General features: G+C 68.3%; 45 protein-coding genes and 1 tRNA gene (1 of these 46 running past the window's edge). 17 read left to right on the forward strand and 29 right to left on the reverse strand.

Features of this window, described 5'->3' with window-relative positions; all coding sequences use genetic code 11:
* Window positions 1-684, reverse strand: a 684-nt coding sequence (locus E1J61_RS24515; protein ID WP_371704744.1) for an aldehyde dehydrogenase family protein, incomplete at its 3' end; no start/stop codon positions are given.
* Window positions 685-937: 253 nt separating this feature from the next.
* Here E1J61_RS24515 and E1J61_RS24520 point away from each other — a divergent pair.
* The gene (locus tag E1J61_RS24520; protein ID WP_133096569.1) at window positions 938-1825 is read left to right on the forward strand and encodes a LysR family transcriptional regulator; all 888 of its coding nucleotides are present in this window, start codon (window positions 938-940) and stop codon (window positions 1823-1825) included.
* Here E1J61_RS24520 and E1J61_RS24525 read toward each other — a convergent pair.
* From E1J61_RS24525 to E1J61_RS24535, 3 genes are all read right to left on the reverse strand, one after another.
* Window positions 1822-2784, reverse strand: coding sequence for an alpha/beta hydrolase (locus E1J61_RS24525; protein WP_133096570.1), 963 nt, complete (start codon window positions 2782-2784; stop codon window positions 1822-1824). The two genes, E1J61_RS24520 and E1J61_RS24525, sit on opposite strands and share 4 nt — an antisense overlap.
* 90 nt (window positions 2785-2874) lie before the next feature.
* Complete coding sequence (gene cueR, locus E1J61_RS24530) at window positions 2875-3315, reverse strand: Cu(I)-responsive transcriptional regulator (protein WP_133096571.1); 441 nt, start codon at window positions 3313-3315, stop codon at window positions 2875-2877.
* Window positions 3312-5846 (reverse strand): heavy metal translocating P-type ATPase, encoded by a 2535-nt coding sequence (locus E1J61_RS24535; RefSeq protein ID WP_133096572.1) that lies wholly within the window; start codon window positions 5844-5846, stop codon window positions 3312-3314. Before E1J61_RS24535 ends, cueR begins: the two co-directional genes overlap by 4 nt.
* Before the next feature lie 182 nt (window positions 5847-6028).
* Here E1J61_RS24535 and E1J61_RS24540 point away from each other — a divergent pair, with 182 nt between their 5' ends.
* Window positions 6029-6229 carry a heavy-metal-associated domain-containing protein gene (locus tag E1J61_RS24540; protein ID WP_133096573.1) on the forward strand — a complete coding sequence of 67 codons (201 nt, stop codon included), beginning with the start codon at window positions 6029-6031 and terminating at the stop codon, window positions 6227-6229.
* Between the two features lie 67 nt (window positions 6230-6296).
* Here E1J61_RS24540 and E1J61_RS24545 read toward each other — a convergent pair whose 3' ends face one another.
* Both E1J61_RS24545 and E1J61_RS24550 read right to left on the reverse strand, forming a co-directional pair.
* On the reverse strand, window positions 6297-7025 hold the full coding sequence (locus E1J61_RS24545) for an OmpW family protein (protein WP_133096574.1): 729 nt from the start codon (window positions 7023-7025) through the stop codon (window positions 6297-6299).
* Window positions 7026-7304: 279 nt separating this feature from the next.
* On the reverse strand, window positions 7305-9293 hold the full coding sequence (locus E1J61_RS24550) for an alkyl/aryl-sulfatase (RefSeq protein WP_371704742.1): 1989 nt from the start codon (window positions 9291-9293) through the stop codon (window positions 7305-7307).
* Window positions 9294-9446: 153 nt separating this feature from the next.
* Between E1J61_RS24550 and E1J61_RS24555 the strand changes: the two genes are divergently transcribed.
* Window positions 9447-10064, forward strand: a complete 618-nt coding sequence (locus E1J61_RS24555) for a TetR/AcrR family transcriptional regulator (protein ID WP_243736959.1) — start codon at window positions 9447-9449, stop codon at window positions 10062-10064.
* Between the two features lie 20 nt (window positions 10065-10084).
* On the opposite strand, the gene E1J61_RS24560 is transcribed toward E1J61_RS24555, so the two are convergent.
* From E1J61_RS24560 to E1J61_RS24580, 5 genes are all read right to left on the reverse strand, one after another.
* Complete coding sequence (locus E1J61_RS24560) at window positions 10085-11038, reverse strand: delta(1)-pyrroline-2-carboxylate reductase family protein (protein WP_133096576.1); 954 nt, start codon at window positions 11036-11038, stop codon at window positions 10085-10087.
* 58 nt (window positions 11039-11096) lie between these two features.
* A complete protein-coding gene (pbpC, locus tag E1J61_RS24565; RefSeq protein WP_133096577.1) occupies window positions 11097-13349 on the reverse strand; it encodes a penicillin-binding protein 1C in 2253 nt (750 codons plus the stop codon).
* Window positions 13346-14050, reverse strand: coding sequence for a lysoplasmalogenase (locus tag E1J61_RS24570; protein ID WP_133096578.1), 705 nt, complete (start codon window positions 14048-14050; stop codon window positions 13346-13348). The genes pbpC and E1J61_RS24570 overlap by 4 nt, the downstream gene beginning before the upstream one ends.
* Window positions 14047-20127 (reverse strand): alpha-2-macroglobulin, encoded by a 6081-nt coding sequence (locus E1J61_RS24575; RefSeq protein ID WP_133096579.1) that lies wholly within the window; start codon window positions 20125-20127, stop codon window positions 14047-14049. Before E1J61_RS24575 ends, E1J61_RS24570 begins: the two co-directional genes overlap by 4 nt.
* Before the next feature lie 132 nt (window positions 20128-20259).
* Entirely contained in the window at window positions 20260-20745 is a 486-nt protein-coding gene (locus E1J61_RS24580) for an Lrp/AsnC family transcriptional regulator (protein WP_029046491.1), read from the reverse strand.
* A 169-nt stretch (window positions 20746-20914) separates the two neighbouring features.
* Between E1J61_RS24580 and phhA the strand changes: the two genes are divergently transcribed.
* The 4 genes from phhA to E1J61_RS24600 all read left to right on the forward strand — a co-directional run bounded on the left by phhA (window position 20915) and on the right by E1J61_RS24600 (window position 24893).
* A complete protein-coding gene (gene phhA, locus E1J61_RS24585) occupies window positions 20915-21850 on the forward strand; it encodes a phenylalanine 4-monooxygenase (protein WP_243736960.1) in 936 nt (311 codons plus the stop codon).
* A gap of 143 nt (window positions 21851-21993) precedes the next feature.
* A complete protein-coding gene (locus E1J61_RS24590) occupies window positions 21994-22299 on the forward strand; it encodes a 4a-hydroxytetrahydrobiopterin dehydratase (protein WP_063240039.1) in 306 nt (101 codons plus the stop codon).
* Window positions 22300-22456: 157 nt separating this feature from the next.
* Window positions 22457-23161, forward strand: a complete 705-nt coding sequence (locus tag E1J61_RS24595; RefSeq protein WP_133096581.1) for a response regulator transcription factor — start codon at window positions 22457-22459, stop codon at window positions 23159-23161.
* A 73-nt stretch (window positions 23162-23234) separates the two neighbouring features.
* Window positions 23235-24893 carry a sensor histidine kinase gene (locus E1J61_RS24600; RefSeq protein ID WP_133096582.1) on the forward strand — a complete coding sequence of 553 codons (1659 nt, stop codon included), beginning with the start codon at window positions 23235-23237 and terminating at the stop codon, window positions 24891-24893.
* A gap of 13 nt (window positions 24894-24906) precedes the next feature.
* On the opposite strand, the gene E1J61_RS24605 is transcribed toward E1J61_RS24600, so the two are convergent.
* The gene (locus tag E1J61_RS24605) at window positions 24907-25410 is read right to left on the reverse strand and encodes an SET domain-containing protein (RefSeq protein ID WP_133096583.1); all 504 of its coding nucleotides are present in this window, start codon (window positions 25408-25410) and stop codon (window positions 24907-24909) included.
* Window positions 25411-26438: 1028 nt separating this feature from the next.
* On the opposite strand from E1J61_RS24605, the gene E1J61_RS24610 reads away from it, so the two are divergent.
* Complete coding sequence (locus tag E1J61_RS24610; protein ID WP_012354324.1) at window positions 26439-26717, forward strand: HU family DNA-binding protein; 279 nt, start codon at window positions 26439-26441, stop codon at window positions 26715-26717.
* A gap of 250 nt (window positions 26718-26967) precedes the next feature.
* Window positions 26968-27963, forward strand: coding sequence for a DUF2272 domain-containing protein (locus E1J61_RS24615; RefSeq protein ID WP_133096584.1), 996 nt, complete (start codon window positions 26968-26970; stop codon window positions 27961-27963).
* A gap of 75 nt (window positions 27964-28038) precedes the next feature.
* On the opposite strand, the gene dinB is transcribed toward E1J61_RS24615, so the two are convergent.
* The 3 genes from dinB to E1J61_RS24630 form a co-directional block, all read right to left on the reverse strand.
* The gene (gene dinB / locus E1J61_RS24620; RefSeq protein ID WP_133096585.1) at window positions 28039-29118 is read right to left on the reverse strand and encodes a DNA polymerase IV; all 1080 of its coding nucleotides are present in this window, start codon (window positions 29116-29118) and stop codon (window positions 28039-28041) included.
* 48 nt (window positions 29119-29166) lie between these two features.
* Window positions 29167-30069 carry an EamA family transporter RarD gene (gene rarD / locus E1J61_RS24625; protein ID WP_133096586.1) on the reverse strand — a complete coding sequence of 301 codons (903 nt, stop codon included), beginning with the start codon at window positions 30067-30069 and terminating at the stop codon, window positions 29167-29169.
* 119 nt (window positions 30070-30188) lie between these two features.
* On the reverse strand, window positions 30189-31325 hold the full coding sequence (locus E1J61_RS24630) for a TRAP transporter substrate-binding protein (protein ID WP_133096587.1): 1137 nt from the start codon (window positions 31323-31325) through the stop codon (window positions 30189-30191).
* 536 nt (window positions 31326-31861) lie between these two features.
* Here E1J61_RS24630 and E1J61_RS24635 point away from each other — a divergent pair.
* On the forward strand, window positions 31862-33556 hold the full coding sequence (locus E1J61_RS24635; RefSeq protein WP_133096693.1) for a carbohydrate porin: 1695 nt from the start codon (window positions 31862-31864) through the stop codon (window positions 33554-33556).
* Here E1J61_RS24635 and E1J61_RS24640 read toward each other — a convergent pair.
* Window positions 33540-34307 carry an MIP/aquaporin family protein gene (locus E1J61_RS24640; protein ID WP_243736961.1) on the reverse strand — a complete coding sequence of 256 codons (768 nt, stop codon included), beginning with the start codon at window positions 34305-34307 and terminating at the stop codon, window positions 33540-33542. The two genes, E1J61_RS24635 and E1J61_RS24640, sit on opposite strands and share 17 nt — an antisense overlap.
* Window positions 34308-34671: 364 nt before the next feature.
* Here E1J61_RS24640 and E1J61_RS24645 point away from each other — a divergent pair, with 364 nt between their 5' ends.
* A complete protein-coding gene (locus E1J61_RS24645) occupies window positions 34672-36453 on the forward strand; it encodes a diguanylate cyclase (RefSeq protein ID WP_133096588.1) in 1782 nt (593 codons plus the stop codon).
* A gap of 31 nt (window positions 36454-36484) precedes the next feature.
* On the opposite strand, the gene E1J61_RS24650 is transcribed toward E1J61_RS24645, so the two are convergent.
* The 9 genes from E1J61_RS24650 to def all read right to left on the reverse strand — a co-directional run bounded on the left by E1J61_RS24650 (window position 36485) and on the right by def (window position 45807).
* Window positions 36485-36949 carry a hypothetical protein gene (locus E1J61_RS24650; protein ID WP_133096589.1) on the reverse strand — a complete coding sequence of 155 codons (465 nt, stop codon included), beginning with the start codon at window positions 36947-36949 and terminating at the stop codon, window positions 36485-36487.
* A gap of 274 nt (window positions 36950-37223) precedes the next feature.
* Window positions 37224-37299 (reverse strand) — tRNA-Phe (locus E1J61_RS24655).
* Window positions 37300-37359: 60 nt separating this feature from the next.
* Window positions 37360-38070 carry a response regulator gene (locus E1J61_RS24660; RefSeq protein ID WP_133096590.1) on the reverse strand — a complete coding sequence of 237 codons (711 nt, stop codon included), beginning with the start codon at window positions 38068-38070 and terminating at the stop codon, window positions 37360-37362.
* 54 nt (window positions 38071-38124) lie between these two features.
* Window positions 38125-40563, reverse strand: a complete 2439-nt coding sequence (locus tag E1J61_RS24665; protein ID WP_133096591.1) for a PAS domain-containing sensor histidine kinase — start codon at window positions 40561-40563, stop codon at window positions 38125-38127.
* Complete coding sequence (locus E1J61_RS24670; protein WP_133096592.1) at window positions 40560-41435, reverse strand: DUF4390 domain-containing protein; 876 nt, start codon at window positions 41433-41435, stop codon at window positions 40560-40562. The genes E1J61_RS24665 and E1J61_RS24670 overlap by 4 nt, the downstream gene beginning before the upstream one ends.
* A gap of 9 nt (window positions 41436-41444) precedes the next feature.
* On the reverse strand, window positions 41445-42872 hold the full coding sequence (gene rsmB / locus E1J61_RS24675) for a 16S rRNA (cytosine(967)-C(5))-methyltransferase RsmB (RefSeq protein ID WP_133096593.1): 1428 nt from the start codon (window positions 42870-42872) through the stop codon (window positions 41445-41447).
* 191 nt (window positions 42873-43063) lie between these two features.
* Window positions 43064-43924, reverse strand: a complete 861-nt coding sequence (gene htpX / locus E1J61_RS24680) for a zinc metalloprotease HtpX (protein WP_133096694.1) — start codon at window positions 43922-43924, stop codon at window positions 43064-43066.
* A 175-nt stretch (window positions 43925-44099) separates the two neighbouring features.
* Complete coding sequence (gene fmt / locus E1J61_RS24685) at window positions 44100-45113, reverse strand: methionyl-tRNA formyltransferase (protein ID WP_133096594.1); 1014 nt, start codon at window positions 45111-45113, stop codon at window positions 44100-44102.
* Window positions 45114-45300: 187 nt separating this feature from the next.
* Complete coding sequence (gene def, locus E1J61_RS24690; RefSeq protein ID WP_133096595.1) at window positions 45301-45807, reverse strand: peptide deformylase; 507 nt, start codon at window positions 45805-45807, stop codon at window positions 45301-45303.
* A 161-nt stretch (window positions 45808-45968) separates the two neighbouring features.
* Between def and E1J61_RS24695 the strand changes: the two genes are divergently transcribed.
* The 4 genes from E1J61_RS24695 (at window position 45969) to E1J61_RS24710 (ending at window position 51668) form a co-directional block, all read left to right on the forward strand.
* Window positions 45969-47138 (forward strand): LysM peptidoglycan-binding domain-containing protein, encoded by a 1170-nt coding sequence (locus E1J61_RS24695; RefSeq protein ID WP_133096596.1) that lies wholly within the window; start codon window positions 45969-45971, stop codon window positions 47136-47138.
* A 19-nt stretch (window positions 47139-47157) separates the two neighbouring features.
* Entirely contained in the window at window positions 47158-48318 is a 1161-nt protein-coding gene (gene dprA, locus E1J61_RS24700; protein WP_243736962.1) for a DNA-processing protein DprA, read from the forward strand.
* 94 nt (window positions 48319-48412) lie between these two features.
* Window positions 48413-48817 carry a thioredoxin family protein gene (locus tag E1J61_RS24705; RefSeq protein ID WP_133096597.1) on the forward strand — a complete coding sequence of 135 codons (405 nt, stop codon included), beginning with the start codon at window positions 48413-48415 and terminating at the stop codon, window positions 48815-48817.
* A 148-nt stretch (window positions 48818-48965) separates the two neighbouring features.
* Window positions 48966-51668, forward strand: coding sequence for a DNA topoisomerase III (locus E1J61_RS24710; protein WP_133096598.1), 2703 nt, complete (start codon window positions 48966-48968; stop codon window positions 51666-51668).
* A gap of 90 nt (window positions 51669-51758) precedes the next feature.
* On the opposite strand, the gene E1J61_RS24715 is transcribed toward E1J61_RS24710, so the two are convergent.
* Window positions 51759-52700: a LysR family transcriptional regulator gene (locus E1J61_RS24715; protein WP_133096599.1), complete on the reverse strand. Its 942-nt coding sequence runs from the start codon at window positions 52698-52700 to the stop codon at window positions 51759-51761.
* A 202-nt stretch (window positions 52701-52902) separates the two neighbouring features.
* Between E1J61_RS24715 and E1J61_RS24720 the strand changes: the two genes are divergently transcribed.
* Entirely contained in the window at window positions 52903-53190 is a 288-nt protein-coding gene (locus E1J61_RS24720; RefSeq protein WP_243736963.1) for a hypothetical protein, read from the forward strand.
* A gap of 294 nt (window positions 53191-53484) precedes the next feature.
* Here the strand turns inward: E1J61_RS24720 and E1J61_RS24725 are convergent, their stop codons facing one another.
* The 3 genes from E1J61_RS24725 to E1J61_RS24735 all read right to left on the reverse strand — a co-directional run bounded on the left by E1J61_RS24725 (window position 53485) and on the right by E1J61_RS24735 (window position 56460).
* Window positions 53485-53940, reverse strand: coding sequence for a hypothetical protein (locus tag E1J61_RS24725; RefSeq protein WP_133096601.1), 456 nt, complete (start codon window positions 53938-53940; stop codon window positions 53485-53487).
* Between the two features lie 227 nt (window positions 53941-54167).
* On the reverse strand, window positions 54168-54362 hold the full coding sequence (locus E1J61_RS24730; protein WP_012354346.1) for a YbdD/YjiX family protein: 195 nt from the start codon (window positions 54360-54362) through the stop codon (window positions 54168-54170).
* A 25-nt stretch (window positions 54363-54387) separates the two neighbouring features.
* Window positions 54388-56460 (reverse strand): carbon starvation CstA family protein, encoded by a 2073-nt coding sequence (locus tag E1J61_RS24735; protein ID WP_133096602.1) that lies wholly within the window; start codon window positions 56458-56460, stop codon window positions 54388-54390.
* A 391-nt stretch (window positions 56461-56851) separates the two neighbouring features.
* On the opposite strand from E1J61_RS24735, the gene E1J61_RS24740 reads away from it, so the two are divergent.
* Window positions 56852-57671 carry the 5' portion of a cache domain-containing protein gene (locus E1J61_RS24740; protein ID WP_133096603.1) on the forward strand. The gene runs 599 nt beyond the window's last position, so 820 of the gene's 1419 nt are visible here — the first part of the coding sequence; its start codon is at window positions 56852-56854; the stop codon falls past the right edge of the window.

A 57671-nucleotide genomic window follows, 5' to 3' on the forward strand; every position in this document is an offset into this window, starting at 1 on the left:
CGTCGAGCCAACGAACGACAAGGCCTGCACATCCGGATGCGCCAGCAGCGCATCGACTGCTTCCTTGTCCCCCTGCACGACGTTGAACACGCCATCGGGCAAGCCAGCCTGGCGCAACAGATCGGCAATCAGCAAGCTGGGCGAAGGATCGCGCTCCGACGGCTTCAGCACGAACGTATTGCCGCATGCCAGCGCCACCGGGAACATCCACATCGGCACCATCACCGGGAAGTTGAACGGCGTGATCCCCGCCACCACGCCCAGCGGCTGGCGCAGGTTCCAGTTGTCGATGCCGCCACCGATGTTGTCGGTGAAGTCCGTCTTGAGCAGGTTGGGAATGCCGCAGGCAAACTCCACCACCTCGATGCCGCGCGTGACTTCGCCCCTGGCATCGGAGAACACCTTGCCATGCTCGCGCGTGATCAGTGCGGCCAGGTCGTCATGGTGCTGGTCGAGCAGCTCCTTGAACTTGAACAGGATGCGCGCGCGGCGCAGCGGCGGCGTCTCGGCCCATGCGGGGAACGCGGCCTTGGCGGCAGCCACGGCGTCGGCAACGTCCTGCGCGGTAGCAAGCGCCACGCGTGCGGCAACTTCGCCAATCGCAGGGTTGTAGATATCGGCCAGGCGTTGCGACGCGCCACGCGTCTGCCGGCCCCCGATGAAATGTCCAACGGTAGTTTGCACAGCGCTGGCTTCTGCAAGGATGTCTTCCACTTCCACTCCTGCTTGATACTGGATATCGAGGATCGGCCGCAATCATTGCGCGCGGTAATAACAGCGCCGCAGCGTCGCTTGCCGCGCATGGCGCAGCGGGCCGGAATGAGCGCAAGCTTGGTGCAGTTGCACCGCCCCGTCCAATGATTTATCGTCAAGCGCAATATAAGCCGCGCTAAATATTGCGCCGCACCACTCGCGCATTCGACACGCCCTCATTGCATTGGACCTCCACCATCTGCGCGCATTCGTCGCGGTCGCACGAGAAGGCAATCTGACCCGCGCCGCGCAACGCCTGCACCTGACCCAGCCCGCGGTCAGCCTGCAGCTCAAGGCGCTGCAGTCGGCGTGGCGCATCAAGCTGTTCGAACGCACCGCCGCCGGCCTGACACTGACCGCGGACGGCGCTGCGCTGCTGCCGCTGGCCGAGCGCATCCTCGACGGCGTGGGCGACCTTCAGCACACCGTCGATGCCATGCATCACACGGTGCGCGGGCGGCTGGCGATCGGCACCATCCTGGATCCGGAATTCACGCGGCTGGGACCGATGCTGCGCACGCTGGTCGAGCGCCACCCGCAGATCGGCACCGAGCTGCGCCATGGCATGTCAGGCTGGGTGCTGCAACAGGTACGCAGCGGCGCGCTCGACGTCGGCTTCTACCTCGGCCAGCCGGCCGACGCGAGCTTCAATGCGCTTACGCTGACGCCCTTCTCCTACTACGTGGTCGCGCCCAAGGGCTGGAAGGAACGCACCGCGCTGCGCTCATGGGCGCAGCTGGCAACGCTGCCGTGGATCTGGACGCCACCGGAGTCGGCGCATAACCGCCTGCTGTGCGAGCGCTTCGCGCAAGCGGGTGTCGACGCGGCCGGGGTACCCAAGGTAGCGCATGTGGACCAGGAAGCCTCGATGCTGGACCTGGTCCGTTCCGGCGTGGGACTGTCGCTGGTACGCGATTCGATTGCGCTGCGCGAGTCGCATGCGCACGGCCTGGTGATCGTCGAGGGCATGTCCGTGCAGACCGAGCTGACGCTGGTCTGCCTGGCAACGCGCCGCGACGACCCGGTGGTGGCCGCGGTGTTCGGCGTGGCGGAGTCGGTGTTCCGGACCTAGCCCAATGGCGGCGCCGAGGCCGCAGGGGGTTGCAAGTGCCGCCGCAGCCAGTCACCCAGCGCCGCGAACACTTCGCCGCGCAGCGGCTGTGCTTCGTTGAAGATCTCGTGAAAGCCGTGCGGATACCAGACCTCATCGCGCAGGTCGGGCGGCGCATTGTCGAAGAAGCTGCGGCTGCCCGCCGGATCGACCACGCGGTCGGCGCCGCCGACCAGCATCAGCATCGGCGCCTCCAGCCGCGCGGCATCGGCCTGTGCCTGCGCCATGCCGCGGATAAAGCTCTCCAGCACGCTGGCGGTGATGGTGGTCTGCACCAGCGGGTCGGCGCGGTAGGCCGCCACCACGGCCGGATCGTGCGACAGGTGCCGCGCGTCGATCGGGTTGGGCACGCGCAGGCGCGGCGCCAGCGTCAGTAGCACGCGGTGCAGCGCCAGCATCGGCTGCGCCAGCCGCAGCGCCAGCGCGGGGGATGACAGCACCAGCGCGCGCACCGGGCGCACGCGCGCGGTGGCAAAGCGCGCCGCGATCAGCCCGCCCATACTGTGGCCGAGCAGGATCGGCAGCTCGTTCCAGTCATGCAGCGCGGCGTCGTAGACCTCGGCCAGGTCCTCGAGATAGATGTCGGGATGGTCGGCCACCATGCGCGCGCCGCCGCTGGCGCCGTGGCCGCGCAGGTCGAACGCGCGCACGCGCAATCCCAATCCGCACAGCAGTTCGGCGACGTGCTGGTAGCGCCCGGCGTGTTCTGCAAGCCCGTGCACCAGCAGCACCGAGCCAAGCGGTTCCGCAAAGCGGCCGGGATCGGGGAGCCAGGTGCGCAGCAGCAGCTCGGTGCCGTCGCGCATGCGCTGGCGGCTTTGCACCGGCGCGTGCGCAATGGCGGGGCCAGGGGCTGTAGTGGTGCCCCGGGCCTCGGCGGCGCCAGCGGAAGCGGGATCGTCCGTCATCGGTTGTGCCATGCGCTACGGTCTCCTCTGCGGCCGGGCCGGCGTGTGCGCCGGCATTGTTCTTTGTCTTGTTGCGTGACTGCACCAAACGCCACAAGGCGATCAGTGACAGCCCTGTTCTTCCCGCGCCGCGTGGCGCGCGTCGCCAGTGCCAGGCACATCCGCGATATCGGCCAGGATCGGGCAATCCGGCCGGTCGTCGCCGCTGCAATGCTGCGCCAGTTGCCGCAATGTATCGCGCATCGCCGCCAGTTCGGCAATGCGCTGCTCCAGGTCGGCCACGTGCCTCAGCGTCAGCGCCTTGACGTCGGCGCTGGCGCGGCCGCGGTCGCGCCACAGCGACAGCAGGTCGCGGATCTCGTCGAGCGAGAAGCCCAGATTACGGGCGCGCCGCACGAAGCGCAAGGTATGCACCGCGCGTTCGTCATAGCGACGGTAGCCGCCCTCGGTGCGTGGCGGCGCCTCCACCAGCCCGATCGATTCGTAGTGCCGGATCATCTTGGCCGACACGCCCGACGCTTGCGCCGCTTCGCCGATATTCATCGCTTGCCTCCCTGTGCGGTGGCTGCCGTGGCTGCCGTTCTGGACTGCGGATGCCAGCGCCGCAACAGCAAGGCGTTGCTGACCACGCTCACGCTGGAGAACGCCATCGCCGCGCCCGCCACCACCGGGTTCAGCAGCCCCGCCGCCGCCAGCGGGATGCCGACCACGTTGTAGAAGAATGCCCAGAACAGGTTCTGCCGGATCTTGCGCACGGTGCGGTGCGAGACCGCCAGCGCATCGGCCACCAGCGCCGGGTCGCCGCGCATCAGCGTGATGCCGGCGGCGTGCATGGCCACGTCGGTGCCGGTCGACATGGCGATGCCGACATCGGCGGCCGCCAGCGCCGGTGCATCGTTGATGCCGTCGCCGACCATCGCCACGACCGCACCGCCCTGGCCCAGCGCCTGCACACGCGCGGCCTTGTCCTCGGGCAGCACCTCGGCCTGCACCTCGTCGAGGCCAAGCTCGCGCGCCACCCGCGCCGCCGCACCGGCGTTGTCGCCGGTCAGCATCACGGTGCGCACACCCGCCGCGCGCAGCCGGGCGAGCGCCTTGGGCGCGCCCGGCTTGATCGCATCGCCAAACGCAACCAGCCCGACGACGCGTGGCGGCGTGGTCTCGACCAGCCACGACACGGTGCGGCCTTCGCCTTGCAGCCGCTGCGCCACCGGTGCCAGCGTACCCGCGTCAGCACCGAGCAATTCGCGCAGGCGTTCGCTGCCGAGTTGCAGCGCCTGGCCGTCGACCACGCCGGAAATGCCGCGGCCCGGCAGCGCCTTGACGTCCTCGGCCCTGGGCACGTCGATGCCGCGCGCCTGCGCCGCGGCCAGCACCGCGCGTGCCAGCGGGTGTTCGCTGCCGGCCTGCAGCGCGGCCAGACGCGCCAGCAGCGCGCCGCCGTCGGCATCGGCATCGGCGTCGGCGTCGGCGTCGGCGTCGGCATCGGAAGAATCGGCAGCATGCAGCGCCACCACCTCGGGCTTGCCGACCGTCAGCGTGCCGGTCTTGTCGAACGCCACCACGCTGACGCGATGCGCCACTTCCAGCGCCTCGGCGTCCTTGATCAGGATGCCGGCACGCGCCCCCGCGCCGGTGCCCGCCATGATCGCGGTGGGCGTGGCCAGCCCCAGCGCGCACGGGCAGGCGATCACCAGCACCGCCACCGCATTGAGCAGCGCCGCTTCCCAGTTTCCGCCCAGCAGGCCCCAGCCCAGCACCGTCAGCAGCGCGATCACCAGCACCACCGGCACGAACACCGCGCTGACCTGGTCCACCATGCGCTGGATCGGCGCCTTGGCCGCCTGCGCATGCTCGACCATGCGGATGATGCGCGCCAGCACGGTCTCGGCGCCGACGGCAACGGTGCGCGCCACCAGCAGCCCTTCGAAGTTGATCGCGCCTCCGGTCAGCCGGTCGCCCGGCTTCTTGGGCACAGGCACGCTCTCGCCGGTCAGCATCGATTCGTCCGCATGGCTGCTGCCTTCGATCACCTCGGCATCAACCGGGATGCGCTCGCCCGGGCGCACCACCACCTCGTCGCCGACGCGCACCGAAGCCAGCGGCACGCTGATTTCCTCGCCGCCGCGGCGCACGCGCGCGGTATCGGGGCGCAATGCCGCCAGCGCGCGGATGGCCTCGGCGGTCTGGCGCTTGGCGCGCGTCTCCAGCCACTTGCCGAGCCGCACCAGCGTGATCACCACCGCCGCGCTTTCGAAGTACAGGTGCGGCATGGCGTCGGCAGGCGTGCGCCACATCAGCCACAGCGACAGCCCGTATGCCGCGGTCGTGCCCAGCGCCACCAGCAGGTCCATATTGCCGGCGCCCGCGCGCACCGCCTTCCAGCCAGCCTTGTAGAAGCGCCAGCCGAACACGAACTGCACCGGCGTCGCCAGCAGCCACTGCGCCCAGGCCGGCAGCATCCAGTGCACGCCGAACCATGCCAGCACCATCGGCGCGACCAGCGGCAGCGACAGCGCGGCCGAGATCGCCACCGGCCAGGGGCCGTCCCAGAACGCAGGCGTGCGCGCGGCTTGCGTCGACGCAACTGCGCCGGCTTCGGCACCAGCCGCCGGCGTGGCCCCATAGCCCGCGCGCGCCACGGCGGCAGTCAGCGCGGCGTCATCGGCGGTGCCGCGCAGCACCGTGACCGTGGCGCGTTCGGTGGCCAGGTTGACTTGCGCCTCCACCACGCCCGGCACGGCGCGCAGCGCCTTTTCCACGCGCGAGACGCACGACGCGCAGGTCATGTCGCTGACTTGCAGTTCGACGGTGTCCTGCGGCACCGCATAGCCGGCATCGGCCACGGCGCGCGCGGCGGCCGGCAGCACGGCAGCGGAGTCGGCATGCAGGGTGGCGGCCTCGGTGGCAAGGTTGACGGCCACGTCGTGAACCCCCGGCACGCGCGCCAGCGCGTTCTCCACGCGGCGCACGCACGAGGCGCAGGTCATGCCCTCGACCGCCAGGCGCCATTCGGGCGTGTCGTCAAAGTTCTTGGCGGGTTGCGGAGCGAGCACAGCGCTGGAACTTGTCATGGTTCTGGATCATCCACAGTGTCGATGTCAGCATCATGAACCTTACCATCATGGGAAGGTCAAGTGCGGAACAGCATTTCCCGCCACTTTAAAAATCCTCTTGCGCTTCCCACCATGGCAAGGTTCACACTATGTCTGTCGCGGCGCCGTGCCGCCACTCAACCCTTCAGGAGGTTTCCAGCATGATCCAGTTCCAGGTCGAAGGCATGTCCTGCAACCATTGCGTCGGCGCCATCACGCGTGCCGTGCAGGCGGTTGATCCGGCCGCCAAGGTCAGCGCCGACGTACCGACCCAGGCCGTGCACGTGGACAGCGGCGCCGACACGCAGGCATTGCGGCACGCCATCGAAGACGCTGGCTATCCGGTCAAGTCGGTGTCATAAGCGGCAGGCCTGCAGCAAAAAGGGACGCCCCCGGGCGTCCCTTTTTGCACTGGCCGTGGCGCTGCGCTCAGAAGCGGTAGCCCACGCTCAGGAATGTCACCACCGGGTCGATCTTGATCTTGGTATGCGAAATGATCGTCACCGGGCCAGCCTGCGTGGTCAGCGTGGCGGTGGTGGACAGCGGCAGGTACGACACCGACAGGCCGAGGAACCAGTTGTCGTTGATCGCATAGTTGGCGCCGATGTTGAACACCGGATTCCACGACGGCTTGGCGCTGGCGGTCATCCTGGCGCCGGGGATGCCGAACGCGCCATTGACGAATTGCTGGTTGGTGATGGTTTCGTCGGTAAACCAGGTGTAGTTGACGCCGATGCCGACATACGGGCGGAACTTGGTCCTGGCGTCGAAGAAGTGGTACTTGACCAGCAGCGCCGGGCTCCACTGCTTGACCGAGCCGAGCTTGCCGTACTTGGCATACTCGCCGGTACCCGTGACGTCATGCTTGGGCGGAATGCCCGCGACCAGCTCGCCCGAGATGTTGTCCGTGAAGAAGTGCGAGAACGCCAGGCCCAAGGTGTCGGCGCTCTCGATATCGGCGCCGGTGTTGGCGCGGGTCATGTTGACCGGCCGGCCATTGATGCTGTCGACGGTCATCGGGTCGGCGGAGCTGTTCGGCATCACGCGGAACCAGCCCAGGCTGACGATATTGCTGCCGGCCGATTGTGCTTGTGCGGCTCCTGTCAGCGCCATGACAGCGCCAGCCGCCAGCATCTTCTTCTTGTAGGTCGATTTCATAGTCCTCTTACTCCTCATTCGTTTACTGCCGTATGCATTATCCGGCGGGTACGAGCAGGACTGTTTCACCGACGATACAGAATCGTAGAGGACGCCCCCTAAACGAAGGGTTAACCACTAAGAAACCCAGGCTGAAGACATTGCCAGGCCGGGTAAACGCTGCGTCGGCGCAACGCTTTATGCCGCGCGCCGGAAAAAACCCTGAAAGATACGAGGGTTTAGGGGCCGGCTGTGCAATAACGCCCGCCTGCCCCCTGTCCCACGCGGCGAGACCCGCGCTCACGGCGTGACGATTGCGAAGCTCGGCTCGAACTTGTCCATCAGTGCCACCCATGCAGCGAGCGCCTGCGGATCGCCACCGACTTTGGCGCGGCCGGCCTGGGTCTCCGCCTGCAGCGTGGTCTGCCCCGAGAGCACGCCGGTCAGCACCGCGCGCGGCATCGTCAGTGTGGCCTGCGGTGCGGCATGCTGCGCGCCTGCCTTGTAGCGGAACACGCCGTTCTCGACCGTCAGCGCATAGCGCTTGCCGGTGTCGGGCTGCACCCAGTTGATCGCGACGGTCTTGCCCGCGGCACGGTCGCCGTTCAGGCTGATCGCCAGGTAGTCCAGGAACATGGTGTCGGTCATCGCCCGCAGCACGTCGGGGCTGCCGGTGCGGCGGGTGGACCTGGGCGCGCCGTCGCGCAGCTCGGCGGCGCCGGTCAGGTAGGCATTGCGCCAGGTCGACGACTCGGCCTGGTAGCCGAGCTGCTCCAGCGCATCGGCCTGCAGCCGGCGCGCGGCCTGGTTGTCCGGGTCGGCAAAGACCACGTGCTTGAGCACCTCTGCCACCCAGCGGTACTCGCCGCGCGCATACGACGCGCGCGCCTGCTCCAGCACGCGCGCCGCGCCGCCCATGTACTCGACGTAGTGCTTGCCGGCATCCTCGGGCGGCAGCGGGTTCAGGTTGGCGGGATTGGCGTCGTACCAGCCGAGGTAGCGCTGGTAGACCGCCTTGGCGTTGTGGCTGACGGTGCCGTAGTAGTCGCGCAGGTGCCATTCGGAGGCCAGCGACGGCGGCAGCTTCACACGCTCGGCGATCTCGGCGGGCACGTAGCCCAGGTTGGCGAGCCGCAGCGACTGGTCGTGGATGTACTTGTAGCCATCGCGCTGCTTGCCGAGGTAGGTGAAGATATTGTCGCGGCCCCAGGTCGGCCAGTGGTGCTGCGCGAACAGCACCTCGGTGCGGCCGCCGAAGCGGTCGATGGTCTCGTCCAGCGCGCGCCACCACTGGTTGGCGTCGCGAACCTGCGCGCCGCGGATCGTGTACAGGTTATGCAGGTTGTGGGTGGCATCCTCGGCCGCGCACAGCGCCTTCCACTGCGGCAGGTACATCAGCATCTCGGCCGGCGCCTCGGTGCCGGGCGCCATCAGGAATTCGATCTGCACGCCGTCGATGGTGCGGGTCTCGCCGGTCCTCGCGATCAGGTCGGTCGGCGGCACCAGCGTCAGCGTGCCCTGCGCGACCGCCTTGCCGAGCCCGGCATCGACCTGGCCGGTGGCCGAGCGCTGCAGGTTGGCGCCATACATGTACTGGGCGCGGCGGCTCATCGCATTGCCGGCAAAGACGTTCTCGCTGACCGCCTCTTCCATGAAGCCTTCGGGCGCCAGCACTTTGACCTTCCCCGCCTTGACGTCGTCTTCGCTGATCACGCCCTTGGCGCCGCCGAAGTGATCGGCATGGCTGTGCGTATAGATCACCGCCACCACCGGCTTCCTGGGGCGGTACTTGTAGTACAGCTCCAGGCCGGTGCGGGCGGTCTCGGTGGCGGTCAGCGGGTCGATGATGATCAGGCCACTGTCGCCTTCGATGATCGTCATGTTGGAGATGTCGAAGCCGCGGATCTGGTAGATGCGGTCGGTCACCTGGAACAGGCCGTGGTTCATGTTCAGCCGGGCCTGCCGCCACAGGCTGGGATTGACCGTCGCCGGTGCGACATCCTTGTCGATAAAGCGGTATGAATCCAGCGACCACACCACCCTGCCTTGCGCATCGCGGATCTCGCCGCTGTCGATGGTGCCGATGAAACCCCGGCGCGCGTCCTCGAAATCACGCTGATTCTGGAACGGCAGTTGCTGCAGCACGGCGGCCTGGGCGCGGGCCGTGGCGTCGCTGGCCGGGTTGGGCGGTGTAGGCGCGGCACTGGCCGATCCGGAAGCGCCAGCGAAAACGAGGGCTGCGGCGAAGGCCGCGGCAGTAGAGGTCGGGTACGACATGCGGGTCTCCATGCGGTCTCCTTCAGGCGCTGTCAGCGAGTGGTGTCCAAAGATTATGCTGAACGTTCAGTACAATACTGAGTTTGCTGGCAGAACTCCTCTACTGTCAAATCGCAGCGCCGCTGAAAATTCTGAACTTTGCCCCTGCCCCCTATGCCGTCATCGATGCCCCCGCCCACCAAGGCCCCGCCCGCTGCGCTCAAGAACCGCCGCGGCCTGGAAACACGAGACCGGATTCTCGCCGTCGCGCGTGAGCTGATCAGCGCACATGGCTACTCCGAGGTGACACTGGATCAAATCTCCGCCGAGGTCGGGGTGGCCAAGAGCAGCCTGCTCTGGCACTTCGGCAGCAAGGAAATGCTGCTGGCACAAGCCGCGACCAGCCTGTTCGAAGACTTTGGAAATGAGCTTGGGGGAGTCGCCAGGCATGCCGGCAAGACGCCGCCGCAGCGGCTGGAAAACCTGTTCGACGAACTTGCCGACTATTTCACGGCCAACCCCGAGGCCAAGGGCGTGGTGCTTGGCCTGCTGTTCTCCGGCGGCGTGCCGGCCAGCGTGCGCGAGCAGATCCGGCACAGCTGGGACGCGCATGTGCGCGACCTGGCCGAGGTGCTGTCAGTATCGGCCCAGCCGCTGCCGCCCGAAATGTCGCGCCTGATCGTGGCCACGCTGCACGGCTGCTATGTCCACTGGTACGCCAGCGACCGCAGCGAGCCGATCGCCGGCTTCCTGGCGCCGGCGCGTACCTTGTTCAGCGACTGGCTGCGCGCCCGGGCGGGCTGAGCGGAAGATGATCGGGGGCGTCAGGCGCGGCTGGCCAGCACGCACGCCGCCAGGTCCCACAGCGCATAGCCCACGCTCTTGAACACCAGCGGGCTGCCGCCGCGCGCGCGGATGGCATCGGCCTGCAGGATCGCCGTCTCGAACGGCTGCACGGTGCCCCAGTCGATGCCCGCCTGCAGCAGGTCACCTGCTTCTTCCTCGATGCCGAACAGCGTATCGGCCAGCAGGCGCCCGTGGTCCGCGGCCGCATGGCAAAGCCGCGGCGGCAGCTCGCACATGTCCGGCCGGAAAGCGCCAACCGCGGCGATGAAGTGGTCGTCGCGCCAGAGCCCGCTGTCCAGGTCCGGCAGCACCGGGCTGCGGCTGGACGTGACCGTGACCACCATCGACACGCGCGGCAGCACCGCGGCAACGGTGTCGGTCACTTCGGCCTCGACGCCCAGCGTACGCGCCTGCGCGGCCAGCGCCTCGGCCTTGTCGCGCGTGCGCGACTGCAGCCATACCTTGCGCACACCCAGTCCGTCGACAAAGGCCTCCAGGTGCGTCAGCGCCTGCACGCCGGCGCCGACGATCAGCAGTTCGCCGTCGGTGCGCGCGGCGAAGCATTGCGCCGCCAGCAGCGACACCGCCGCGGTGCGCCGGCCGGTCACCGTCGGCCCGTCGAGCATGGCCAGCCGCGCACCGGTATGCGCGTCGGCCACCACCACTTCGCCAAGGATATTGGGCAACCCGCGCCCAGGATTGCCGGGGTGCACGGTGATGTTCTTGGTCATCACCAGGTTGCGGTTGCGCGCCGGCATCACCAGCAGCGTACCCTCGCCGTCCTCCGCATCGCCTACCGGCAGCGCGATGCGCGGCGGCGCCATGGCCGTGCCGTCGCGCAGCTCGGCCAGCATGTCGGCGATGGCGCGCGCCAGTTCGGGATATGGCAGTCGGGCCGCCGTGCTGGCGGCATCGAGGGGAAGCAGGGACATGCGGGCGCTCCGGCGGGATGGTGAAGCGGCCATTATGCGGGACGGCCGCGCAGCGATGTCAGCGCCTGGCAGGCGCGGACGGCGCCCGCACCGATGCGCCGCGCACCTCGATGCCGATCCGGTCCACGACCTTGCCCGCCGCGTCTAGCAGTTCCACCTGATGGCGGCCCGGCCACGGCAGCCACGCCACCTCGGCGCCGCGGCCGAGCGGCTTGCCGTCCATGCGCCAGCTGACCGCGCGCGCGGACTGGCCGGCGATGCCTTCGGCCTGGAACCAGACGCGCTGCGATGCCGGCGGCATGTCGGGGTCGAGCGCGAACACGGTACCGTTGGCCGGGTTGGCGATCGCCGGCGCGGTGCTGGCCGCCGCCGCGGGCTTGCCAACGCTGACGCGCGTGATGGCCGTGCCGGCGAGGAACACCTCTTCCCGCGCGGGCTCGAGGCCATCATCGAAATTCAGCGTCACGCGCTGCACGCCCGCGGGCATCACCGGCGCGCGGCTGCCTTGCTCGCGGTGCAGCGCTTCCATGACGTCATGCCACACCGGCGCCGCCCCGGACACCCCGGAAACGTCACGCATGGCCGCGCCGCTGGCGTTGCCGACCCACACGCCCACGGTATAGCGCTGCGACCAGCCGATGCACCAGTTGTCGCGCATGTCCTTGCTGGTGCCGGTCTTGACCGCGGTCCAGAAGCGCGTGGTCAGCGGGCTGTCGAGGCCGAAGGTGCGGGCGCGCGCGTGGCGGTCGGCAAGGATATCGCCGATCACGTAACTCGCGCCCGGCTGCATGACCGCGACGGGCGCAGCAACAGGTGCGCCTTCGCGCAGCCGCGGCGGCGCATAGCGCCCGCCGCTGGCGAGCGCGCGGTAGGCATTGGTCAGCGCCAGCAGCGACACGTCGGCGCTGCCCAGCGCCAGGCTGTAGCCGTAGTAGTCTCCCGCCTCGGTCAGCGGCAGGCCCAGCGCCACCAGCCGCTTGTGGAAGCGGTGCGGCGTCACCATCACCAGCGTGCGCACCGCCGGCACGTTCAGCGATGCCGCCAGCGCCGCGCGCGTGCTGACCCAGCCGGCGTAGCGGTGGTCGTAGTTCTGCGGCACATACAGTCCGCCGCCCACCGGCAGGTTCACCGGCCGGTCGTCGAGCAGCGATGCCGCGGTCAGGCGCCGTTCCTCCAGCGCCTGCGCGTACAGGAAGGGCTTGAGCGTCGAGCCGGCCTGCCGCAGCGCGGCGGCGTGGTCGACCTGCGCGGCCGACGACAGCGCGCCGGACGAACCCACGTAGGCCAGCACGTCGCCGCTGGCGTTGTCGATCACCACCACCGCGCCATCCTCGACATGGCGCCCGGCCAGCTCGCGCAGGTGCCGGTCGAGGCTTGTGACCGCCGCGCGCTGCAGGCGTGCGTCGAGCGTGGATGTAATGTGCGCTGGCATGGAGGCGCCGGGCGCCAGCTGCGCGCGCGTGTCGCTGACAAGCCGGCGTGCGAGATGCGGGGCGAGCTGCTGCACCGTGGCAGGCACCTGCGCCGCGGCATTACGCTGCGCCACCGGCCCGGTGCGCAGCAGCGCCAGTTGCGCGAAGCCTTCCAGTCCTTCGCATTGGCGCGGCAGCCGCATTTCGCGCAGGATGCCGCAGGCCCGGCGCGCCACCTGCACGGCCGGCGCGTTGGGCGCGCGCACCAGCGCCACCGCCAGCGCCGATTCGCGCGCATCGAGCCCTTCCGGGTACTTGCCGAACAGCACCTGCGACATCGCCGACAGCCCGACCAGTTCGCCACGGAACGGCACCAGGTTCAGGTACGCCTCGAGGATCTGGTCCTTGCTCCAGCTGCGTTCCAGCGCCGCCGCCCCCGCCGCCTGACCAACTTTCTGCGTGAGACTGCGCCCCTGCGCCGCCGCGCCGGACCGGCGCAGGTCGTCGTCAAGCAGTCCGGCCAGCTGCATGGTCAGCGTCGAGGCGCCGCGCGTGCGCGTGTTCCACAGGTTGGCCCACGCCGCCGCGGCCACGCCTTGCCAGTCGACGCCGCTATGCGCGTAGAAGCGCCGGTCTTCCGACAGCACGATGGCCGTGCGCAATGCCGGCGAAGTCTGCGCCAGCGTGACCCAGTCGCCGCGGCGCGCGCGGAAGTCGTCGCGTACCCGGCCGACCACATCGCCGTGGCGGTCCAGCACGACCACGTCGGCGCTGCGCCAGTCGTCGCGCACCTGCGCGAAGGCCGGCAACGCGGCAGCATGGCCGCTCCACAGCAGCGGCAGCAGCGGCAACAGTGGCAGCAGCGCCAGCCAGGTCAGTCGCGCGCCGCGTCGCTTCATGACTCAGGCCGTCCCGACACGATGCCCGCCACCAGCAGTACCTGTGCCGCGGCATAGGTCCACCAGATGCCCAGCGCGAAGGTCTCGAACGGCACCAGGAAACGCGCGATGCCGATCATCATGTCCGACGCGGCAAAGCACAGCGCGCCCAGCGCCGCCAGCGGCGTCGGCAGCCGCGCCACCAGCGCGCTGCACGCCATCGCCGCAAGCACCCCCACGTACACCGACACCGGCACCGTCAGCGTGCCGAGATTGGGCCAGAAGCGTCCCAGCATGGTCCCGGCCACGCCGAGCATGGCGCCGCATGCGATCAGCCGGTGCGGGCGCAGGTCGCCGGCCAGTGGCACCAGCAGCCGCAGGTAGGCGAGGTGCGCAAGCAGGAAGGCACCCAGCCCGCCCACGAACGAAAACGACAGCGCGGGCACCGCCAGCAGGAAATCGCCGATGGCCGAGCACACCAGCGCCGTCACCAGCCAGCGCCGTTCCGGCAGCGGCCGGTGGAACCACGCGGCCCGCGCCAGCAGCAGCGCCATCGCGGTCTTCCACAACGGCTGCATGGCGATCTGCCCGGTCAATGGCGCGCCTTCGGGCAGCTCCATCGACACCTGCACCAGCAAGGCGCCATAGAGCACTCCCGCCAGCGCGCCCGCGACCCACCACTCGCGCACCCGCGCCGGCATCCTCAGCGCGATCCAGCTCATGGACGTGCCCCGACCACCAGCCGCGCGTTCGGCGCCACGCCAAAGACATCGGGCGCGTACATCGCTTCGACGCGCGACGGCGGCAGCGAGAACTCGCCGGCGTTATTCAGGCGCACCGTGTACTCGACCGACACCGTGCCCTTGGGCAGGTAGCCGAAGTACTCGCGATACGCCTGCGGCGTGCGTTCGGTATAGGCCGGCCAGGCCACGCCCTGGCGCCGCTCGCCGCGCGTGGCGATCTGCGAATCGCGGCCCAGGCCGCTGCCGAGGATGGTGGCGCCGGCGGGCACCGGGTCGCTGACCACCACCCAGGTCATGTCGGCCTGCGCATCGATCTCGAGCTTGACGCGGTACACGTCGCCGCGCGACCACTTGCCCGACACCGCCTGCTCCTGCGGCGTCACGGTGCGCTTGATGCGGTAGCCCGCGGCCAGCGGCGCCGTGACCGGCACCGCGGCCAGCGCCTGTACCGTCGCCCACGGATGGCCCGCGCCGGCCTGCTCGACCTGCAGCGTGCCGCCGTCCGCGCCTGCCGGCCACGGCAGGTCGACACTGCCTTGCGCCACGCCGTCGTTGCGCTGCGCGCGCGCCCAGTCGAAGCTGCGCGTGGCATCGGCGGCGTTGCTCACCGAGACGCGCGTGCTGCCCGCCACCGGCGTCTTCTCGAACACCTGCGCAAAGCGCGTCACCGCCAGCATGCCCCACGCATTGGCGGTGGTGGTGCCCCAGGCGCCGCGCACCTGGCGGCCGATCAGGCCGGTGGCCAGCTGCGGCGCGTCTTCCTTCCAGCCCGGCAGTTCGGCGGCCAGCGTCAGCAGCCGCGCGGCGTTGGCATCGCCGCCGGCCATCATCCACCACCAGTTGTCGTTGCGCTCGGTGGAGAACGCCAGCCGCGTGCCCTGCACCGTCAGGCGCGAGCGCAGCAGCTGCTGCGCCTCGGCCAGCCGCTGCTCGCGCTGCGGGATATCGGCCATGCGCGTCAGCAGCAGCGTCCAGTCGAGCAGCGCCGAGGTCGGCCACTGCGCCGGCAGGATCTGGATCGCATCCAGCATGCGCGCCTGCGCGTGGCCGGTACGCGACAGCGCTTCGAGCGCGGCCAGCTTGCGCGCCTCCAGGTATTGCGTGCCGCCCACCGGCGACCAGCCGTCGCGGCGGATACGGCCTTCGACGAAGTCGGCCAGTCCGCGCTCCATCTGCGCGCGCTGCGCGTCGGGAATGCGCAGCGCCAGGCCTGCGCGCGCGGCTTCGTCGGTCACAGCCAGCAGGTAGGCGGTCAGCACCTCGCTGCCGTAGTCGCTGTCCGAAGCCAGCGGGAAATACGAAGCCAGCCCGTTGGCGTCGAGGTACGACGGCAACTGCGTCATCAGCGCTTCCCACGCGGCCTTGTCGTTCAGGCCGATCGCCTTCGACGCACGCTGCTCCAGGCAAGTGAACGGATAGTGGCGGAACCATTCGCGCACGCCCGGCATGCCGCCCGCCAGCGACGACTGGAAGTTCACCTGCAGCCCGCCGCGCACCTTGCCGGCGGGATCCGCCAGCGCTCCCGGCGGCGCCTTGACCGGAACCGACAGCGACGGCGACACCTGCGCCAGCGTTGCCTGCTGCACCGTCACCGGCACCGCGGGGACGATCTGCTGCGAGACCTTGATGCGGTCGCCGGCATTGCCGCCGCCCTGCTCGCTCGCCTGCACTTCCCACATCACGGTGCCGCTGCGCGCATACGCCAGCAGCGTGGGCGCGGTCACGTCCCAGCCGATCTCGCGCGCTTCACCCGCGGGAATCTGCACGGTCTGCGCCGGCAGCGTGCCGTCGTTGCCGAGCAGCGTGGCGCGCGCGCTCGCCTGCACCGTCATCGCGCGCTTCGTGGTATTGCGCAGCGTGAACATGGCGCGGTAGCGATCGTCCTCGCGCACCAGCAGCGGCAGGCCCGAGATCACCTGCAAATCCTGCGTGGCGGCGATGGTGGCGCTGCCGGAGCCGAAGCGGCCCACGCCCAGGTCGGCCACGGCGACGATGCGGAAGCTGGTCAGCGAATCGTTGAGCGGCACTTCCAGGCTGGCGCGGCCTTCGGCATCGAGCTGCACGCGCGGGTTCCACAGCAGCAGCGTGTCGAACAGCTCGCGCGTCGGGCTCTTGCCGCCGCCACCGCCGGCGGGCACTGCCTTGCGCCCGTAGTGCCGGCGGCCAATGATTTCCATCTGCGCGGTCGACGTTTCCACGCCATAGCCGCGCCGCTGCAGCATGGCGTCAAGCAGGTCCCAGCTGGTGTTAGGCATCAGCTCCAGCAGCGCCTGGTCGACCGCGGCCAGCGCGACTTCGCCATTGGCGGCGGGCTTGCCGTCGGGCAGCCTGACCTGGATTGCCACGCGCGCCTTGCCGCGCACCGGATAGGTGGCCTTGTCGGGCGTCACCGTGACATCGAGCCGGTGTCCGGCATTGCCCACCCTGATCTCGGCCAGCCCCAGCCGGAAGGCCGGCTTGGACAGGTCGACCAGTGCCGTCGGCGCGGCATATTCGCGGCCTTCGCTGCGGAACGCGCGCCACCACTCGCCGGGCTGGCGCCAGCCCCAGGTAAAGAACGAATACCACGGCACTTCATGCAGGCGCCCGCGCAGCGCCAGCACCGAGACGTAGACATTGGGGCCCCACTCCGGCCTGACCTGCACGCGCACCGTGGGGTCACTGCCATGCAGCTCGACCACCTGGGTCTGGTAGATGCCCTCGCGCTCCACCGCCACCAGCGCGGTGGCGTGGCGGAACGGCATGCGCACCTGGAACACCGCGGTGTCGCCCGGCGCGTAGGACTTCTTCTCCGGCAGCAGGTCGATGCGATCGTGGTTCTCGCCGCCGAACCACAGTTCACCCTGGCGCGTGACCCAGACCGTCGAAGCGGCCTGCGCGGTGCGTCCCTCCTTGTCGCGCGCGCTTGCCACCAGTTCGACCTGACCGGCCTGCTCCAGCGCCACCTCGCAGCGCGCGCGGCCCTGCGCATCGGTGCGGGTCTCGCACACGGTGCCGAGGTCGCGCGTCTCGGTGCGGTTGTCATAGCGGTAGAAACCGCCGACCACGCGCTTGCGCGCCGAGGTGGTGAGGCGAGCGCGCGCATTGAGCTTGACCGGGGCATCAGCCACCGGCTTGCCGTTCAGGTCCAGCACCACGCCATGCACCGCCAGCTTCTGCTTCACCGAGACCCAGCCTTCGGACCGGATGCCGACCACCACGCCAGCTGGCCACAGCGGCACGGTCTGGCGCAGCGTCTGGATCTCGCCGTTGGGGTCGGCAAAGCCCGCTTCGAGCACCAGGTCGCGCGGCGCGTCGGTCTTGGGCAGCTTGCGCAGCGTGACAGAGCCGTTGCCGTTCTTGTCCAGCGTCAGCGGCAGCTTGTCCGCCACCAGCTTCTGGCCGTCGTCGGGCTGGTCGGCGTCATCCATTTCCTCGTCGCCGCTGGCGCTTTCGCGCTGCGGTCGCGGCGGGTTGAACGAGAACTCGTCATAGCCGGGGAATCTGACGCTCTTGTCGCGCAGCAGCGCCGATACGCGCACCGGCAAGCCGGCCGCGCCGCCGCCCGACAGGTAGTGGATTTCCACGCCGACCGGCAGCTCGGCCGGCGCGATCGCGGCGCCGGCCTTGCCGGCCAGCTGCAGCGTGCCGGCGAGAACCGGCAGCCGGAACGCTTCGACGCGGAAGCTGCCGCTGGGATAGGTACGCGAGCCTTCGTCGCGGCCATTCGCGCGCCCGCCCTGCTGCGTCTGCTCCTGCGTTTCCAGCTCGACGGTATAGACGCCGAGCTTGGCCGCGGGCGGCACCTGGAACGTGCTTTCCGCGCTGCGCCCGCCAGTCGCGGTCTGGCGCCACTGCAGCGGCAGCTCGTAGGTCTGGCCGCTGCCGTCGTGGCGGATCACCACGCGCGTCGGCAGCGGGCGGCTGGCCGGCGGCAAGGCAAAGCCCTGCGCGGTCTCGGCGCGGATCAGGTGCTTCATCGACACGGTCTCGCCGGCGCGCAGCAGGGTACGGTCGAAGATGGTATGCGCGCGCACCGTCGGCGCGGTGCTGGTGTCGGTGGGCACGTTGAAGCGCCAGGTCTCGATGCCGCGGTTCCAGTCCGACATCACGAAGGCCATGTCGGCCTTGCCGCGCGTCTGCGGATGTCCGGCGGCGATGCGCGCCGACACGAAATAGCCCGACAGCCCGTTCTGGTCGCAATTCGATTCCGGCACGGCGTCCAGCCGGGCAAAGCGCACCACGCCGCTGGCATCGGTGCGGCCCTCGCCCAGCAGGCGCCCGCTGCAGTCGCGCACCGCGACGGCGGCGTCGGCCACCGGCTTGCCGTCGTCGAGCGCCGTGACCCACGCCAGGCCGCTGCGGCTGCCGTCGTCCTCGTTGCCCAGACTGCGACCCAGCTTGAAATGCACGCCCAGGTTGGTCACCAGCGCGGCGGTGCGCACGTACATCGGCGCGCGCTTGCCGAGCAGCGCCTCGCCCAGCATCGGCGAAGCGATCTCGACCACATGGAAGCCCGGCTCGGGCAGCGGGATGCCGACCACCTCGAACGGCCGCGGGCCGTCGCCCGATGGTTTGGGTACGGCCAGCTTCTGCACGCCGGGGGCGCGCTCGAGCAACGACACCGAGCGCGTCTCGATCGACACCGCGTTGCGCGGATTGCTGACGCGGTACGGCGAGCGGCCCGCCAGCACTGCGTCGAGCTCGCCGCGCGTATAGCTGGACTCATGCATGCGGCGCACCAGCCCCAGCCATTGCATCACCGCGGCATCGTCGTCCACGCGCAGCTTCATCACCGTGCCGGCACGCGCCTGGATGCCGCGCACGGCCAGATCGGCCTCGACATTGCGCAGCGTCACCGGCAGCAGCGGCGGATAGTCGGTGGGCGACTTGCCGCGCGGCAGCTCGCCGAAGCGCTCCACCACGCCGAACGGCGCGGCGGCGAACTTGGCCAGCGGGGGCATGGACGCGGTGGCGACCTTGAGCGGGAACAGGTCGGCATTGGACAGCGTGCGGCCGCTGTCGTCCTTCAGGTCCTTCGGTATCTCGATGGTGAACTGCGCCTTCTCGGCGAACGGCGCGGCAAAGGTGAGCGCGCTGACGCTGGCATCCGGCGCCAGATCGGGAGCGAACTGCGGCGCACGCGGGCCGGACGGCGTCTTCAGCACCACCTTCTCGGCCTGCTTGCGCGGCACCGGGGCCGAGAACGTGACCGACATCGGCCGCAGCGGCGTGCACGGCGATTGCGCGTGCTCGCGCTCGCAGCTGAAGCTGGCGGCAAAGGGTTCGCGCACGGTGTAGTCGAAGCGGCGCTCGTCGCGCGTGGCCACCCCCGACGGCGTGGCAATGCCCGCGCCCAGCACCAGCTGCACGCGCGCCGCGGCCGGCAGCCGCTGCTGGCAGGCGAGCAGGTGCACGGCATCGGGCGCCGGCTTGGCCAGTTTGGTCCAGTGGATCGCCTCGAGCAGCTCATCGCGTTCCTTGCCGGCGAGCAACCGCACCGGGATGCGCTCGCCCAGCCCCTGCGCCTGGCACCAGGCGTGCTCGCGCACCGACGCCGGCGTGGCCGGGCCGTTGAAGCGCAGCGCGAAGACCTGGTCTTCCTCGATCTCGCCGCCGGACGGCCGGCTGGCGATCACGGTCGGGCCGCCGGTCTCGAAGCGGTATTCCGGCTTGCCGGCATAGGCGGTGCCGGCAACGCTCTTGAGCCCGGTGCGCATGCGCACGCTGCAGCGCACCCCGGGCGGCAGGTCGCTGGCGAAGTCGTAGACCCAGTTCCTGGCATCCACCCAGCGAGCCTGGCCGCTGGTGCCGGCGCCGGTGCAGGACACCGCGGCGGGCGCGGCGGCCTGCACGTCGCCCATCGGCACCATGGCCTCGTCGAAGCGGATCGCCACCTGCCTGACCTGCCCCACCGTGCCTTCGGGCGAAAAGCGGATGACCTGGGCGGCATCGGCGGGCTGGACGCCGGCGAGCAGCGCGAGCGCGGCGCCCAGCGCCAATGCCGCGGCGCATGACGCGCGCGCTGGCTGCCTGCTGCCAAGGTCCCGACCGGCTCCGGCGACGATTCCCTTCATCCTGCCATCCTCCCTTTTCCGCCACTTCGTGGCACCCGGCGAGGGTGACACGCACGCCACAGGAGTGCAAGACCGGCGCGCAATCCTGCATGGCGCACCTGGAAAAGATTCAACCCGGACCTAAAAGCCGGCTCAGCGCAGGTGCGACAGCGGCAGCGCCCCCTCGCACTTGATCGCGGTGAGCACGATATTGGAACGCACGCTCTCCACCCCGGGCACCCGCATCAGCCGCTTCATGGTGAATTCCGCCAGCGTGGGCAGGTCCGGCACGACCACGCGGATCAGGTAATCGGCCTCGCCCGCTACCGAATAGCACTCCTGCACCTCTTCGAGCAGCAGGATTTCCTCGCGGAAGCGCTCGACGATGGTGTCGCCGTGGTGCGCCAGCTTGACGCTGATAAAGACCAGCACGCCCAGGCCGAGCGCCTGGGTCGACAGGCTGACGCGGTAGCCGGTGATGACGCCATCGGCTTCCAGCCGCGCCAGGCGGCGCCCGACCTGGCTGGGCGACAGGTGCACGCGCTCGGCCAGTTGCTGGTGGGTGGAGCGGCCGTCCGCCTGCAGCGCGGCCAGCAGGGCCAGGTCGAACGGGTCAAGAGAGACGCTTTGGGCAGTCATACACAAATTCCGCATCGAGTCATCGCATGACGCACGTTACATGCACGATCAATTGAAGACAAGCCGATTTTGCGGCGTATATGCGGCATGCTGTCACTAAACTACGCAGTAAATCCGCATTCCGCGCTGCCGCGCCGCAGCGATCACGCATAACAGGAGACACAAACCCATGTCCGCACCCGCCATGGCCGCCACCGAAGCCCCCGCCGCCTTCCAGGGCACCCTCACCGACAAGCTGCGCGAACAGTTCGACGAAGGCCTGCTGTCCGGCCAGGCGCTGCGCCCCGACTTCACCATCGCGCAGCCGGTGCACCGCTACACCAGCACCGATCACGCCATCTGGCGCAAGCTGTATGAGCGCCAGGCGTCGATGCTGCGGGGCCGGGTCAGCGACGAATTCCTGCAAGGCCTGGCTACGCTGGGCATGGAAAAGGACCGCGTGCCGGATTTCGGCCAGCTCAACGAGACCCTGATGCGCGCCACCGGCTGGCAGGTGGTCGCCGTGCCCGGGCTGGTGCCGGACGAGGTGTTCTTCGAGCACCTGGCCAACCGCCGTTTCCCGGCCAGCTGGTGGATGCGCAAACCCGAGCAGCTGGACTACCTGCAGGAGCCGGACTGCTTCCACGACGTGTTTGGCCACGTGCCGCTGCTGATCAACCCGGTCTTTGCCGACTACATGGAGGCCTACGGCAAGGGCGGCCTGAAGGCGGCAGGCATGGGCGCGCTCGACATGCTGTCGCGCCTGTACTGGTACACGGTAGAGTTCGGCCTGATCCGCACCGGGCAAGGGCTGCGCATCTACGGCGCCGGCATCCTGTCGAGCCAGGGCGAATCGATCTACAGCCTGGACTCGGCCAGCCCCAACCGGATCGGCTTCGACGTGCGCCGCATCATGCGCACGCGCTATCGCATCGACACGTTCCAGAAGACCTACTTCGTGATCGACAGCTTTGAGCAGCTGTTCGACGCGACCCGGCCGGACTTCGCCCCGCTGTACCAGGAACTGCGCGCGCAGCCCACGCTGGGCGCCGGCGACGTGGTGCCGGGCGACCAGGTGATCAACGTCGGTACCCGCGAAGGCTGGGCCGACACCGACGACATCTGATTCCGGCGGCCCCTGCCCCGCTTCCCGCTTTGTGAAACAATGCCGGCATGCCCGCCGCCCCGGCGCGGGCGGGCCGGCTGTCCGCTCTGGCGGCGTCCCCCGACGCTGCCTGCCGATTTCCCAAGACCCAGATCGAGCCCACCATGACCCCTCTGTCCCCGCAAGCCCGAGCCACGCTGCTCGCCGAACTGCCCGGCTGGACCACCGTCCAGGACCGCGACGCGATCTTCAAGCGCTTCACCTTCCACGACTTCAATGCCGCCTTCGGCTTCATGACGCGCGTGGCGATCCAGGCCGACAAGGCCGACCACCATCCCGAATGGTTCAACGTCTACAACCGCGTCGACATCACGCTGTCCACCCACGACGCCAACGGCCTCACACAGCGCGACATCGACCTGGCCCACTTCATCGAGCGCGCCGCGGCGGCGCTGGTGGTGCCGGGCTGATACCCGGATACCCCGCGCGGCAGCAGATACCCGGGCGGATGTAGGCAAACCGTAAGGAAGCAGCCGTCCGCGCCGAGTACAATCTGCGGCAGGCCCGCACCTGCGTGTGCTGCATGGGCCCTCCTCCAGCCATGCCCAACCTCCTGCCCGAGCCGCCATGCGTATCCTGCTGATCGAGGACGACCGCCAGATTGCCAGCGGCGTCGAAGCCGGCCTGTCCCGCGCCGGCCACCAGGTACGCGTCGTCCATGACGGCGTCTATGCCACCGAACACCTGCTGCGCGAGCAGCACGACCTCGTCATCCTCGACCTGGGCCTGCCCGGGATCGACGGCATGACCCTGCTGGCGCGCTACCGCGCCCGCAACCGCACCACCCCGGTCATCATCCTGACCGCGCGCGACGAACTGGAAGACAAGCTCTCGGGCCTGAACGCCGGTGCCGACGACTACCTGATCAAACCCTTCGCCCTACCCGAGCTGGAAGCGCGCGTGCGCGTGCTGCTGCGCCGCAGCCAGCATGGCGAGGCCGCGCCCGAGCGCGACGTGCGCCTGGGGCGCCTGCGCCTGTCCGGCAACGACCGCCGCATGTTCATCGACGCCCGGCCGCTGGAACTGTCGCCGCGCGAGTTCGCGGTGCTCGAGCTGCTGCTGCAGCGCCAGGGCCGCGTGGTCAGCAAGGCGCAGCTGCAGGACCACCTGGCCACCTTTGCCCACCCCGCCGGCGAAGGCGGCGATACCGTGGGCGACACCGCGATCGAGGTCTACGTGCACCGCGTGCGCAAGAAGCTCGAGGACTGCGATGTCGAGATCATGACCGTGCGCGGCTTCGGCTACCTGCTGCAGATCCGCGCCGGCCAATGAAAGCGTTCCTGCCGCTTGCGCCGCCCGGCGCACGGCACTGACCCCCGGCCCCGACCCATCAGCCCAGCCGGCAATGTGGCCCCGCTCCCGCACCTCCACCCGGATTTCCTGGCGCACTTCGTCCCGCATCGCAACGCGGAACGAGCTCCCTTCCTCCGCCGCGGCTGACAACGCCGGCGCCGCGCCCGCATCGACACGCCAGGCCGCCCGCCCCGGCTCCAACATCAGCCTGCGCGTACACCTGCTGCGCGCGTTGGCGACGCCGCTGTTCGCGCTGGTGCTCACCAGCGGCTCGCTGTCCTACTGGCTGGCGGCGCACTACACCACGCAGGTGTTCGACCGGGCGCTGTACGGCGTGGCCAACAACATCGCCCAGCAGATCCGCATCGCCGGCCCGCGGCTGGAGCAGGACATCCCGATGATCGCGCAGACGCTGGTCGAGGCCGAAGGCACCGACCGCATCTACTGGCGCATCCACGGGCCCGATGGCCTGATCGGCGGCATGGACACGTGGCTGGGCTACGGCACCGGCCAGACCACGCTGCACGATGCCCGGCTGTTCTACGCCTGGTTCAGCGGGCGCCAGGTGCGCGCGGTGCGGCTGCCGGTGATGCTGCCCAGCGCCGCCGTGGACGAGCTCGGCACCAGCGAGGCCGGCAAGCCCGCGCGCGGACCTATCGTGATCGAAGTGGCCGAGCTGCTGGACCGGCGCGAGACCGCCGCCAACGAGATCCTGCTGTCGGTGTCGGTGCCGCTGATCCTGCTGCTGCTGGTGGGCAGCCTGATCCTGTCGCACGTGCTCAAGGAAGAGCTGGTGCCGCTGCAGATCCTGGCCGACAAGCTCAACCGGCAGACCGCGCGCTCGCTGGCGGCGCTGGACGAAACCCAGGTGCCGGCCGAGGTGGCGCCGCTGATCCGCGGCCTGAATGCACTGCTGGCGCGGCTGCGCGACGCCCTCGATGCACAGCGCAAGTTCATCGCCGATGCCGCGCACCAGCTGCGCACGCCGCTGACCGCGGTCAAGCTGCATGCCGACCGTGCCATGGAAGCCGATTCTCCGGAGGTCGTCCGGCATGCCCTGCGTGAAGTCCAGACCGCGGCCGACCGCGCGGTGCGGCTGTCGAACCAGCTGCTGTCGCTGGCGCGCGCAGAGCCTGGGCTGTCGCTGGAGCGGCTGGGGCCGGTGGAGCACTTCGATTTGGCCGAGCTTGCCTTCGAAATCGGCGCCGAATGGGTGCCGCAGGCACTCGCGCGCCGCATCGACCTGGGTTTCGAGATATTGCCCGGGCCTACCTTCACCGGCAGCACGCCCGCGGTTGTGCGCGGGAACCGCCTGCTGATGCGCGAGGCGCTGTCCAACCTGATCGACAATGCGGTGAAGTACGTGCCGGCCGGCGGCCGCATCACCGTGCGCGCCGGCGGCGAGGCCATGGGTCACCGCGGCATGGCGGTGGTGATGATCGAAGACAACGGGCCCGGCATCCCGCCGCAGCGGCGCGAAGAGGTGTTCAAGCGCTTCTTCCGCGGCGACCGCGCGGCGCAGAGCGGCGGCGCCGGCCTGGGGCTGGCCATCGTGCACGAGATCGTGACGCTGCACCAGGGCACCATCCATATCGAGGACGTGCCGCAACAGCCGGCCAGCCTGCAGGGCACCGAGGGCACGCCGGAGCGCCGGGCGGTCATGCGCTTCGTGATCCGGATCCCGTGCGAGCCGGCAGGTTCGACCGGCTGAAGCGCCTTCGGCCTTACTTCTTCTTTTTCTTGTCCTTCGGCGCCAGCATGGTGCCGCGGCATTGCGGGCTGCCGCAACGGCACTCGAATTCCTTCTTCAGCTTGGCCGTATAGCGCGCCTCGATCACCAGCCCGTAGTCATAGAACAGCTCTTCGCCCTGGGCGATATCGCGCAGCGCGTGGATAAAGACGCGTCCCTTCTTCTCGCGCGCCTCGCAGTTCGGTTCGCAGGCGTGGTTGATCCAGCGCGCGCGGTTGCCGCCGAACTTGGCGTCGATGACGCTGCCGTCGTCCAGGCTGAAGTAGAAAGTGTGGTTGGGATCGCTGGGATCGTGCGGGTGGCGCTCCAGCGCCTTCTTCCACGAGATGTGCTCGCCCTTGTACTCGATCACGCGCTCGCCTTCGGCGATGGGGGCGATCGCGTATACGCCCTTGCCGTGCACGCCCGACTGGCGCACCTCGATCCGGTCGCTCGCGGTCTTCTTGCCCGCTGCCTTTTGCTTTGCCTTGTCCGCCATTTGCCTTTCCATGCGTGTCGCCTGCCTGTGCCGGCCGTTCCGGCGCGATCGGCATGATACCGGCGTGGCTGCGACACGTATACGTGACCCCTGGTTAACGGCTCGACCGCTCGCCCTGGCAGGTATACGGCCTGGTTACGGCCGGTCACGCAAACCTCGCGCATGTGGATAACCCCGCCTCCTTCTGTGGAAAAGCACGCGGATTCGATGTGGGCTGCCTGGGGCCCGCATGGGGATGCCTCGGGCATAAGTCGGAGGCGTATACCGCAAGACCTCATCCATAAGGCCGGTTCATCCACTGCGACCAACAATGGATGCAACCACTTCTCGTTTACGTAAACCGTTGACGGCAAAGACGTTTACATAGTTTTCCACAGCCGGAGGCGCCGTTTACCTACTACCACTATCTGTATACATGAAAGAAAGATGTAAACCGAAAGGCGGAACCAGGGCAGCGGCAAGAGCCCGGCGTATACCGGTGCCCGCAGAGGTTGCCGTATACGCAAGTCTGAACACGCCGGATCCAGGCATGCACAAGCCGAATACCGTCTTGCTAGGCAGGTAGCCTTGCCTGGATCTGTATGCAACATAGTGCAGTCGGACTGTGGGGCTTTTAGGGCGAATACAGGCGCGTATACGTGCCGGAGGCTCCCTGAGGTCCATCCCCGGTCGCAGAAGGCCCGTAAACGCCTCTGCGGCCCTCTATGGCCTTTGAACGGCTCGTGGGACATCTTGTAACGTGGCGGGCTGGCCGCCTGCCTGTGCAGCGTCATGTGGCCGTCCATGCGCTCGTCGCGCGGCGTTTGCACCGCAACGGCAGCGCCCGCAACCAGGTCTGCCAGCAGGTCGATTTGCCGCCAGCCACGGCCTGAGGCGGCCTGGCGCAATCCTGCAGGTAACAATCTGTTCGCGGTGCGCCTTGTCCGACACGGTATGATGTGGCCCGCGGCGTCTTTTGCCGGTCCGGTGGCAGCCTTGCTACCGCCGACCGGGCGCCTGTGTTTTATCAACTCGATACGGAGTGAAGCATGACGAAAACCGAACTGATCGACGCTATCGCAGCCGGTGTGGACGGTCTCACCAAGGCCAAGGCAGAACAGGCACTGAACGTGACCCTGTCGGCCATCATGGACGCCGTGGCCAAGGGCGATACGCTGAGCCTCATCGGCTTTGGCACGTTCAGCAAGGGCGAGCGTGGCGAGCGCATGGCGCGCAACCCGCGCACCGGCGAAGAAATCAAGGTGGAAGCCGCCAAGACCGTGAAGTTCAAGGCCGGCCAGAAGTTCAAGGACGCTGTCAACCAGTGAGCCTGACGGGCTGCACTGCACGGCCCGTGTTTGTTTGACCCCGCCATGCCGCCGCCGGCCGCAAGCTTCGGCCAGGGCGCAGGCGAGCGCCAGGCGGGGGACGTTATCCACAGCAGGGATCGACGTTTTCTGCAGTATCCGCCGCAGCGCTGAAGCCATTGCCGAAGCGGTTGCGCGCCAGGACTTCCAACAGGCGTCCAGCCAAGGCCGATGCAGGGCCGGACGGGGCGCCGAGCCATGTGGGGCTTCCATGTTCGCCCGTCCATTGCGCCGCAGATCTCCACAGCGTTATGCACAGCGCTTTCCACAGCGGATTCCACAGGTTTCTCCACAAGCAATTTGCGCCGCCGCGGCGCTGGCGCTGCTGAGCGCCTGCACCACGGTCAGCGAACCCGCGCGTCCGCAGGCACGGCCGCTGGCCGACAACGAGCGGCCGGTCACGACGCCCGGCGCCACGCCGCGCGAGCGCATCGTCGAGATCGCCACGCAGGAGTGGTCGCGCTGGGGCGGGCAGGTGGTGCGCCTTGGCCGCGACGACAGCGCCTGCGTCACCTACAGCCCGGCGCCGGCTCCCGAACTGCCCCCGGCCCTGCCTGAACCGCCGGAGGTGCAACCCGAGGACAAGGCCGATACCGGCGCGCCCGCCAGCGGCACCAGCGCCGACACCGACAGCAACAACATCAAGTGGCCTCGCGCCGATTGCATGACGTTCCCGGACGGCACCGGCATGGAGGCCACGCCGCTGGGCTGCACGCTGGCCCGGCGCTACTGGGGCATCGTCGGCGAAACCCCCAGTTGCCGGCAGGTCACGCAAGGCGCCTGGGCCTGGTCGGCGGTGTTTATCTCGTGGGTGTTGCGCAAGGCCGGGCTGGACGAGCAGCAGTTCCTGACCGGCCAGTCACATTCGATGTATGTAGTCGATGCGCGCGACGGCATCCTTGCCCATCCCGCCTTCCGCATCGAACCCGTTCCGGCCATGCCCCGCCCGGGCGACATCGTCTGTTCCGGGCGGGGACGCGACCGCTACCTCGAGGATGTGGCCGAGATCGGCTTCGGCACCACCCCGATGCATTGCGACATCGTGGTGGCCGTCGATCCCGCGGCGCGGGTGGTGCGTGCCATCGGCGGCAATGTCCAGCAATCGGTATCGATGGAGGAAATCGAGCTGGGCGATTCGGGGCGGATCGATGGCGTGACCAATTCGCACATGCCCTGGGTGCTGGTGATGCGGAACAACCTGCAATAGGCAGAGCATCATCAATACGAATAATCGATCAGCGGTAAAAATCCACCCATTGATTATTCGCTCGAATAATTGGCTTTACTCGAACAGTTCGAGCTGCGACCGATCCCGGTCGCTGGTCGCCACCCCAACCCCCAGCAACCGCACCGGCAGCCCGCGCCGGGCGTGGCCCTCTGCCAGCAGGCGCGCGTAGACCGTGCGGTCGGGCGCATGGCCGCGGCATTCCACCGTGGTCTGGCGGAAGTCCGAAAAGCGCAGCTTGACCGTCAGCTTGTCGATGGTGCCGTGCGCCTGCGCGCGGGCAATGCGTGCCTCGAGCATGGCGATCAGCGGCTCCAGTTCGACCAGGCATGCCTGCAGGTCGGGCAGGTCGTCGGCATAGGTCTCTTCCACGCTGATCGACTTGCGCTCCCGCTCGGGCGTCACCTCGCGCTCGTCCTCGCCGCGGCACAGCTTGTAGAGCCGCGTCCCGAACGCGCCGAATTCGCGGTGCAGCCGGTCCGGCGACCACGGCCGCAGGTCGCCGCAGGTCTGCGCGCCCAGCCGCCGCAGCTTGGCCGCGGTGACCTTGCCGACCCCGTGGATGCGTTCGACCGGCAGCGCGGCGACGAAGGCATTGACCGCCGCCGGGCGGACCACGAACAGCCCGTCGGGCTTGTTCCAGTCGCTAGCGATCTTGGCAACGAATTTGCTCGGGCCCACGCCGGCCGAAACGGTCACGCCGACCTGCTCGCACACGCGCTGTCGGATTTCTTCGGCGATGCGGGTGGCGCTGCCGGCATGGCGCGTGCAGAGGCTGACGTCGAGATAGGCCTCGTCCAGCGACAGCGGTTCAACCAGCTCGGTGTATTCGCGGTAGATCGCAAAAATCTGGCGCGATACCTCGCGATATTTGTCCATGGCCGGACGCAGGATCAGCAGATCGGGGCAAAGCTTGACCGCCTGCGCCGACGCCATGGCCGAGCGCACGCCGAAGGCACGCGCTTCGTAGTTGCAGGTGGCGATCACCCCGCGCCGGTCGGGCGAGCCGCCCACGGCCATCGGCCGGCCGCGCAGCGACGGGTCGTCGCGCATCTCGACTGAGGCGTAGAAGCAATCGCAGTCGCAATGGATGATCTTGCGCTGGACCGGGGGCGTGGCATCAGGCGGCGCGGACATGGCCGGGGCACCAGGTTTATCTACATGAAGAATAAACGCTTCGCTGAATCAAATCGATTCATTAGTCGCCTGGATGGATGCCGCCTTTTGCCGGCTGTTCACCCACAGCCCTTCCACCGCATACAGCGCCAGCGAAATCCAGATCAGCGCGTAGCCGACCTGCTTCTGCGCGGGAAACGGTTCATGCCACAGCCACACGCCCAGCAGCAGCTGCAGCGTCGGCCCGGTGTATTGCAGCAGGCCCAGCAGCGACAGCGGGATGCGCCGCGCGCCGGCGGCGAAGAACAGCAGCGGCACCGCCGTCACTGGCCCGGCCATCAGCAGCAGAAATTGCGTACCAGGCGCTGCGTGGGTGAAGCCATCCTGCCCCGTGGTGAAGAGGTAGGCCAGCATCGCCGCGGCAAAAGGAAACAGCAGCAGCGTCTCCAGCGACAATCCTTCGAGCGCGCCCAGCGCCCCCGTCTTGCGCAACAGCCCGTAGCCGCCAAAACTGGCCGCCAGCCCGAGTGCGATCCAGGGCAACTGGCCCGCCGCCACCGTCAGCCACGCCACCCCGGCCGCTGCCACCGCGATCGACAGCCATTGCACCGCGCGCAGCCGCTCGTGCAGGAACACCACGCCTAGCAGCACGCTGAACAGCGGATTGATGAAGTAGCCCAGGCTGGCATCGACCACGCGGTTGGCCGACACCGCCCAGATATAGAGGAACCAGTTGGCGCACAGCAGCGCCGCGCTGGCGCCGAACGACAGCAGCAGGCGCCGGTCCTTCAACTGGCCGAGCCAGGCCCACTGGCGCCGCCAGGCCAGCACCAGCCCCAGGAACACCAGCGACCACACCATCCGGTGCAGCAGGATCTCCGTCGGCGCAATGCCGGGCAGCGACTTGATATAGAGCGGGAGCAGCCCCCAGATGACATAAGCCAGGAGCGCGTAAAGGATGCCGATTTGCATAGGGAATTCCGGTCGATGCCGGCGATTCTACCGGCACCGGGAAAAGCTCGCCGGGCAATAAAAAACCCCATGCCCGCAGACAGGCATGGGGTTTGTGCCCGGCATCGGCCGGAACGTGCTTAGAGCTTGCGCGCGAAGCTGAACTGCGAGTAGGCCTGCTCGGCCACGTTGAACCACGCTGCCTCGTTGTTGCGGAACACGCGCCAGTCGTCGTAGATCTTCTTGAACGACGGGTTCTTGGCGGTTTCGTCGGCGTAGGCTTCCTGCGTCGCCTTGAAGCAGGCTTCCATGATTTCCTTGGAGAACGGGCGCAGCTTGACGCCGTTTTCCAGCAGGCGCGCCAGTGCCTGCGGGTTGACCGTGTCGTACTTGGCCATCATGGTGGTGTGGGCCTCGATGGTCGCCGTTTCCAGTGCGCGCTTGTACAGCGCCGGCAGCTTCTCGAACTCGCTGGCCGAGGCGTAGAACGACAGCTGCGCGCTGCCTTCCCACCAGCCCGGGTAGTAGTAGTACGGTGCCACCTTGTAGAAGCCCAGCTTCTCGTCATCGTACGGACCCACCCATTCGGCCGCGTCGATGGTGCCCTTTTCCAGCGCCGGGTAGATGTCGCCGCCGGCGATCTGCTGCGGCACCACGCCCAGGCGCGACAGCACCACGCCGGCGAAACCGGCGATGCGGTACTTCAGGCCCTGCAGGTCGGCCACGGTCTTGATTTCCTTGCGGAACCAGCCGCCCATCTGCGCGTTGGTGTTGCCGCCCAGGAAGTTGACGACGTTGTATTCCTTGAAGAACTCGCGCATCAGCTTCATGCCGTTGCCTTGCAGCATCCAGGCGTTCTGCTGGCGCGCGGTCAGGCCGAACGGCACGGTGGTGTCAAAGCACAGCGTCGGGTTCTTCCCGAAGTAGTAGTAGCCGGCCGTGTGGCCGATCTGCACGGTGTTGTTCTGTACCGAGTCCAGCACCTGCAGGCCCGGCACGATCTCGCCCGCCGCGAACACCTTGATGTTGAACTTGCCGTCGGTCAGTTCCTTCACGCGCGCCGACAGCAGCTCGGCGGCGCCGAAAATGGTGTCGAGCGACTTGGGGAAGCTCGAGGCCAGGCGCCATTCCACGGCCGGGTTGCTGCCGACCACGGCCGGTGCTGCCGGACCGCTGGCGGCGGCAGGCGCTGCCTTCTCTTCGCCCTTGCCGCACGCGGCCAGTGCCCCGGTGGCGGCTACGGCCGACGCCTTCAACAGAAAGGAACGACGTTCCATCTCTACTTCTCCTCTTATAGATTTTGGTTCGGTTGCAAGCGCGCGGCTCGCTTGGTGCCGGGCGCGGGACCGTGACGCACATGCCGCCGGCGATCGTGTCGATAGGCGGCCTGCGCACGCTGTGCCTGTTGCGAACGGGCACGGCGGCGTGCCCTGCATGGCCGGGACTTGCGTCGCACGGCGAGGGCTGTCTTACCCGAAAGACAAGCCAGCCGATTATAGCGGTGGCCCTTTCGGCACGGAGCATCGTGCCAATGCGGGTTTTCGCTAGTCGATTGCGACAGGAAGCGTGTGATTTTCGCATTGTGAGACGGGCAACACTGTGAGGGATTTTGTAACCCGGCTTGCGGTCAAATGGACCGGCTGATAAAAAACAGTCCCCGCCTTCGGCGGGTTTTGTTCGATCCAGCCGCGTGCTCAGCCCGCTGGAATCGTCGTTTCGCCTTGTTGTCGTCGTGCCCTCCGCCTTGCTGACCTCCTCCTGCCGGCTTGCCGCCGAACCCTCCTGCCTGCGCGCTGCCGCCGGCCTGGGCGGCTTGCCCCTGCGCCGCATCGGCTTTGCCGTGCTGGCAGCCTGGGGGTTGGCGGCGTGTGCGCAGACTATCGCCCCGTTGGCTGTCGCCCCTGACGACGGCACGCAGCCTCCGCGCATTGCGCAGCGGCCGGCGGTGCCGCCGGTGGTGCTGGCCGCGCCTGCAGCGCCTGTCGCGCAAGCCGCGACCGCGCCGGCAGCCACCGCGGGCCAGGACGACCCGCTGGCGGCGCTGATCGCGGGCGATGCGTCCACGGCTCCCAGCGGGACCGTCCCGGTTGTGGCGCCTGCAGCGGCGGCCGCGCCGTCCGAAGGCAGCGCCCCCGCGACCGTTGCCGCCACCGGCGCCGCGGATCCGGCTTTCGTAGGACCGCCGGAGCCGCCGGCGCCGGCACCGCCGCCGCTAGTGCTGTTCCCGCCGCGTCTGGGTGAGTTCCAGGCCGATCCGCCTGCCGCGCCGCCCCCGGCCAGGGCCGAGGCTCCGGCGGAGGCTGCTGGCGATGCCACCACCACGGCGCAAGCGCCTGCCGAGGCGCCGCCTGTGTTGCGCTCGCAACTTCCCGCCGACGATCCTGCGGGCGACTCGGTGTGGCGCCTGGGCTACAGCGGCCGCGCCGCCGTCGAAGACCGCCCGGCGACCATGCGCGCCTGCCCGGGCGGCGCGCTGTCGACCGGCATCGGCAGCGGCCTGGCCTGCCGCAGCGCCGGCGAAGTGAAAATCCGCGAGTCGGTGCTCGATGTCGATGGCGGACCGCAGGTGATGCTGATCGCCCAGGCGCGCGGCACCGACGCCACCACTGTCAACGGCCGCCCCGCCGCGATCGATCCCTACGCGCTGGTGCCGCAGTTCTATACCGCCGTCAGCGGCCTGGCTGTGCTGGACGGCGCCACCATGTGGGCGGGCCGGCGCGACAATGCGCCGTTCCTGATGTCGTCCGGCCTGCTGCCGCCCAATTCCACGGCGATGCGCTTCGGCATCGACAACGCCAGGGTGATCGGCGACATCGGCCTGAACTACCAGTACACCGCGCGCGCGGACCAGAACGGCCAGAACCTGCCGAGCTACCACTCGCTGCGCACCGCGCCCATCCCGACCAACGACAAGGGCTCGGTGCAACTCGGCTTCACCCGCGTCGAAGCCCAGCCGATGGTGCAGGACACCGGCGGCGCATGGTGGGCGTCGGCGCTGCACGAGCAGAAAGGCGTGCTGTACGGCACCAATCGCCTGGGCATGCAGTTTGGCTCAGGCTCGCGCAGTGCCATGACCGGCTACACCGGCATGGGGCCGTCGCTGTCGCGCATGCGCGTGGCGGAATCGATCGAATGGAGGGGCCGCTCGGGTCTGGGCGGCGCGGTGGAACAGAGCCTGCAGTTCGATCGATCGCCGGTCGGCACGCTGCAGTGGACCACCACGCGCGTACGCCCCGCCTATGTGGCGAGCGACCAGTTCCGGCTGAACTTCGAGGTATCGCACGACCAGATTTCGTCGGGCTTCGGCGTCAGCGGCCAGCGCACCGCGCTGACGGTGGCGCCCACGCTGACGCTGGGCAAGTCGGCGGGCAACGCCAACCTGCGCGCGTTCTATACCTACAGCCGCGCCAGCGACGTGGACGGCATCGGCTATACCGCGCCGGCCGACGCATGGGCGTCGCAGGCCAGCGGTTCGATCTTCGGCGTGCAGCTCAATCGGCGCTGGTAGCGCCAGTCTGCCAGTTGCGCCGCGTGGAAGCGGCGGTGGTCGCGCTTTCGGCCTGGGCCGGGTTTGACGCATGCGCCGTGTCCTCCGCAGCCGCCGGCTTGCGGCACAGCCAGTGGAACACCAGCGTCGCCGCCAGGCCGCCGCCGAGCTGCGCCAGCACGAAGCCCGGCACATCGACCGGCCGGATCCCGGTGAAGGTATCGGTCAATGCGCAGGCAATGGTCAGCGCCGGGTTCGCGAACGACGTCGACGACGTGAACCAGTAACCCGCCGTGATATAGCCCGCCACCACGAACGGCACCAGCTGCGGCCGGCTGCGCAGCGTGCCGATGCCCACGCCGACCAGCCCGAAGGTCGCCACGCATTCGCTCCACCACATCGACGAACCGGTACGCGCCTGGCCCGACCACGCCACCGCCGGTTCGCCGAACATCGCATGCGCGGCCAGCACGCCGCACACGGCGCCGGCCAGCTGCACCGCCACGTAGCGCAGCGCATCGCGCGGCGTGAGCGTGCCTTGCACCAGCGCGGACAGGCTCACCACCGGGTTGAAGTGCCCGCCCGACACCGGCCCCAGCGAGACCAGCAGCGCCACCAGCCCGGCGCCGGTGGCCAGCGAATTGGCCAGCAGCGCCAGCGCGGTATCGCCGGCGGCAAGTCGCTCGGCACGGATGCCCGAGCCGATCACGATCGCCACCAGCAGCGCGGTGCCCAGTCCCTCTGCCACCAGGCGGCGGGCGCGCGTACTCATCGCTGCGCCCCCATGCCGGCGCGCAAGCGCAAGGTAGTGGCCACGAGTGCGGGACAGACGGGGGGAATTTGCAGCGGCAAGATCGGCAACGTCGCCTGAGACGACGCCTCATACGGTGGCATTCAGCGGGGGATTTTCCGTGCGCGATGCCAGGTCCCGCGCGGACGCGACAGTGTTCCGCCGGCGCCTCCGAGCGTCAATGCGCGGTGGCTTTGTTGTGTGCTGACGCCGGGTATCGAATCGACACCGCGGGCTGGCTCTCGTCTACACTAAGCCAGTCTGCACGGCCAGCACATCGATATCGCGCGCCTGCCCGCCGGCAGGCCAGGCCCGACCCCTGACCGCACCGACAGGAGCCCGCCCCATGTGGCGACGTTTGCTGCCGCAGCCGCGCTGGCTGCCCCGCCTTGCCGTCATGCGCCCGCAACGGGTCGTGCTGGCTTGCTTCGGCGCGGTGTTCCTGGTCACGCTGGTGGTCGCCGCGCGCGAGCTGTACCTGGTGCGCGAGCGCGTCATCGGCGAGCGCCAGCATGCGCTGGTGCTGCGCGCGCTGGGCGTCGACGCAATCCTGTCCGCCGAACGCCGCCGCCTGTTTTTCCTGCGCGACTTCTCCGAGTATCTGTTCGCCCTGTACGCCAATGTCGGCACGGCCGATGCCGATATCGAGCGCGCCTATGCCGCCCGCAATGACGATGCCTGGCAATTGCCCCTGCAGCGTGGCGATGCGCCACTGATCGGCGTCGGTCCCCGCAGCCTTGCCGGCCTGCAAGGCTTTGCCCGCCGCGATGCCGACCTGAAGGCCGACCTGATGGTCGGCCGCACGCTGAGCCAGCTGCTCGGGCCGGGGCTGCGCGGCGACCTGATCCAGGGCAATGCGCTGTTCATCTCGTCCAATGGCTTCTTCGCTATCTATCCGCCGCAGGATCCTGCCAAGGCCGTCCGGCTGATGCAGCGATTCGACAGCATGGACTACTATCGCGGCCACATGCCGGCGCGGAACCCGACCCGGTCAATCCATTGGGCGCCGCTCTATACCGAATTCGAGGGTTCGCGCGTGCTGACGACGATCAGCATCCCGGTCTATGCCGGCAGCCAGTTCCGCGGCGTGATCGCCGTCGACGTCGCGCAGCAGCGCCTGCACGAGCTGCTGGGTGCCGCCAGCGAGCCGGGCACGGTGCACTACATGGTCAATGTGCACGGCGACGTGGTGTCGTCATCCGGCAGCGGGTTCACCGACCTGCGGAAGTGGCCCGAGGCCATAGCCGGAGACTGGTCCGGGCATGGCGTGGCGGAGTTGTTCGCGCGGGGCTCCGGCATGCTCGGCCACAACGGCGACCTGCTGTTCTTCCAGCGCGCGGGGCAAAGCCCGTGGCTGGTGGTCGACGTGCTGCCGCTGTCTTCGCTGGCACTGGCGATGTTCAGCCGATTGAGCGGACCCCTGCTGATCGTCTGGCTGCTGTTGCCGCTGCTGCTGTGGGTCACGATGCGCGTGGTCACGCAGCTGTTCGATCACTACCTTGCGCTGGGCGAGAAGCTGCAGGAACTGGCGCAGCAGGACCCGCTCACCGGCCTGGCCAACCGCAGGCATTTCCGCGCCAGCTTCGGGCGTGAGGCCAGGCGCCAGCAACGCGGCGGTACCGCGCTGTCGGTGCTGCTGATCGATATCGATTTCTTCAAGAAGGTCAACGACCGCTGGGGCCACGCCAGCGGCGACCGCGTGCTGGGCGCGCTGGCGCAGGCCCTGCACGGCACGCTGCGCGGGTTCGACCTGCCCGCGCGCCTTGGCGGCGAAGAGTTCGCCGTGATGTTGCCGCAGACCGGCCTGGCCGATGCGGTGCGGATCGCGGAGCGCCTGCGCGAGGCGATCGCCGGCTGTGCGGTGGCGGCCGAGCCGGAAGCCGAGCCCGAGTCCGATCCCGTGCTCCATGCCGCAGACGCGGGAACCTCGGGCCCCGAGCGCGTAATCCGCTTCACGATCTCGATCGGCGTGGCCGAATCGCCGGCCGACGCCCCGCTCGCGCTGGACGCGCTGCTAGCGATCGCCGACCGGCGCCTCTACGATGCCAAGACGCACGGGCGCAACCGCGTCGTCAGCGACGACGGGCTGCATGCGGGCGAAGCGGATATATCGGAGCGCTCGACCTGAGTTCGCACCTGTGTTTGCACCCCGGTTCGCCTCAGCGCAGCAGGAACGCGATATCGTCGACGCCGATCTCCGACACCGGGATGCCCTTGCGGCGCTGGAACAGGATGTGCTGCTGCACGCGGCTGCGCTGCTCGGCGAAGACCGCCGGATCGATCGGCGTACCCAGTCGCATGTAGTGCTGCACCAGCAGCTTGTAGGCGCGATGGCGCACCTGCATGGCCTCGGCCACGGCTCGCAGCCGCCGCATCTCGGCCGGACTGCGGTCCACCGCCTGGTGCAGTTCGTCGACGGTGCGGGCATGGAGTTCGCGATAGACGTCGCGTTCCGCCTCGGCCTGGTGCAAGGCGTCGCGCAACTCGCGGATCTTGCGCTGCAGTTTCAGCGTCTGCGTCACCGCCTGCTGGACCTTGCCGGCCGCGCCCAGCGCCTGGCTCGCCGCGGCCATGGTGCTCTTCCACAGGCCGCGCTCGCCGCCCGTCCCGATCAACGTATCCATCTGACCCCCGGTAGAAAGGACTTCCCTGCGCCGGGTACCGCATTGTTCTGTAGCCGAGAGCGGTTTCGCCGGCGCGCGACGCGCTGCCAGGTGGCAGGGCATCAGGCAATCCTAGAGATACCTATAACGGGTGCCAAGTAGAAGATATTTACATCTGGATTGGGTGTTGCGTGGCAGGCCAAGACATTTGCCTTGATGCCAGCGGGCCGGACCATGACCGACACCGTTTTCCAAAAGCAAAAAGCCCGGCTGCAAGAGCCGGGCTTTTTTATTCTGGTGGCCTGGGACGGAATCGAACCGCCGACACAAGGATTTTCAATCCTCTGCTCTACCGACTGAGCTACCGGGCCAAAGAAGTGAGACTATAACCGTTGTCTTTGACGCCGTCAAGCGACATCTGCGTCACTGGCTCACTGCTCGGCCGGTTCAGGCTTGTTGCGGCCCAGTTCGACGCCGAGCTGCTTGAGCTTGCGGTACAGGTGGGTACGCTCCAGCCCGGTCTTCTCGGCCACGCGAGTCATGCTGCCGTGTTCGCGCAGCAGGTGGTACTCGAAGTAGGCGCGCTCGAACAGGTCACGCGCTTCACGCAACGGCATGTCGAAGGAGAACTGCATCTCGGCCTCGGGCACGCGCGCAGGGCTGCCATTGGCGGTGGTCTCGGCTGCGGCTTCCGGTGCGGCGGTGGCGCTGGCGGATTCGGCCGAAGGAGCGCTTGCCGGCGCGGCGGTGGTGGCGGGAGCGCTGCGCGGGCGTTCGATGCCGCGTGCCAGGCCCTGCTCCACCGCGGACAGCAGCTTCTGCAGCGCGATCGGTTTTTCCAGGAAATTCAGCGCGCCGATCTTGGTGGCCTCGACCGCGGTGTCGATGGTGGCATGGCCCGACATCATGATGACGGGCATGCTCAGCTGGCCCTGCGCGGACCATTCCTTGAGCAGGCTGACGCCATCGGTATCGGGCATCCAGATATCGAGCAGCACAAGGTCAGGTGTGCCGCCCGCGCGGTATTCGCGCGCCTGCTGCGCGTTCTCCGCGAGTTCGACCACGTGGCCTTCGTCGCTGAGGATCTCCGAGAGCAGCTCCCGGATTCCCATTTCGTCATCGACTACGAGGATGGTTGCCATACTTCCCCTCTTAACCCCACCGCAGCGTTCCGGGACCGGATCGCCAAAAGTTGACTATGCCAGTTTAACGAACAGGATCGAGATCTGTGCACCGACGACCTCCGCACCTTCCAGGCGATTGCGCAGCTCGATGCGCGCACCGTGTTCGTCAATGATCTTCTTTACCATCGCAAGCCCGAGACCCGTGCCCTTGGCTTTGGTGGTCACGTAGGGCTCGAACGCGCGGCTCAGGATCCGTGGTGCAAAGCCGGGGCCATTGTCCGCAACGGTGAGCTTGACGGCCTGCCGGTTTTCGCCGGCAGAATCTTTGTATTCTACAGTCTCGGTGTTCAGAGTGATATGGGGCGCCGCCCTACCCGCCGCCACGTTCTCGGCGGCCGCATCCTGCGCGTTCTGCAGCAGGTTGTGGATGACCTGCCGCAGTTGCGTAGGGTCGCCCTTGATCTCGGGCAGCGCAGCGCCCAGCGCCGGATGGATCACCGGATGCTCGTGCAGCGCGGGATCGTCGATGCCATACAGATGCAGCACCTCTGACACCAGGCTGTTGAGCTGCAGCGATTGCAGCACCGCGGGCGGCGTGCGCGCGTAGTCGCGGAAATCGTCGACCATGCGCTTCATCGCCGCCACCTGGCTGACGATCGTGGCCGCGCCGCGCTTGAGCACGTCGACGTCGGTGCCTTCCAGCTTGGGCGAGAGCTTCATCTGCAGCCGCTCGGCCGACAGCTGGATCGGCGTCAGCGGGTTCTTGATCTCGTGCGCGAGGCGACGGGCCACTTCGCCCCAGGCCACCGAGCGTTGAGCGGAAATCACATCGGAAATATCGTCGAAGACGATGACGTAGCCGGGCTCGTCGCGCTCGCCGCCGGGCAGCCGCGCGCCGCGCACCAGCAGCGTCAGCGGTTGTTCGTCCATGCCGCCGCCGTGGCCCTGCGGCAGCTCGATCTGCTTCTGCCAATGCTCGGCGCCGCCCAGCACCTCGCTGGTGTTCTGGTCGGAGAACGCCTGGCGCACGATCTCGCCGAACGGGCCCATCCCCGGGATCTGCTCCACCGGCAGTCCCAGCACGGCGCCGAACGGCTGGCGGAAGATGCGCTCGGCGCCGGGGTTGGCGGTGATCAGCACGAAGCGCCGGTCGAATACCAGCACGCCCGCGGTCAGGTTCTGCAGCACGCTTTCCAGGTAGGCCTTTGACTGCTCCAGCGCCGCGCGGTTTTCTTCCACCGCCAGGCGCGCCTCGGCCAGCTGCCGCGTCATCTGGTTGAACTGCTGGGTCAGCATGCCGAGTTCGTCGCGGCTCTTCAGCTCGCGCTTGGGCGACAGGTCGCCCTCGGCCACTTCCTTGGTCCCCTGCAGCAGCATCAGCAGCGGCCGCGCCAGCTGGCCGCCGAGCAGCAGGGCCAGCATCACCGCGATAAAGACCGCGAGGAACAGCGTCAGCGTCAGCGTCCCGATATACATCTTGCGCAGGCCGGTGCGGCCCAGCGCTTTCTCCTGGTACTCCTGGTAGGCACGCTGCACCTCGTCGGCATTGCGCGCGAGCACGGCCGGCACGGGGTGCAGCACCTGCAGGTAACGCTCCTCGCGCACGGTCTCGCCGACCAGGCCGAAGCCGCTCGACGGCGCTTCCTCGGGACGGCGCTCCACCGACAGGCCCGACCCGGCCCAGCGCGGGCGCGGTGTCGCGCGCGGCGTGCTCGCGGCCACCTGCTCCTGCGCGGTGGTCGGCGCCGCGCCCAGCGGGATGATCACGCGCAGCCGGTACAGGGGGGTGCCTTCGACGCGCTCGGCGCCCTGGCTGTCCTGCGTCGGATCGGTGCCGCCTTCGACCGCGGCGTAGCCGCCCGCCAGCCGCGCCTGCTCCGCCAGCACGCCCGAAGGCAGGTCGGGCACCAGCGCGGCGTAGTTGCTCGATGCGGTGGCCAGCACGCGGCCGCTGCCGGTGAAGATTGCCGCCTCCTGCACGCCGTATTGCTCGCGCAGCCGGCTCAGCTGCAGCGACGTGGACACGCCCGACGAACCGGAGAGCTGCTCGGCCATCAGCCGCGCCTTGCCCTGCAGGTCGGCCAGCGCGCTGTCGATGGTGGAGCGGCCCAGGTTGAGGCCGGCTTCGAGCGCGGTTTCCACGCGCACGTCGAACCAGGACTCGATGCTGCGCGAAACGAACTGCAGCGACACCAGGTAGATCAGCACGCCCGGCAGCACGCCCACCACGCCGAAGAACACCGCGAGCTTGGTCATCAGCCGCGTGCCGAACTTGCCGCGGCGGTAGCGCAGCCACAGCGTCACCGCGAGCGCGCCGACGATCACCACCAGCAGCGCGCCGATCACCAGGTTCACCTTGAACAGCAGCGTGAAATAGCGATCGAAGAATTCGGTATTGGCCGATGCCCCGGCCAGCAGGCCGACCAGCACCAGCGCCAGGAACACGATGATGCCTGCCACGACGCGATACAGCACGCGCCGGAAACGGCTGTCCCACAGCGAAGTGTTCATGGCTGGCTTGAGGCGGACAGCGCCGGCTGCGCCAGCAGCGCGGGCGACAGCGCGCTCGATACCGCCTGCACGAACACGGTGTTGCGCGGCTCCGCCGCGGCGGCGGGTGCGCCCGGCGCAGACGCGGGCGCCGGCATGGGCATGGGCATGGGCATGGGTGCGGCAGGTGAAGCGGGCAGCGGCGGCGGCGCCGGAACCGCGGGCACCGGCACCGGCGTCGGGATCGCGTTCAGGTCCGTCGGCACGGTGTAGATAAAGCGCCGCCAGTCCGAAGCCAGGTTCCAGTCGCGCGTATTGACCGCATTGATCTGGAACGGCTTGGGCAGTTGCGACAGGTCCAGCCGCATGCGCACCTGCGCGTGATAGCTCTCGCCGGGCTTGACCGCGTTGCGCTCGAACACGCGCCAGCCGCGTACCCGCTGGACAAACTGCAGCGCGCTCTTCAGCCGCGAGAACGGCAGCTGCAGGCCGCCGGTGGAAATGCGGTATTGCCGCGTCAGCGGCTGGTAGGACAAGCGCACGCTGCGGCTGGTGTTGACCGGCTTGTCGTCGAACCAGTACCAGCGCGGCCGCGTCAGCTCGAAATCGACCACGAAATATAGCGATATGCCCTTGTGCAGCGCGTCTTCCAGCGCGGGCGGCAGGTCGAACTCGAAGCTCGCAGCCAGTTCGAAGCCACCGTCCTGGTATTCGATGCGGGCCTCGGTAGCCTCGATCACCTGCGCCTGGGCGGCAGGCGGCAGCCACAGCAGCAGAGCCAGCGCGAGCATCAGCACACGCATGCACGCCCGCAGTTGCGTCCGCAGTTGCGTCATTCCCGCGGCGAAATCCACGGTAACGCGGCAGTCTGATGGGCGCGGCGTGCTCGGCATCGGATCAGATCAGGCGCGTTTCTGGAAGCGGGCGTAGAAAAAGCCATCGTGATCCGATGGCAGGCTGGCGTGGCCAGGGTCCTTTTCACCTTGTTCGCCGGCCGAGTGGGTTGTCGTACGGGTGCCGGGCAGCAGCTGCCCCGGCGCCTGCAATCGTATCGCATCTGCCAGTTGTGCACCAAACCAGCGCGCCTGCTCCTCGCCTTCCGTTGGGAAAATAGAACACGTGACGTAGACCAGGATGCCGCCCGGCTTGAGCAGCGGCCACAGCTGCGACACGATGCGGCGCTGCTCGGTGATCAGCTTGGCGATATCGGTCTCACGGCGCAGCCAGCGGATATCGGGATGGCGCCGCACGATGCCGGAGGCCGAGCACGGCACGTCGGCCAGGATGCGGTCGAAGGGCTGGCCGTCCCACCAGTCGGCGGGCCGGCTGGCATCGCCCACCACGATGCGGGCCTGCGTGCCGAGGCGCGCGAGGTTCTCGTTGATGCGCGTGGCGCGCTGCGGGTCGCTTTCCACCGCGGTCACGTCGATGTCGGCAAGCTCCAGCAGGTGGCCGGTCTTGCCGCCGGGCGCGGCGCAGGCATCGAGCACGCGCATGCCGTCGGCCACCTCGAGCAGCGGCGCGGCCAGTTGCGCGCCGGCGTCCTGCACCGACACCGTGCCTTCGGCGAAGCCCGGCAATTGCGTCACCGGCACCGCGCGCACCAGGCGCACGGCCTGCGGGCCGACCACGGTGCCGGCGAGACCGGCATTGGCCAGGTCGGTCTGGTATTGCTTCACGCTGACCCGCGCGGTGTTGACGCGCAGCGTCATCGGCGGGCGCACGTTGACGCTCGCGGCGAGATCGGTCCACTGCTCCGGGTACGCCTCGCGCAGCATGCGCAGCCACCACGGCGGCAGGTTCCAGCGCGCCTGTTCGTCGCGGTTGACCTCGGCCAGCAGCGCCTTGCGCTCGCGCAGGAAACGGCGCAGTACCGCGTTGACCAGGCCGCGGGCGTGCGCAGTCTTGGGTTCCGACGCGGCCGCGCTGACCGCCTGATCGACCACCGTGAAGGTGCTGTAGCCGGCGCGGCCCGGGGTGCCCGGCGTCGCGCCCTGTGCCGCGTCCTGGCTGTCTTTGTCCTGCCGCTGGCCCGGTGCCTGCTCGAGCAGCAGCGCAAGCGCCACCGCCAGCAGCGAGTCCACCTGCGCGCCGGGCGGGCGCGTGACCAGCTTCGTCACCAGCGCACGCGCGGTGCCGAACTGGCGCATGGTGCGGTAAGCGATGTCCTGCAGCGCGCCGCGCGTGGCGGCATCGCGCACGCGGTCCAGGCGCAGCTGCGCGGCGGCGTCTTCGATCGCCTGCGGCAAGGCGGTGCCTTCGCTGACGGCGCGTACCGCGGCGGCGGCGCCAAGCATCTGGAAGGCAAGCGAATCGGGAGGCAGGCGCATATCGGTCAGGCAGCGGGTGAGGCGGCAGGTAAGTCGTGAATCGGTGGGCAGCCGGGCGAGGGCAAGAAAAATGCCCGCTGGTCCATGTTTAAACCAGCGGGCAGTTTACCTTGTGTGGGAGCCGCGCTCCGGAATTGAGCCACATTGGCTCCCCGGCGGGCTCCCCGGGGACCCCGCGAACTCCCGCCCGATCAGGCGGGATAGGTCCCGGTCTGCGCCATCTGCATCAGGCGCGAGATGCGTTCCTCGGTCGCCGGGTGGGTCGAGAACAGGTTGGCGATGGCGCCGCCCGAGAGCGGGTTCATGATCATCATCTGCGCCGTGGCCGGGTGCTCCTCGGCCGCCTGGAACGGGATGCCCTGCGCATAGCGGTGGATTTTGTCGAGCGCGCTGGCCAGCGCCTGCGGGTCGCCGCAGATCTCGGCGCCGCCGCGGTCGGCTTCAAATTCGCGCGCGCGCGAGATCGCCATCTGGATCAGCGAGGCCGCCAGCGGCGCCAGGATTGCCACCGCAATGCTGGCGATGGGATTGGTGCGGTTGCCGTTCTCGTCGCGGCCGCCGAAGAACATCGCCATGTTGGCCAGCGCGGAAATGGCACCGGCCATGGTCGCGGCAATGGTCGAGGTCAGGATGTCGCGATGGCGCACGTGCGCCAGCTCATGCGCCATCACGCCGCGCAGCTCGCGCTCGGACAGTACGCGCAGGATGCCGGTGGTCGCGGCCACCGCGGCGTGTTCCGGGTTGCGGCCGGTGGCGAAGGCGTTCGGCGCGTCTTCATTGATCAGGTAGACGCGCGGCATCGGCAGGTTGGCGCGCTGCGCCAGCTCCTGCACCATGCCGTAGAACTGCGGCGCGGTACTGGCGTCGACTTCCTGCGCGTTGTACATGCGCAGGACCATCTTGTCCGAGAACCAGTAGGAGAAGAAGTTCATGCCGAGCGCGAGCAGCAGCGCCATCATCATGCCGCTGCGTCCGCCGATCATGCCGCCGATGACGATGAACAGCGCCGTGATGGCCGCCATCAGCATGAAGGTCTTGACCCAGTTGAACATTGCGGTGATCTCCATGTAGTGGACCGCGCCGGCTGCTGCAAGACGTTGCAAAACATGCCGGTGCGATGACCGTTAGATAGGGGCCAACACCAGAAAATTCAACTGCTTGCGGGGACCAGCCGCCGCACCATGGCGCATGACGCACACGAAGTGCTTGCCGCGCCGGCTTGACTGATTATGCCTGCGCCGCGCCATTGCCGGGGACCACGCAGCGCGTGCCCGGCGGCACCGGCATGGCCTGCAGGAACTGCTGCGCCGGCTGGCGGCGCCCGCCCGGCTTCTGCAGCTCGGTCACCTGCAGGGCGCTGCCGTCGCCGCAGGCGATGATGATGCCGCCGGCATCGGCCGCCAGCACCGTCCCGGGCGGGTGCGGCAGGCTGCTGGCCGCGGCCAGCGGCATTGCCTGCCAGCACTTGATGACGGTATCGCCGACCTGCACGGTGGCGCCGGGGAACGGGTTGAAGGCGCGTACCTGGCTGGCCAGCGCCGTGGCCGGGCGGCGCAGGTCCAGCGGCGCCTCGTCCTTGGCGATCTTCTCGGCGTAGGTGACGCCGGCTTCGGGCTGCTTCGTCGCAGCCAGCGCGCGGCCAGCGGCCAGTTCCTGCAGCGCGGCGACGGTCATGCGCGCGCCCAGCGCGGCCAGCTTGTCGTGCAGCGTGCCGGTGGTGTCGTCGGCGCCGATCGGCACGGCCTCGCGCGTGAGCATGTCGCCGGTGTCCAGGCCCTCGTCCATCTGCATCAGCGTGATGCCGGTCTCGGCATCGCCGGCCTCGATGGCGCGGTGGATCGGCGCCGCGCCGCGCCAGCGCGGCAGCAGCGAGCCATGGATGTTGAGGCAGCCCAGGCGCGGCAACTCCAGCACCTCGGCCGGCAGGATCAGGCCGTAGGCGGCGACCACCATCACGTCGGGGGCGAGTTCCGCCAGCGTGTCCACGGCCGCCGCGGCCTCTTCCGGATACTTGCCTTGCCGGCGCAGCGAACGGGGCTGCAGCACCGGGCCGAGCCCGTTGGCCACCGCGTACTGCTTGACCGGGCTTGCCTGCAGCTGCATGCCGCGGCCCGCGGGCCGGTCCGGCTGCGTCAGCACGGCCACCACGGGAAAGCCGGCGGCGTGGATGGCTTCAAGCGCGACGCGCGCGAACTCGGGCGTGCCGGCAAAGGCGACACGCAGGGGCTTGGCTTGGGACATGGCAGGTTCCGAGGTGAATACTGGCTGAAAGCGCGGGCTGAAAGCGCAACCGGCCGCTATCGCGGCCGGTACGTTTGTTCTTCGGAAGTCATAAAGATAGCAGACCCCGCGCGCGTGTCGAGCGCAGGCGGCGGATTCCGCCGTGCTGTTACATCTTCGCGCGCTTCTCGCGGATGCCGCGCGCGACTTACATGCGCGTGCGTTCGCGCTTCTGCAGCTTGCTCTTGATGCGGTTCAGCTTCAGCGGCGACAGGTACTCGACGAAGACCTTGCCGCGCAGGTGGTCGATCTCATGCTGGATACATACGGCCAGCAGGTCGTCGGCGTCCAGCTCGAAGGTCTCGCCCTTCTCGTTGAGCGCGCGCACGCGCACGCGGTCGGGGCGCTCGACGCGGTCATAGATCTCGGGCACCGACAGGCAGCCCTCTTCCCACACCTTGCGCTTGTCGCTGGCCCAGACGACTTCCGGATTGATAAAGACCTGGAGCTGGTCGCGCGTTTCGGAAACGTCGATCACCACCACCTGCTCGTGGACGTTCACCTGCGTCGCGGCCAGGCCGATGCCCGGCGCTTCGTACATGGTCTCGGCCATGTCCTTCACCAGCTGGCGAATACGGTCGTCCACGGCCGCGACAGGTTTCGCGACGGTGTGCAGACGGGGATCGGGGTAGGTCAGGATGTCGAGTTTTGCCATGATGCTAGGGCGCAACGCCCGCTTGAGCGAGCGGCCCGGCCGCGTTGCGGCGTCGGGACTTTACATGCAGAATCGGGGCGCCAGTACAAAAAATCAAGGCGCGCCGAAGCAGGCACGCTCTCCAGGGTCAATCCGGCCGAACCACCGGCCGGTTCAGGAAAATGCGCGATCTTACCAAAGAACACCAGGCGGCGTCGGGCCGCAGGCTGCACGCGTTCACCCTCACATTGCTGAGTGCCGCCGGCATCACTGCCGCGGCAACACTGCCCGCCAGGGCCGCCGACCTGACGGTCACGGCGGCGCAGCAGGCCGAGGCCCAGCGCACTGCCCGCCAGGGCATCCCGATCGCCGATCTCGCCCCCAATGCGCCCTCGCAGTACACCGTGCGCAACGGCGATACGCTGTGGGGCATTTCGGGCCGATACCTGCGCCAGCCGTGGCGCTGGCCCGAGTTGTGGGGGATGAACCAGCAGCAGATCCGCAACCCGCACCTTATTTACCCCGGCCAGATCCTGTACCTGATCCAGCGCGACGGCCGCGCCTGGCTGTCGACCACCCCCGCGGGCAACGGGACTGTGCAACTGTCACCTCGCGTGCGCGGCGGCGATGCGGACGGTGCCGCCATCCTCAGCATTTCCGCCAGCGATATCGAGCCGTTCCTGATCCGGCCGCTGGTGGTCGACGAAGGCACGCTTGCAACCTCAGCACGGATCGTCGCGGTGCCCGAATCGCGCGTGTACCTGGGCCGCGACGACAGCGCCTACGCGCGCGGCATTGCGCCCGATGCGCCGGCCGGCAGCGACTGGCAGGCCTACCGGCCGGTCACGCCGGTGCGCGATCCGGTCACCAACGCCGTGCTTGGCTATGAGGCCGAGTACGAGGGCAACGTCCGGCTGGCGCGCGGCGCGCAGGGCCCCGACGCGGTGTCCACGCTGCAGGTCACGCAGGCCCAGCAAGAGATGGGCGTGGGCACGATGCTGATGCCGCAGCCGGCGCGCGAAGCGGTGCGCTACGTGCCGCACGCGCCCGATGTCGAGGTCGACGGCCGCGTTGCCAAGGTCTATGGCGGCGTCGAATTCGGCGGCGCCAAGCAGGTGGTGGTGCTCAACGTCGGCAGCAAGGCCGGGCTCGAGCCCGGGCAAGTGCTGGCGCTGTCGCGCACCGGCGAGACCGTACACGACCGGACCGACCAGAACCGCAGCATCCGCCTGCCCGACGAGCGTTACGGGCTCGCCTTTGTCTTCCGCGTGTTCCCCGGCGTGGCGTACGCGCTGGTGACCGACGCCTCCAACGTGATCGCGGTCGGCGACCGCGCCACCTCGCCGCGCTGAACCGGCCTTGGGGGATGGCGTGAAGGCATTGCCCCTGGCCGGCGAGATCCGGCAGGACAGCACGCGCGAGCCGCCTGACGTGCTCGCGTGGCTGCGGCTGGCCAACGCACCCGGCGTCGGCCCTGTGGCGATGCGGCGCCTGATGGCGGCATTCGGGCTGCCGCAGCAGGTGCTGGCGCAAAGCGTGGCGGCGCTGTCGGCGGTGGTACCGGCCAGGCTGGCGCGCGCCGTGCTGGCTGCCCCCGGCGCCGCGGTGTCGGCGCTGGCCGGCCGGACGCTGCGCTGGCTCGACACGCCCGGCAACCACCTCGTTACGCTCGCCGACGACGCCTATCCCCGACGCCTGTTCGACCTGGCCGATCCGCCGCCGCTGCTATATATCCAGGGCGATCCCGCGATGCTGGCCCGCCCCGCGGTGGCCATCGTCGGCGCGCGCTCGGCCACCGCGCAGGGCACGCGCGACGCGCTGACGTTCGGGCAGGGCTTGTCCGAGTCGGGGCTGACGGTGGTTTCGGGCCTGGCGCAGGGCATCGACGCGGCCGCCCATGCGGGCGGCCTGCGCGGCTGCGGCGGCACGGTGGCGGTGATCGGCACCGGGGCCGACCGCGTCTATCCCGCGGAGAACCTTTCATTGGCCCGCGAGGTGGCGCAGCGCGGCGCCATCGTCACCGAGTTCCCGCTCGGCATGCGCGGGCTGGCGGCCAACTTCCCGCGGCGCAACCGCATCATCGCAGCGCTTGCGCGCGGCGTGCTGGTGGTCGAGGCGGCAGCGCGCTCGGGTTCGCTGATCACGGCGCGGCTGGCGGCGGACCTCGGGCGCGAGGTGTTCGCGATTCCCGGTTCGATCCACGCGCCGCTGTCGCGCGGCTGCCACCTGCTGATCGGCCAGGGGGCGAAGCTGGTGGAATCGGTAGCGGACGTGCTCGACGAACTTGGCGCCCCCGCCCCACCCCCGGTCCCGGTCGTTGCGGCTCCGGACCACGATGTCACCGGCAAGGCCCGGCTTTCAGAACCGGCTGATACCCTGTTGCCGGCACTCGGCTACGATCCGGTTACGCTGGACGCGCTGTGCGAGCGCAGCGGCCAGCCCCCGGAGACGGTCGCGGCGCGCCTGCTGGAGCTGGAACTGGCCGGCATGGCCGAACGTCTACCGGGAAACCTGTTCCGGCGCCTCGGCTGAACCAGGCGTTTTGCCACAGCAAGGGGGCATGGCCCCCGATACCGATACAATCGCCGGCGTCCGCATGTCGCGGACGCCACATGACTCCGATGCCATGACCGTTTACTTTCCCGAGCGTGACGCCGCCGCGATTGCCGAATGCCTGGCGGCGCGGCCACAGGGCCGCCTGGTGGCTTGTCTGTGCGCGCAGTGGTGCGGTACCTGCCGGGATTACCTGAAGGCCCTGGAGACACTTGCCGGGCGCCATCCGCAGGACTGTTTCGTCTGGATCGATATCGAGACCCATGCCGATGCGCTCGGCGATATCGACATCGAGAACTTCCCGACGCTGCTGGTACAGCCGGCGTCGGGCGGCGCGCCGCAGTTCTATGGCACGCTGCTGCCGCATGTCGAGGTGCTGGACCGCATGCTGACGCGCGGTGGCGCGATGCCGGCAAGCGCCGAAGATGTGCCACAGGTGCTGGACTGGCTACTTGCCGGGGAGGCTGGCGCCGCCTAGGCGGTGCCGGCGACAACGATGGCGCTTGCTTGCACCGTCGTTGAAACCGCGCTTATTATTGGCGCCTCAAAGCCTCCCGGCGTTCTGATTACTACGTTTGCAGTGCAATTAGCGGGTTGCCGGAAGCGGCTCGCAAGGACCCTTTCCCATGTCAAAAGCCCTCATCATCGCGGAAAAACCGTCGGTCGCGGCGGATATCGCCCGTGCCCTCGGGGGGTTTACCAAGCACGACGAGTATTTCGAGAGCGACGACTACGTGCTGTCTTCGGCAGTTGGCCACCTGGTCGAGATCGCCGCCCCGGACGAATACGAGGTCAAGCGCGGCAAATGGAGTTTTGCCAACCTGCCGGTGATCCCGCCGCATTTTGACCTGCGCCCGATCGCCAAGACCGAGTCGCGCCTGAAGGTGCTGAACCGCCTGATCAAGCGCAAGGACGTGACCGGCCTGATCAACGCCTGCGACGCGGGGCGCGAGGGTGAACTGATCTTCCGCCTGATCGCGCAGCAGGCCAAGGCCAAACAGCCGATCCGCCGCCTGTGGCTGCAGTCGATGACGCCGCAGGCCATCCGCGACGGCTTCGCCAGCCTGCGCGAGGACGAGGACATGCTGCCGCTGGCCGACGCCGCACGCTGCCGTTCCGAGGCCGACTGGCTGGTCGGCATCAACGGCACGCGCGCGATGACCGCCTTCAACAGCAAGGGCGGCGGCTTCTTCCTGACCACCGTGGGCCGCGTGCAGACGCCGACGCTGTCGATCGTGGTCGAGCGCGAAGAGAAGATCAAGCACTTCGTCCCGCGCGACTACTGGGAAGTGCGCGCCGAGTTCATCGCCGCCGCGGGCCTGTACGAAGGCCGCTGGTTCGACCCCAAGTTCAAGAAGAGCGAGTTCGATCCCGAGGCGCGCGAGTCGCGCCTGTGGAGCGAGGCCGAGGCCAAGAGCATCGTTGCCGCCTGCCGCGACAAGCCAGGCACCGTCACCGAGGAATCCAAGCCGTCGACGCAGCAGTCGCCGGCACTGTTCGACCTGACCACGCTGCAGCGCGAGGCCAACTCGCGTTTCGGCTTCTCGGCCAAGAACACGCTGGGCCTGGCGCAGGCGCTGTATGAGAAGCACAAGGTCCTGACCTACCCGCGTACCGACGCCCGCGCGCTGCCCGAGGACTACATGGACACGGTCAAGCAGACCATGGACATGCTGGCCGACAGCTCGCCCAACTACCTGCCGCACGCGAAGAAGATCCTGTCGCAGGGCTGGGTACGCCCGAACAAGAAGATCTTCGACAACAGCAAGATCAGCGACCACTTCGCCATCATCCCGACGCTGCAGGCGCCAAAGAATCTGTCGGAGCCGGAACAGAAGCTGTATGACCTGGTGGTGCGCCGCTTCCTGGCGGTGTTCTTCCCGGCCGCCGAATTCCAGGTCACGACCCGCATCACCGAAGTTGCCGGACACCACTTCAAGACCGAAGGCAAGGTGCTGGTCAACCCCGGCTGGCTGGTGATCTATGGCCGCGAGGCGCAAGGCGACAAGGATGCCGCCAACCTGGTGCCGGTGGCAAAGGACGAGAAAGTCAAGACCGACAAGGTCGAGAGCGTCGGCCTGACCACCAAGCCGCCCGCGCGCTACAACGAAGCCACGCTGCTGTCGGCCATGGAAGGCGCCGGCAAGCTGGTGGACGACGACGCGCTGCGCGAGGCCATGGCCGGCAAGGGCCTGGGCACCCCGGCCACGCGCGCGGCGATCATCGAAGGCCTGCTGACCGAGAAGTACCTGGTGCGCGAAGGCCGCGAGCTGATCCCCACCGCCAAGGCGTTCCAGCTGATGACGCTGCTGCGCGGGCTGGGCGTGCAGGAACTGACGCAGGCCGAACTGACCGGCGAGTGGGAGCACAAGCTCTCGCAGATCGAGCGCGGGCGCCTGAAGCGCGACGAGTTCATGCTCGAAATCGCGCAGATGACGCAGCAGATCGTCAAGCGCGCCAAGGAATACGACAGCGACACCATCCCGGGCGACTACGCCACGCTGGACACGCCCTGCCCGCAGTGCGGCGGGCAGGTCAAGGAGAACTATCGCCGCTTCGCCTGCACCGCGTGCGAGTTCTCGATCAGCAAGATCCCCGGCGGGCGCCAGTTCGAGATCGAAGAGGTCGAGGAACTGCTGCTGAAGAAGGAAATCGGTCCGCTGCAGGGCTTCCGCAGCAAGATGGGCCGCCCGTTCGCCGCCATCCTCAAGCTGGGCAAGGACGACGAAGGCAATTTCAAGATGGAGTTCGACTTCGGCCAGAATGACGACGAGGGCGACGGCGAGCCGGTCGACTTCAGCGGCCAGGAGCCGGTCGGCACCTGCCCCAAGTGCGGCGGCGCGGTGTTCGAGCACGGCATGAAGTACGTCTGCGAGAACAGCGTGGCCAGCCCCAAGAGCTGCGACTTCACCACCGGCAAGATCATCCTGCAGCAGGAGATCAGCCGCGAGCAGATCGGCAAGCTGCTCAATGACGGCAAGACCGACCTGCTGACCGGCTTCAAGTCGTCGCGCACCGGCCGCAACTTCAAGGCCTTCCTGGTCAAGCAGCCGGACGGCAAGATCGGCTTCGAGTTCGAGGCGCGCGAGCCCAAGCCGGGCGCCAAGACTGCGGCAAAGACGGGATCGCGTGGCGCGGCCAAGGTGGCCGATGCCGAGCCGGCGGAGGCACCGGAGGGCAAGGCGTCGGCCAAGACCGCGGCCACGAAGACGGCCACAAAGACGGCGGCGAAGACGGCAGCGAAGAAGACCGCCGCCACCAAGACCGCGGCCAAGAAGGTGCCCGCCAAGAGCGCGGCGCGCAAGACCGCTGTCGAAGCGGGCGAGTGACACCGTAACGGCAAAGGGGCCCGCAAGGGCCCCTTTTGCAATCCGGAATCAGCCGCCGGCCCTTCCCAGGACTTCCAGGACTTCCTGGACTTACGTGCTGACGCTATGCGCCGGGTGCCGCGGCTCGGCGTCCTCCGCCTTGCCCTTCACCTGCCCTTCCTCCAGCAGGAAATCGATAAACGCACGGACCTTGGTCGGCAGGAACTTCCGGCTCGGGTAGACCACGCTGACGTCGCGCCGTGGCAACTGATACTGCGGCAACACATGGACCAGCTTGCCGGATTCGATATTCGGCCGGGCCAGGTAGGAAGACAGCATGGCCACGCCCATATTGGCCAGCGCAGCCTGGTGCGCCAACTCGGCATTGCTGCACAGCAGGCCAGGGCGGATCGGCACGGTCACCTCGCCCTCGGGCCCGAGCAGCGTCCATTCGTGTTCGGCGTTGGGCAGCCGCATCGCGATGCAGCGATGGTGGCTCAGCTCGTGCGCATGGCGCAGCGGCGCGTGCGCGGCCACGTAGCCGGGCGATGCACACAGGATCACTTCGGCCGACAGCAGCGGGCGTGCCACCAGATGCGAGCCCAGCCCCAGGTCTGACAGCATTACGGCCACGTCGCGGCCTTCCTCGACGATGTCGACATTGCGATCGGACAGCAGCACGTCGAACACCACATCCGGATAGAGCTGCTGGAAGCGCGATAGCAGTTCGGGCAGCAGGTGCAGGCCGAACATCACCGGCGTCACCAGCCGCAGCGTGCCCGACAGCGACTGGCTGCGCGCGGCGACCACGCTTTCGGCCTCTTCCACATCCTCGAGGATCTGCTGGCAGCGCTGCAGGTAGGTTTCGCCGGCGTCGGTCAGCGACAGGCTGCGAGTGGTCCGGTTCAGCAGCCGGGTGCCCAGGTGGCTTTCCAGGTCGGCGACGTAGCGGGTGACCACGGCGTTGGACATTTCCAGCTGTTGCGCTGCACGCGCGAAGCTTCCCAGTTCCACCACCTTGGAAAACACACGCATCGATTGCAGGCGATCCATGACATAGTCTCCCGTTTCTGCGCTGAATCCTTACGCGTTCAGGCTGCTTTATTGTTGGAATCAGAACTAATCATTGTGGATCCTGATATTTATTGATATGAGGGAAATGCCTAATATCTACCCATCGGATGCCGCAATGCAACAATCCTGTTTTAGCCAAAGTGCTGGCGGAGGCATCCAAGCTATAAAGAAGGCCTGAATCATGAAAAACCGCTCCGCCCTGATCGCTGTCGCCACCATCGCCGCTGCCCTGTCCGCTTCGCCGGCCTTTGCCAAGGCAGGCAAGTTCGATGTGTTCACCGACGGTGCCAAGGCGGCCAAGTACGACATCTACACGGACGGCGCCAAGGCCGGCAAGTACGACGTGTTCGCTGACGGTGCCAAGGCTGGCAAGTTCGACACCTACACCGATGGCGCCCGCGCCGGCAAGTTCGACGCCTTTGCCGACGGCGCAAAGTACGAAACCGGTACCGATCGCGCGCCGCTGTAAGCGGCCCGTCCCTCCGGGGTCCGCTACCGCAACAAGGCTCCTGCAAGCGCGATCCGGGGCCGCTCCTCCCCAGAGCGGCCCCTTCTGTTTCTGCCTGGTCTCCAACCGGCTTTGGGAGAGAGTCAAACGCCCTCTCCCGCTTTATTGGAGAAGAAGCCCGCAACCGGCATGTCCGGCTGCGGGCTTCTTTGTTTCGGTGCGCGGCAGGTCGGGCGCCGCACTGAAATCGATTATGCCAGACGGCACAAATAAGAAACGGGCCCTTGCGGCCCGTTTTTGCTTCACCCCGGCAGATCAGTCGTGATCGTGGTGATGGCGATGCTTGTGCTTCTTGTGCTTGTAGTGGCCGTTGTTGTAATAACGACGGTCGTCTGCATACGAATTGCTGCGCGAGATATTGCCGCCCAGCGCCGCACCGGCACCGCCGCCCAGGCCGGCGCCAATCAGGCCGCCGGTACGGCCGCCCATGGCGTTGCCCGCCGCGGTACCTGCGCCACCGCCCAGCGCGCCGCCGATGATGGCGCCGGTGCGCTCGCGGCGGTTGGACGTCACGGCGCCGCCTGCGCCGCCACCCACCGCACCACCGATCACTGCGCCGGTGCTGCCGCCGAGCGCGCCGCCCACTGCGGCACCGGCGACGCCGCCGAGCGCGCCGCCCAGGGCGTTGTTCATGTCGCCCGCGAAGGCCGGCAGCGCGCTGGCCGCCAGGGCGAGGGCAATGGTCAGATTGCGAACGGGATGGCGAGTCATATGTCTTGTCCTTTGAATTGCCATGATGTGTCGCAAGTGTAGAGAAGGAGCCCCACGCTTGCTGTAACTACCTGTAAAGCCCTGTAACCCCCTGCAGAAACGGCGTAACTGGGCAATAAAAGCGCGGTGAAAATACAACACCTAACAAAAAGACAGGCGATCATGTGATCGCCTGTCTGCTTTGTCTGCACCCGGGCCAGGGCCCGGATGCGTATTTTACCGTGTGCTCAGCAGCACTTGCCTTGCCCGCCGCCGTAGCGCGCTTCCTGGCGCTCGCGGAAGAACTCTTCGTAGCTCATCGGCGCGCGGTCCGGATGCGTGCTCTCCATGTGCGCCACATAGGTCTGGTAGTCGGGCAAGCCGACCATCAGCCGCAGCGACTGCCCGAGATAACGCCCCATCGTACCCAGTTGTTCCAGCATGGCGGGCTCCTTGTCGAGGTCAGGGTCAGGACTGGGCCGAAGCCGCGCCTGGCAGCGGCTCGAACGGCGTTTCCTTGTCGGTCGGGCGGTTCACCGCGCGGGCCTGCAGCGCGGTCTTGAAGCCATAGAACACGATCGACAGCACCACCACCATGAACAGCGCGCACAGGCCGGCGTCCAGGTAGTCGTTGAAGACGATGCGGTGCATCTGCTCCATCGACTTGGCCGGGGCCAGCACCTTGCCTTCGGCAATGGCGGCGCTGAACTTGGCGGCGTGGGTCAGGAAACTGACCTTCGGGTCGGCGTGGAACAGCTTCTGCCAGCCGGCAGTCAGCGTGCAGATCAGCAGCCAGACGGTCGGCACCAGCGTGACCCAGGCGTACTGGCCGCGCTTCATCTTGACCAGCACGCAGGTACCCAGCACCAGCGCCACCGCGGCCAGCATCTGGTTGGAGATGCCGAACAGCGGCCACAGGGTGTTGATGCCGCCCAGCGGATCGACCACGCCCTGGTACAGGAAGTAGCCCCAGGCCGCCACGCACAGCCCGGTGGCGATCAGGTTGGCGGGCAGCGAGTCGGTCTTGCGCATCGACGGGATAAAGCTGCCCAGCAGGTCCTGCAGCATGAAGCGGCCGGCACGGGTGCCCGCGTCGACGGCGGTCAGGATGAACAGTGCCTCGAACAGGATCGCGAAGTGGTACCAGAACGCCATCATGGCCTGGCCGCCCACCACCTGGTGCAGGATGTGCGCGATGCCCACGGCCAGCGTCGGCGCGCCGCCGGCGCGCGAGATGATGGTGTTCTCGCCGACGTCCTTGGCGGTCTGCACCAGCACGTCAGGCGTGATCACGAAGCCCCAGGTCGAGACCGCCTGCGCCACCGCTTCCGGCGTGGTGCCGATCACGGCCGCGGGGCTGTTCATGGCGAAGTACACGCCCGGCTCGATCACCGCGGCGGCCACCAGCGCCATGATGGCGACGAAGGACTCGGCCAGCATCGCGCCGTAGCCGATGAAGCGCGCGTGGGTCTCGTTCTCCAGCAGCTTGGGCGTGGTGCCCGACGAGATCAGCGCATGGAAGCCCGACACCGCGCCGCAGGCGATGGTGATGAACAGGAACGGGAACAGGTTGCCCGACCACACCGGGCCGCCGCCCTCGGCGAACTGCGTGAAGGCCGGCATCTTCAGCTCCGGCGCCACGATCACGATGCCCACCGCCAGCGCGATGATGGTGCCGATCTTCAGGAAGGTCGACAGGTAGTCGCGCGGGGCCAGCAGCAGCCACACCGGCAGCACGGCGGCGATGAAGCCGTAAATGATCAGCATCCAGGTCAGCGCCTTGCCGTCGTAGGTGAACAGCGGGGCCAGCGTCGCGCTTTCATGCACGTACTGGCCGCCGATGATCGCCATCATCAGCAGCACGAAGCCGATCACGGATACTTCGCCGATGCGGCCCGGACGGATGTAGCGGGTGTAGATGCCCATGAAGATGGCGATGGGGATGGTCACCGCCACGGTGAAGGTGCCCCACGGCGAATCGGCCAGCGCCTTCACCACGATCAGCGCCAGCACCGCCAGGATGATGATCATGATCATGAAGCAGCCGAACAGCGCGATCAGGCCCGGCACCGTGCCCATTTCGGACTTGACCAGGTCGCCCAGCGAGCGGCCGTCGCGGCGCGTGGAGATGAACAGCACCATGAAGTCCTGCACCGCGCCGGCGAACACCACGCCGGCCAGCAGCCACAGCATGCCGGGCATGTAGCCCATCTGCGCGGCCAGCACCGGGCCGACCAGCGGGCCGGCCCCGGCGATCGCGGCGAAGTGGTGGCCGAACAGAACCGCTTTGTTGGTCGGCACGTAGTCCAGGCCGTCGTTATGGCGCCAGGCCGGCGTCATGCGTTTCGGGTCGAGCTGCATCACCTTGTCGGCGATAAAGCGGCTGTAGTAGCGGTAGGCGATCAGGTAGATGCAGAGCGCGGCGACCACGATCCACAGTGCGCTGACGGCCTCGCCGCGCGCCAGCGCGACGGTGCCGAAGGCAAACGCGCCGAGCACGGCGACGGCCAGCCACACCAGGTGTTCTCCGATGCGATTCATAGTGAAGGTCTCCTCAGACCGGGATTTGGAAAGCCTGCGGCGGCGAAGGACTGGTAACTGGCAACGGGCTGGGTCGGCGGCGGGCGCGCCTGGGCGGGCAGCTGGGCAATCCGGCGGTGAAGGTGTCTCCTGGGATCTGGCTGCTGCTCGCCCGGTTCGTGTCGTTTCCGGATCTCGTCTTGCAGGCAGGCGGTGCACCATCCGGATAGGCCGGTGCACCAGCTGCGTGGATACGCGCGCCTTGTTGGGGCGGCCTGCGCATCCGGCGTGTAGTATTGACACCCGCCAAACCCCGCACAAGCGCGTAACTACGCAGCACTTCTGCGTAGTACTACGCAAATCGACGGTGGCATGCCGCCTGCGCGGCATCGGTGTTTACCCCCGGTCCTGTATGAAACTCCGCCAGAAGATCCTGTTGCTCGCGGTGGCGCCCCTTGCGGTGGCCATGCTGGGCATCGCGCTTGCCGTGCGCTACCAGGCGACCCAGCTCGCGCAGCATGAGCGCGCGCTGGTCGAAGCCGCTTACCTGCAAAGCAAGGAAATGGAGCTGCGCCACTACGTAGAACTGGCGCAGAGCGCGATCGCGCCGATGGTGCGGTCGGGCCGCACTGATCTGGCCACGCGCCAGGCGGCAATGGAGGCGCTGGCCCGGCTCGACTACGGGCCGGACGGCTATTTCTTCCTGTACGACCTGCAGGGCCGCAACCTGATGCACCCGCGCCAGCCCGAGCTGGTCGGCCAGGACTTGTGGACCATGCGCGACCCGCAGGGATCGCTCACCATCCAGCAGCTGATCGCGGCGGCCAGGGGCGGAGGCGGCGCGGTGCGGTACCTGTGGAAAAAGCCGTCATCGCAGCAACTGGTACCCAAGCTCGGCTACGTGGTGTCGGTACCCGAATGGGGCTGGATGCTCGGCACCGGCATCTACCTGGACGACGTGGAAAGCACGCTGCGCCAGCTCGATGCCCGTGCCGAGACCGATATCCGGGAGACCATGGCCTGGATCGGCGTGATCGCCGCGATCAGCATCCTGCTGGTAGCGGCCAGCGGCCTCGCGCTCAATGTCAGCGAGCATCGCGAGGCCGATGCCAAGCTGCGCCAGCTTGCGCAGCGGGTGGTGCAGTCGCAGGAGGAGGAGCGGGCACGGCTGTCGCGCGAACTGCACGACGGCATCAGCCAGTTGCTGGTGTCGGTCAAGCTGGTGCTGGAGA

The sequence above is a fragment of the Cupriavidus sp. L7L genome, assembly GCF_004353535.1.
Taxonomy (GTDB): Bacteria; Pseudomonadota; Gammaproteobacteria; order Burkholderiales; family Burkholderiaceae; genus Cupriavidus; species Cupriavidus oxalaticus_A.

Excerpts from the sequence above, each read along its gene's own strand:
- E1J61_RS24525 (WP_133096570.1), bottom strand. The coding sequence starts at position 2,784 with ATGGCACAACCGATGACGGACGATCCCGCTTCCGCTGGCGCCGCCGAG.
- cueR (WP_133096571.1), bottom strand. The coding sequence starts at position 3,315 with ATGAATATCGGCGAAGCGGCGCAAGCGTCGGGCGTGTCGGCCAAGATG.
- E1J61_RS24535 (WP_133096572.1), bottom strand. The coding sequence starts at position 5,846 with ATGACAAGTTCCAGCGCTGTGCTCGCTCCGCAACCCGCCAAGAACTTT.
- E1J61_RS24540 (WP_133096573.1), top strand. The coding sequence starts at position 6,029 with ATGATCCAGTTCCAGGTCGAAGGCATGTCCTGCAACCATTGCGTCGGC.
- E1J61_RS24545 (WP_133096574.1), bottom strand. The coding sequence starts at position 7,025 with ATGAAATCGACCTACAAGAAGAAGATGCTGGCGGCTGGCGCTGTCATG.
- E1J61_RS24550 (WP_371704742.1), bottom strand. The coding sequence starts at position 9,293 with ATGGAGACCCGCATGTCGTACCCGACCTCTACTGCCGCGGCCTTCGCC.
- E1J61_RS24555 (WP_243736959.1), top strand. The coding sequence starts at position 9,447 with ATGCCCCCGCCCACCAAGGCCCCGCCCGCTGCGCTCAAGAACCGCCGC.
- E1J61_RS24560 (WP_133096576.1), bottom strand. The coding sequence starts at position 11,038 with ATGTCCCTGCTTCCCCTCGATGCCGCCAGCACGGCGGCCCGACTGCCA.
- pbpC (WP_133096577.1), bottom strand. The coding sequence starts at position 13,349 with ATGAAGCGACGCGGCGCGCGACTGACCTGGCTGGCGCTGCTGCCACTG.
- E1J61_RS24570 (WP_133096578.1), bottom strand. The coding sequence starts at position 14,050 with ATGAGCTGGATCGCGCTGAGGATGCCGGCGCGGGTGCGCGAGTGGTGG.
- E1J61_RS24575 (WP_133096579.1), bottom strand. The coding sequence starts at position 20,127 with ATGAAGGGAATCGTCGCCGGAGCCGGTCGGGACCTTGGCAGCAGGCAG.
- E1J61_RS24580 (WP_029046491.1), bottom strand. The coding sequence starts at position 20,745 with ATGACTGCCCAAAGCGTCTCTCTTGACCCGTTCGACCTGGCCCTGCTG.
- phhA (WP_243736960.1), top strand. The coding sequence starts at position 20,915 with ATGTCCGCACCCGCCATGGCCGCCACCGAAGCCCCCGCCGCCTTCCAG.
- E1J61_RS24590 (WP_063240039.1), top strand. The coding sequence starts at position 21,994 with ATGACCCCTCTGTCCCCGCAAGCCCGAGCCACGCTGCTCGCCGAACTG.
- E1J61_RS24595 (WP_133096581.1), top strand. The coding sequence starts at position 22,457 with ATGCGTATCCTGCTGATCGAGGACGACCGCCAGATTGCCAGCGGCGTC.
- E1J61_RS24600 (WP_133096582.1), top strand. The coding sequence starts at position 23,235 with ATGTGGCCCCGCTCCCGCACCTCCACCCGGATTTCCTGGCGCACTTCG.
- E1J61_RS24605 (WP_133096583.1), bottom strand. The coding sequence starts at position 25,410 with ATGGCGGACAAGGCAAAGCAAAAGGCAGCGGGCAAGAAGACCGCGAGC.
- E1J61_RS24610 (WP_012354324.1), top strand. The coding sequence starts at position 26,439 with ATGACGAAAACCGAACTGATCGACGCTATCGCAGCCGGTGTGGACGGT.
- E1J61_RS24615 (WP_133096584.1), top strand. The coding sequence starts at position 26,968 with ATGTTCGCCCGTCCATTGCGCCGCAGATCTCCACAGCGTTATGCACAG.
- dinB (WP_133096585.1), bottom strand. The coding sequence starts at position 29,118 with ATGTCCGCGCCGCCTGATGCCACGCCCCCGGTCCAGCGCAAGATCATC.
- rarD (WP_133096586.1), bottom strand. The coding sequence starts at position 30,069 with ATGCAAATCGGCATCCTTTACGCGCTCCTGGCTTATGTCATCTGGGGG.
- E1J61_RS24630 (WP_133096587.1), bottom strand. The coding sequence starts at position 31,325 with ATGGAACGTCGTTCCTTTCTGTTGAAGGCGTCGGCCGTAGCCGCCACC.
- E1J61_RS24640 (WP_243736961.1), bottom strand. The coding sequence starts at position 34,307 with ATGAGTACGCGCGCCCGCCGCCTGGTGGCAGAGGGACTGGGCACCGCG.
- E1J61_RS24645 (WP_133096588.1), top strand. The coding sequence starts at position 34,672 with ATGTGGCGACGTTTGCTGCCGCAGCCGCGCTGGCTGCCCCGCCTTGCC.
- E1J61_RS24650 (WP_133096589.1), bottom strand. The coding sequence starts at position 36,949 with ATGGATACGTTGATCGGGACGGGCGGCGAGCGCGGCCTGTGGAAGAGC.
- E1J61_RS24660 (WP_133096590.1), bottom strand. The coding sequence starts at position 38,070 with ATGGCAACCATCCTCGTAGTCGATGACGAAATGGGAATCCGGGAGCTG.
- E1J61_RS24665 (WP_133096591.1), bottom strand. The coding sequence starts at position 40,563 with ATGAACACTTCGCTGTGGGACAGCCGTTTCCGGCGCGTGCTGTATCGC.
- E1J61_RS24670 (WP_133096592.1), bottom strand. The coding sequence starts at position 41,435 with ATGCCGAGCACGCCGCGCCCATCAGACTGCCGCGTTACCGTGGATTTC.
- rsmB (WP_133096593.1), bottom strand. The coding sequence starts at position 42,872 with ATGCGCCTGCCTCCCGATTCGCTTGCCTTCCAGATGCTTGGCGCCGCC.
- htpX (WP_133096694.1), bottom strand. The coding sequence starts at position 43,924 with ATGTTCAACTGGGTCAAGACCTTCATGCTGATGGCGGCCATCACGGCG.
- fmt (WP_133096594.1), bottom strand. The coding sequence starts at position 45,113 with ATGTCCCAAGCCAAGCCCCTGCGTGTCGCCTTTGCCGGCACGCCCGAG.
- def (WP_133096595.1), bottom strand. The coding sequence starts at position 45,807 with ATGGCAAAACTCGACATCCTGACCTACCCCGATCCCCGTCTGCACACC.
- E1J61_RS24695 (WP_133096596.1), top strand. The coding sequence starts at position 45,969 with ATGCGCGATCTTACCAAAGAACACCAGGCGGCGTCGGGCCGCAGGCTG.
- E1J61_RS24705 (WP_133096597.1), top strand. The coding sequence starts at position 48,413 with ATGACCGTTTACTTTCCCGAGCGTGACGCCGCCGCGATTGCCGAATGC.
- E1J61_RS24710 (WP_133096598.1), top strand. The coding sequence starts at position 48,966 with ATGTCAAAAGCCCTCATCATCGCGGAAAAACCGTCGGTCGCGGCGGAT.
- E1J61_RS24715 (WP_133096599.1), bottom strand. The coding sequence starts at position 52,700 with ATGGATCGCCTGCAATCGATGCGTGTGTTTTCCAAGGTGGTGGAACTG.
- E1J61_RS24720 (WP_243736963.1), top strand. The coding sequence starts at position 52,903 with ATGAAAAACCGCTCCGCCCTGATCGCTGTCGCCACCATCGCCGCTGCC.
- E1J61_RS24725 (WP_133096601.1), bottom strand. The coding sequence starts at position 53,940 with ATGACTCGCCATCCCGTTCGCAATCTGACCATTGCCCTCGCCCTGGCG.
- E1J61_RS24730 (WP_012354346.1), bottom strand. The coding sequence starts at position 54,362 with ATGCTGGAACAACTGGGTACGATGGGGCGTTATCTCGGGCAGTCGCTG.
- E1J61_RS24735 (WP_133096602.1), bottom strand. The coding sequence starts at position 56,460 with ATGAATCGCATCGGAGAACACCTGGTGTGGCTGGCCGTCGCCGTGCTC.